Origin of the sequence: Brooklawnia cerclae (assembly GCF_011758645.1) — a bacterium.
Taxonomy (GTDB): Bacteria; Actinomycetota; Actinomycetes; order Propionibacteriales; family Propionibacteriaceae; genus Brooklawnia; species Brooklawnia cerclae.
Genome location: NZ_JAAMOZ010000005.1, coordinates 57,672 through 115,342 on the forward strand (window position 1 = coordinate 57,672; position 57,671 = coordinate 115,342).

At 70.2% G+C, this 57,671-nt stretch carries 54 protein-coding genes (2 of these 54 cut by a window edge); 28 read left to right on the forward strand and 26 right to left on the reverse strand.

Features of this window, described 5'->3' with window-relative positions; genetic code table 11:
- On the forward strand, positions 1-527 hold the end of the coding sequence (locus tag FB473_RS17020; RefSeq protein ID WP_167171856.1) for a peptidoglycan D,D-transpeptidase FtsI family protein. The gene continues 880 nt to the left of window position 1, outside the view; 527 of the gene's 1,407 nt are visible here — the last part of the coding sequence; its start codon lies beyond the left edge, outside the window; its stop codon occupies positions 525-527.
- 154 nt (positions 528-681) lie between these two features.
- On the forward strand, positions 682-2,736 hold the full coding sequence (gene pknB / locus FB473_RS17025; RefSeq protein ID WP_167171859.1) for a Stk1 family PASTA domain-containing Ser/Thr kinase: 2,055 nt from the start codon (positions 682-684) through the stop codon (positions 2,734-2,736).
- 22 nt (positions 2,737-2,758) lie between these two features.
- Here the strand turns inward: pknB and FB473_RS17030 are convergent, their stop codons facing one another.
- Both FB473_RS17030 and FB473_RS17035 read right to left on the reverse strand, forming a co-directional pair.
- Positions 2,759-3,391: an aminodeoxychorismate/anthranilate synthase component II gene (locus tag FB473_RS17030; protein ID WP_167171862.1), complete on the reverse strand. Its 633-nt coding sequence runs from the start codon at positions 3,389-3,391 to the stop codon at positions 2,759-2,761.
- 65 nt (positions 3,392-3,456) lie between these two features.
- Positions 3,457-4,236 carry a DUF881 domain-containing protein gene (locus FB473_RS17035; protein ID WP_167171866.1) on the reverse strand — a complete coding sequence of 260 codons (780 nt, stop codon included), beginning with the start codon at positions 4,234-4,236 and terminating at the stop codon, positions 3,457-3,459.
- A gap of 135 nt (positions 4,237-4,371) precedes the next feature.
- On the opposite strand from FB473_RS17035, the gene FB473_RS17040 reads away from it, so the two are divergent.
- Positions 4,372-4,659: a cell division protein CrgA gene (locus tag FB473_RS17040; protein ID WP_167171871.1), complete on the forward strand. Its 288-nt coding sequence runs from the start codon at positions 4,372-4,374 to the stop codon at positions 4,657-4,659.
- A gap of 7 nt (positions 4,660-4,666) precedes the next feature.
- Here FB473_RS17040 and mnhG read toward each other — a convergent pair whose 3' ends face one another.
- The 8 genes from mnhG to FB473_RS17080 all read right to left on the reverse strand — a co-directional run bounded on the left by mnhG (position 4,667) and on the right by FB473_RS17080 (position 13,819).
- The gene (mnhG, locus tag FB473_RS17045; RefSeq protein WP_167171875.1) at positions 4,667-5,053 is read right to left on the reverse strand and encodes a monovalent cation/H(+) antiporter subunit G; all 387 of its coding nucleotides are present in this window, start codon (positions 5,051-5,053) and stop codon (positions 4,667-4,669) included.
- Entirely contained in the window at positions 5,050-5,421 is a 372-nt protein-coding gene (locus tag FB473_RS17050; protein WP_167171879.1) for an MrpF/PhaF family protein, read from the reverse strand. Before FB473_RS17050 ends, mnhG begins: the two co-directional genes overlap by 4 nt.
- Entirely contained in the window at positions 5,418-5,984 is a 567-nt protein-coding gene (locus FB473_RS17055) for a Na+/H+ antiporter subunit E (RefSeq protein WP_167171882.1), read from the reverse strand. Before FB473_RS17055 ends, FB473_RS17050 begins: the two co-directional genes overlap by 4 nt.
- On the reverse strand, positions 5,981-7,594 hold the full coding sequence (locus tag FB473_RS17060) for a Na+/H+ antiporter subunit D (RefSeq protein WP_167171885.1): 1,614 nt from the start codon (positions 7,592-7,594) through the stop codon (positions 5,981-5,983). Before FB473_RS17060 ends, FB473_RS17055 begins: the two co-directional genes overlap by 4 nt.
- The gene (locus tag FB473_RS17065; RefSeq protein ID WP_167171889.1) at positions 7,591-8,073 is read right to left on the reverse strand and encodes a Na(+)/H(+) antiporter subunit C; all 483 of its coding nucleotides are present in this window, start codon (positions 8,071-8,073) and stop codon (positions 7,591-7,593) included. The genes FB473_RS17060 and FB473_RS17065 overlap by 4 nt, the downstream gene beginning before the upstream one ends.
- Entirely contained in the window at positions 8,070-11,108 is a 3,039-nt protein-coding gene (locus FB473_RS17070) for a Na+/H+ antiporter subunit A (protein ID WP_167171893.1), read from the reverse strand. Before FB473_RS17070 ends, FB473_RS17065 begins: the two co-directional genes overlap by 4 nt.
- An 85-nt stretch (positions 11,109-11,193) precedes the next feature.
- The gene (lysS, locus tag FB473_RS17075; protein ID WP_279588691.1) at positions 11,194-12,672 is read right to left on the reverse strand and encodes a lysine--tRNA ligase; all 1,479 of its coding nucleotides are present in this window, start codon (positions 12,670-12,672) and stop codon (positions 11,194-11,196) included.
- A gap of 241 nt (positions 12,673-12,913) precedes the next feature.
- Positions 12,914-13,819, reverse strand: coding sequence for a DUF4862 family protein (locus FB473_RS17080; RefSeq protein WP_167171900.1), 906 nt, complete (start codon positions 13,817-13,819; stop codon positions 12,914-12,916).
- A 125-nt stretch (positions 13,820-13,944) separates the two neighbouring features.
- On the opposite strand from FB473_RS17080, the gene FB473_RS17085 reads away from it, so the two are divergent.
- The 3 genes from FB473_RS17085 to FB473_RS17095 are packed head-to-tail and all read left to right on the forward strand — an operon-like array spanning position 13,945 to position 18,268.
- Positions 13,945-14,547, forward strand: a complete 603-nt coding sequence (locus FB473_RS17085; protein WP_167171903.1) for a TetR family transcriptional regulator — start codon at positions 13,945-13,947, stop codon at positions 14,545-14,547.
- The gene (locus FB473_RS17090; RefSeq protein WP_167171906.1) at positions 14,541-16,277 is read left to right on the forward strand and encodes an ABC transporter ATP-binding protein; all 1,737 of its coding nucleotides are present in this window, start codon (positions 14,541-14,543) and stop codon (positions 16,275-16,277) included. The genes FB473_RS17085 and FB473_RS17090 overlap by 7 nt, the downstream gene beginning before the upstream one ends.
- Positions 16,274-18,268 carry an ABC transporter ATP-binding protein gene (locus FB473_RS17095; RefSeq protein WP_167171909.1) on the forward strand — a complete coding sequence of 665 codons (1,995 nt, stop codon included), beginning with the start codon at positions 16,274-16,276 and terminating at the stop codon, positions 18,266-18,268. Before FB473_RS17090 ends, FB473_RS17095 begins: the two co-directional genes overlap by 4 nt.
- 296 nt (positions 18,269-18,564) lie before the next feature.
- On the opposite strand, the gene FB473_RS17100 is transcribed toward FB473_RS17095, so the two are convergent.
- Positions 18,565-20,505: a phosphoenolpyruvate carboxykinase (GTP) gene (locus FB473_RS17100; protein ID WP_167171912.1), complete on the reverse strand. Its 1,941-nt coding sequence runs from the start codon at positions 20,503-20,505 to the stop codon at positions 18,565-18,567.
- Between the two features lie 188 nt (positions 20,506-20,693).
- Between FB473_RS17100 and FB473_RS17105 the strand changes: the two genes are divergently transcribed.
- Positions 20,694-21,161 (forward strand): hypothetical protein, encoded by a 468-nt coding sequence (locus FB473_RS17105; RefSeq protein ID WP_167171915.1) that lies wholly within the window; start codon positions 20,694-20,696, stop codon positions 21,159-21,161.
- Positions 21,162-21,297: 136 nt separating this feature from the next.
- Here the strand turns inward: FB473_RS17105 and FB473_RS18130 are convergent, their stop codons facing one another.
- Complete coding sequence (locus FB473_RS18130; protein ID WP_167171918.1) at positions 21,298-23,742, reverse strand: FtsX-like permease family protein; 2,445 nt, start codon at positions 23,740-23,742, stop codon at positions 21,298-21,300.
- Positions 23,743-23,747: 5 nt separating this feature from the next.
- Positions 23,748-24,509 carry an ABC transporter ATP-binding protein gene (locus FB473_RS17115; protein ID WP_167171921.1) on the reverse strand — a complete coding sequence of 254 codons (762 nt, stop codon included), beginning with the start codon at positions 24,507-24,509 and terminating at the stop codon, positions 23,748-23,750.
- A 325-nt stretch (positions 24,510-24,834) separates the two neighbouring features.
- Here FB473_RS17115 and FB473_RS18550 point away from each other — a divergent pair, with 325 nt between their 5' ends.
- The 4 genes from FB473_RS18550 (at position 24,835) to nadC (ending at position 29,477) form a co-directional block, all read left to right on the forward strand.
- On the forward strand, positions 24,835-25,740 hold the full coding sequence (locus tag FB473_RS18550) for an NrtR DNA-binding winged helix domain-containing protein (RefSeq protein ID WP_167171924.1): 906 nt from the start codon (positions 24,835-24,837) through the stop codon (positions 25,738-25,740).
- Between the two features lie 352 nt (positions 25,741-26,092).
- Entirely contained in the window at positions 26,093-27,076 is a 984-nt protein-coding gene (gene nadA / locus FB473_RS17125) for a quinolinate synthase NadA (protein ID WP_167171927.1), read from the forward strand.
- Entirely contained in the window at positions 27,076-28,635 is a 1,560-nt protein-coding gene (locus tag FB473_RS17130) for an L-aspartate oxidase (RefSeq protein WP_167171930.1), read from the forward strand. Before nadA ends, FB473_RS17130 begins: the two co-directional genes overlap by 1 nt.
- Entirely contained in the window at positions 28,632-29,477 is an 846-nt protein-coding gene (gene nadC, locus FB473_RS17135; RefSeq protein WP_167171934.1) for a carboxylating nicotinate-nucleotide diphosphorylase, read from the forward strand. Before FB473_RS17130 ends, nadC begins: the two co-directional genes overlap by 4 nt.
- 64 nt (positions 29,478-29,541) lie before the next feature.
- Here the strand turns inward: nadC and FB473_RS17140 are convergent, their stop codons facing one another.
- Complete coding sequence (locus FB473_RS17140) at positions 29,542-30,648, reverse strand: substrate-binding domain-containing protein (RefSeq protein ID WP_167171937.1); 1,107 nt, start codon at positions 30,646-30,648, stop codon at positions 29,542-29,544.
- Positions 30,649-30,845: 197 nt separating this feature from the next.
- Here FB473_RS17140 and FB473_RS17145 point away from each other — a divergent pair, with 197 nt between their 5' ends.
- The 5 genes from FB473_RS17145 to FB473_RS17165 are packed head-to-tail and all read left to right on the forward strand — an operon-like array spanning position 30,846 to position 36,268.
- Positions 30,846-31,220 carry an L-rhamnose mutarotase gene (locus FB473_RS17145; protein WP_341770159.1) on the forward strand — a complete coding sequence of 125 codons (375 nt, stop codon included), beginning with the start codon at positions 30,846-30,848 and terminating at the stop codon, positions 31,218-31,220.
- A gap of 16 nt (positions 31,221-31,236) precedes the next feature.
- On the forward strand, positions 31,237-32,556 hold the full coding sequence (locus tag FB473_RS17150; protein ID WP_341770160.1) for an MFS transporter: 1,320 nt from the start codon (positions 31,237-31,239) through the stop codon (positions 32,554-32,556).
- A gap of 55 nt (positions 32,557-32,611) precedes the next feature.
- Positions 32,612-33,793, forward strand: a complete 1,182-nt coding sequence (gene rhaI / locus FB473_RS17155) for an L-rhamnose isomerase (protein WP_167171941.1) — start codon at positions 32,612-32,614, stop codon at positions 33,791-33,793.
- 52 nt (positions 33,794-33,845) lie between these two features.
- A complete protein-coding gene (locus FB473_RS17160; protein WP_167171945.1) occupies positions 33,846-35,411 on the forward strand; it encodes a rhamnulokinase in 1,566 nt (521 codons plus the stop codon).
- 38 nt (positions 35,412-35,449) lie between these two features.
- Positions 35,450-36,268, forward strand: coding sequence for a class II aldolase/adducin family protein (locus FB473_RS17165; RefSeq protein ID WP_167171948.1), 819 nt, complete (start codon positions 35,450-35,452; stop codon positions 36,266-36,268).
- 179 nt (positions 36,269-36,447) lie between these two features.
- Here FB473_RS17165 and FB473_RS17170 read toward each other — a convergent pair whose 3' ends face one another.
- Positions 36,448-37,119 carry a response regulator gene (locus FB473_RS17170; RefSeq protein WP_341770161.1) on the reverse strand — a complete coding sequence of 224 codons (672 nt, stop codon included), beginning with the start codon at positions 37,117-37,119 and terminating at the stop codon, positions 36,448-36,450.
- On the reverse strand, positions 37,116-38,372 hold the full coding sequence (locus FB473_RS17175; RefSeq protein WP_167171952.1) for a sensor histidine kinase: 1,257 nt from the start codon (positions 38,370-38,372) through the stop codon (positions 37,116-37,118). The genes FB473_RS17170 and FB473_RS17175 overlap by 4 nt, the downstream gene beginning before the upstream one ends.
- Positions 38,373-38,518: 146 nt before the next feature.
- Here FB473_RS17175 and FB473_RS17180 point away from each other — a divergent pair, with 146 nt between their 5' ends.
- Entirely contained in the window at positions 38,519-39,019 is a 501-nt protein-coding gene (locus FB473_RS17180) for a flavin reductase (protein ID WP_167171954.1), read from the forward strand.
- Here FB473_RS17180 and FB473_RS17185 read toward each other — a convergent pair.
- The gene (locus tag FB473_RS17185) at positions 39,004-40,266 is read right to left on the reverse strand and encodes an MFS transporter (RefSeq protein WP_167171957.1); all 1,263 of its coding nucleotides are present in this window, start codon (positions 40,264-40,266) and stop codon (positions 39,004-39,006) included. The two genes, FB473_RS17180 and FB473_RS17185, sit on opposite strands and share 16 nt — an antisense overlap.
- A 122-nt stretch (positions 40,267-40,388) precedes the next feature.
- Here FB473_RS17185 and FB473_RS17190 point away from each other — a divergent pair, with 122 nt between their 5' ends.
- The 7 genes from FB473_RS17190 to hemL all read left to right on the forward strand — a co-directional run bounded on the left by FB473_RS17190 (position 40,389) and on the right by hemL (position 47,124).
- Positions 40,389-41,012, forward strand: coding sequence for a hypothetical protein (locus FB473_RS17190; protein WP_167171960.1), 624 nt, complete (start codon positions 40,389-40,391; stop codon positions 41,010-41,012).
- Between the two features lie 40 nt (positions 41,013-41,052).
- Positions 41,053-41,640: a hypothetical protein gene (locus FB473_RS17195; RefSeq protein ID WP_167171963.1), complete on the forward strand. Its 588-nt coding sequence runs from the start codon at positions 41,053-41,055 to the stop codon at positions 41,638-41,640.
- A 60-nt stretch (positions 41,641-41,700) separates the two neighbouring features.
- Entirely contained in the window at positions 41,701-43,095 is a 1,395-nt protein-coding gene (locus FB473_RS17200; protein ID WP_167171966.1) for a serine/threonine-protein kinase, read from the forward strand.
- Between the two features lie 117 nt (positions 43,096-43,212).
- Positions 43,213-44,136, forward strand: a complete 924-nt coding sequence (hemC, locus tag FB473_RS17205) for a hydroxymethylbilane synthase (RefSeq protein WP_167172056.1) — start codon at positions 43,213-43,215, stop codon at positions 44,134-44,136.
- Positions 44,133-44,828, forward strand: coding sequence for a uroporphyrinogen-III synthase (locus FB473_RS17210; protein WP_167171969.1), 696 nt, complete (start codon positions 44,133-44,135; stop codon positions 44,826-44,828). The genes hemC and FB473_RS17210 overlap by 4 nt, the downstream gene beginning before the upstream one ends.
- Positions 44,825-45,805 (forward strand): porphobilinogen synthase, encoded by a 981-nt coding sequence (hemB, locus tag FB473_RS17215; RefSeq protein WP_167171973.1) that lies wholly within the window; start codon positions 44,825-44,827, stop codon positions 45,803-45,805. The genes FB473_RS17210 and hemB overlap by 4 nt, the downstream gene beginning before the upstream one ends.
- Positions 45,802-47,124 (forward strand): glutamate-1-semialdehyde 2,1-aminomutase, encoded by a 1,323-nt coding sequence (gene hemL, locus FB473_RS17220; protein WP_167171976.1) that lies wholly within the window; start codon positions 45,802-45,804, stop codon positions 47,122-47,124. The genes hemB and hemL overlap by 4 nt, the downstream gene beginning before the upstream one ends.
- Before the next feature lie 157 nt (positions 47,125-47,281).
- Here hemL and FB473_RS17225 read toward each other — a convergent pair whose 3' ends face one another.
- The 6 genes from FB473_RS17225 to FB473_RS17250 form a co-directional block, all read right to left on the reverse strand.
- Positions 47,282-48,097 (reverse strand): energy-coupling factor ABC transporter ATP-binding protein, encoded by an 816-nt coding sequence (locus FB473_RS17225; RefSeq protein WP_167171979.1) that lies wholly within the window; start codon positions 48,095-48,097, stop codon positions 47,282-47,284.
- On the reverse strand, positions 48,091-48,894 hold the full coding sequence (cbiQ, locus tag FB473_RS17230; RefSeq protein WP_167171982.1) for a cobalt ECF transporter T component CbiQ: 804 nt from the start codon (positions 48,892-48,894) through the stop codon (positions 48,091-48,093). Before cbiQ ends, FB473_RS17225 begins: the two co-directional genes overlap by 7 nt.
- A gap of 3 nt (positions 48,895-48,897) precedes the next feature.
- A complete protein-coding gene (locus tag FB473_RS17235) occupies positions 48,898-49,296 on the reverse strand; it encodes an energy-coupling factor ABC transporter substrate-binding protein (protein WP_167171985.1) in 399 nt (132 codons plus the stop codon).
- Positions 49,289-49,987 carry an energy-coupling factor ABC transporter permease gene (locus FB473_RS17240; RefSeq protein ID WP_167171989.1) on the reverse strand — a complete coding sequence of 233 codons (699 nt, stop codon included), beginning with the start codon at positions 49,985-49,987 and terminating at the stop codon, positions 49,289-49,291. The genes FB473_RS17235 and FB473_RS17240 overlap by 8 nt, the downstream gene beginning before the upstream one ends.
- A gap of 23 nt (positions 49,988-50,010) precedes the next feature.
- Positions 50,011-50,178, reverse strand: coding sequence for a hypothetical protein (locus FB473_RS17245; RefSeq protein ID WP_167171992.1), 168 nt, complete (start codon positions 50,176-50,178; stop codon positions 50,011-50,013).
- Positions 50,179-50,647: 469 nt separating this feature from the next.
- Positions 50,648-51,211 carry a precorrin-2 dehydrogenase/sirohydrochlorin ferrochelatase family protein gene (locus FB473_RS17250; protein ID WP_167171996.1) on the reverse strand — a complete coding sequence of 188 codons (564 nt, stop codon included), beginning with the start codon at positions 51,209-51,211 and terminating at the stop codon, positions 50,648-50,650.
- Between FB473_RS17250 and FB473_RS17255 the strand changes: the two genes are divergently transcribed.
- A complete protein-coding gene (locus FB473_RS17255) occupies positions 51,201-52,418 on the forward strand; it encodes a glutamyl-tRNA reductase (protein ID WP_167172001.1) in 1,218 nt (405 codons plus the stop codon). The genes FB473_RS17250 and FB473_RS17255 overlap by 11 nt on opposite strands.
- Positions 52,415-53,158 (forward strand): uroporphyrinogen-III C-methyltransferase, encoded by a 744-nt coding sequence (cobA, locus tag FB473_RS17260; protein WP_167172004.1) that lies wholly within the window; start codon positions 52,415-52,417, stop codon positions 53,156-53,158. The genes FB473_RS17255 and cobA overlap by 4 nt, the downstream gene beginning before the upstream one ends.
- Before the next feature lie 359 nt (positions 53,159-53,517).
- Here the strand turns inward: cobA and FB473_RS17265 are convergent, their stop codons facing one another.
- Both FB473_RS17265 and FB473_RS17270 read right to left on the reverse strand, forming a co-directional pair.
- Positions 53,518-53,964 (reverse strand): hypothetical protein, encoded by a 447-nt coding sequence (locus FB473_RS17265; RefSeq protein WP_167172007.1) that lies wholly within the window; start codon positions 53,962-53,964, stop codon positions 53,518-53,520.
- 31 nt (positions 53,965-53,995) lie between these two features.
- Positions 53,996-55,645 carry a helicase HerA-like domain-containing protein gene (locus FB473_RS17270; RefSeq protein ID WP_167172010.1) on the reverse strand — a complete coding sequence of 550 codons (1,650 nt, stop codon included), beginning with the start codon at positions 55,643-55,645 and terminating at the stop codon, positions 53,996-53,998.
- 89 nt (positions 55,646-55,734) lie between these two features.
- Between FB473_RS17270 and FB473_RS17275 the strand changes: the two genes are divergently transcribed.
- Together FB473_RS17275 and FB473_RS17280 are read left to right on the forward strand one after the other, a co-directional pair.
- On the forward strand, positions 55,735-56,028 hold the full coding sequence (locus tag FB473_RS17275) for a type II toxin-antitoxin system VapB family antitoxin (protein ID WP_167172014.1): 294 nt from the start codon (positions 55,735-55,737) through the stop codon (positions 56,026-56,028).
- 54 nt (positions 56,029-56,082) lie between these two features.
- Positions 56,083-56,598: a LytR C-terminal domain-containing protein gene (locus tag FB473_RS17280; RefSeq protein WP_167172017.1), complete on the forward strand. Its 516-nt coding sequence runs from the start codon at positions 56,083-56,085 to the stop codon at positions 56,596-56,598.
- Between the two features lie 16 nt (positions 56,599-56,614).
- On the opposite strand, the gene FB473_RS17285 is transcribed toward FB473_RS17280, so the two are convergent.
- Positions 56,615-57,671, reverse strand: partial view of a potassium/proton antiporter gene (locus tag FB473_RS17285; protein WP_167172020.1) — the 3' portion only. 482 nt of this gene lie beyond the right edge of the window; only the last 1,057 of its 1,539 coding nucleotides appear in the window; its start codon lies beyond the right edge, outside the window; the stop codon is at positions 56,615-56,617.

Sequence of the window (57,671 nt, forward strand, 5' to 3'; positions counted from 1 at the left end):
AGGCTGAGAAATTCGGCTTCGGTTCCTCGTTCGGCGGCGACATCAACTCGGCCGCCAGCACCTTCCCGGACGATCCCAGCCAGGCCGAACTCGCCATGAGCTCGATCGGCCAGTTCGAGGTGGCCGCGACGCCGCTGCAGATGGCCGTGGTGGCCGGTGCCATCGCGAACAACGGAGTGGTGATGGAGCCCTACGTCGTCTCGGAGGTGCTGGACACCAACCAGCGCGTCCTGACGAGCCACGATCCCACCGTGCAGTCCACGGCGATGTCGGAGTCGAATGCCCAGCTGTTGCAGCAGATGATGGTGCACGTCGTCGAGAAGGGCACCGGCACCCAGGCCCAGATCGAGGGCCAGACGATCGGCGGCAAGACCGGCACCGCCGAGACCCTGCCGGACGCGGCCTCGTACTCGTGGTTCGCCGGGTTCTCCACAGAGTCGCACGTCGCCGTCGCGGTGTTCCTCGCCGACCCCGGCTCGTCCACGGCAGCCCCCGCGGCCCGGCAGGTGCTGGAGGCCGTATCGTGAGTGGACATCCTCGTTCCTCCCCGACGGCGGGGACATTCTCAGCTTTCGCTCAAGTTGACCCAGCACAATGGTCCGGTCGGCCATCCGTTGTGGCGGCACTCCGGCGTCACGGCCCGAGCCACGGCCCGTGCTGGGGCACGAAAGGATATGGACTATGACGGACGAGCCCGTTGTGCTTGGGGGGCGGTACCAGCTCGAAGAGGTCATCGGACGCGGCGGCATGGCCGAGGTGTGGCGCGCACGGGACCTGCGCCTCGATCGCGAGGTCGCGATCAAGCGCCTGCGCGTCGACCTCGCCACCGATCAGATCTTCCAGGCCCGCTTCCAGCGGGAGGCCCAGGCCGCGGCCGGGCTGAACCACCCCAACATCGTCAGCGTCTACGACACCGGCGAGAAGGTCGATCCCGCCTCCGGGACGCTCGTGCCCTACATCGTGATGGAGCTCATCCAGGGGCACACCCTGCGCGACATCCTGCGCCAGGGCGGATCGATCCAGCCGGAGAAGGCGTTCGAGTACACCATGGGCGTGCTGGACGCGCTCAGCTACTCGCACAAGCACGACATCGTCCACCGTGACATCAAACCGGCCAACGTCATGATCACGCCGTCAGGCCAGGTCAAGGTGATGGACTTCGGCATCGCCCGGGCGGTGTCCGACACGTCGGCGACCATGACGCAGACCGCGGCCGTCATCGGGACCGCGCAGTACCTCTCCCCCGAGCAGGCCCGTGGCGAGCAGGTGGACGCCCGGTCCGACATCTACTCCGCCGGGTGCCTGCTCTACGAGCTGCTGACCGGGCGCCCTCCGTTCCTCGGCGACTCGCCGGTGAGCGTCGCCTACCAGCACGTCCGCGAGATGCCGGTGCCACCGAGCCAGCTCGACCCCGAGATCACGCCCCAGATGGACGCGATCGTGCTGAAGGCCCTCGCGAAGAACCCCGACGACCGTTACCAGTCGGCCAGGCTCATGCGCGACGACTGCTGGCGCCTGCTGAACGGGCAGCCGGTGGCCGCACGAGTGCCCGCGATCATGGCGATCGACCCCGCGATGACCGCGCCGACGCGTGCGCTTCCTCCCGAGGAGGACGACCAGGACGCCACGCACCTGTTCAGCGCGACGAGCGAGCAGGGATACGCCCAGGACTACGACCAGGGCTACGAGGACGAGGACTACGACCAGGGCGCGTCCGCCGAGGCGGCCACGGGACGCAAGAAGCGCCGGCTGTCGCCGGCGACCATCGTCCTCATCGTCCTGCTCGCCGTGCTGCTGGCGGCACTCGGTCTGTTCGTGTGGCGGATCCTGGCGCCGAGCGCCGACGACAACCAGGTGCAGGTGCCCAGCGTGATGGGCTTCCAGGAGGACGCCGCGACCGAACAGCTGACGAACGCCAGCCTGCAGCCCAAGGTCGAGCGGGTCTCGGGCCCGGCCGAGGGCGAGGGCACCGTGGTGGCCCAAGATCCCTCGGGAGGTACCGAGGTGCAGGTGGGCAGCACCGTCACGATCACGATCAACGACGGCCCACCGGTGACGAAGATCCCGACCGGCCTGGTCGGGAAGACCTCCGACGAGGCGAAATCCGTTCTGACCGCGGCCGGGTTCACCAACGTCACCGTGGTCGACGCACCCGCCGACAAGGATCGGGTGGACGCCGCGAAGGGTGAGGTCGTCCAGGTGTCGCCCGCCGAAGGCACCGAGGTGACCACCGACAAGCAGATCATCCTGTACGCGGCGACCGGCCAGGGATCGGTGCCGGACGTCGCCGGGCAGGCCGAGGCGGACGCACGGGCAACCCTGACCAGCGCGGGCTACACCTCGATCTCGGTCGAGGACGCGCCGCTGGGCCAGGAACCGGTCGACTTCTCCGCGGGCGTGATCGTCAGCACCAGGCCGACGGCCGGCTCGACTGTGAGCAAGAGCGAGACGATAACCCTCGTCCGGGCGACGGGCCGCTCGCTCGTGCCCAACGTGCGCGGCAAGACGCAGGAGCAGGCCATCGAGGACCTCAACGCCGTCGGCTTCACGAACGTCGAGGTCGTCGAGCAGCCCAACGAGGTGGCCAGCAATCTGGGCAAGGTCATCGACCAGCTGCCCACCGACGGGGAGTCCGCCGGCTATCTGCGCAGCCAGAAGATCACGATCTACGTCGCCGTCTCGGCGACGCCGTCCAGCCACACCTCGTCACCGAGTTCCCCGTCCACGCGCGGTTGACCCGCGCGGCCCCGGCGACCGCTCAGCCGACCGCCATCAGCGGCGACAGCCCGGCCGCCCGGGCGGGGGCACCGGCGTCGCCGCACACGGCCAGCCAGTTGGCGAGGATCTGGTAGCCGCCCTGGGTGAGCACCGACTCCGGATGGAACTGCACGGCCTCGATCGGCAACTCGCGATGCCGGACGGCCATGATGATCCCGTCGCCGGTGTGCGCGCTGGCCTCCAACTCGTCCGGCATCGTCTCGGGGACGATCGCCAGCGAGTGGTACCGGGTGGCCGTGAACGGCTGCGGCAGGCCGGTGAACACCCCACGCCCGTCGTGGAAGATCTGCGAGGTCTTGCCGTGCCGCAGTTCGGGAGCCGGGGCGACGACACCACCGAATGCCACGCCTATCGCCTGGAGCCCCAGGCAGATGCCGAAGATCGGGAGCCGACCGGCCTGGGACCGCACGAGGTCGACGCACACGCCCGCGTCCTCGGGTGTGCCCGGCCCTGGGGACAGCAGAACGCCGTCGAAGCCGTCGGGCCAACCGGGATCGCCGAACCGCGTGTCGTCGTTGCGCCAGACCTCGACGTCGGCACCGATCTGTGCGAGGTAGTGCACGACGTTGTAGACGAACGAGTCGTAGTTGTCGACGACGAGGATGGCGGTCATGTTCCCATTGTCCCCCGCCTCGGCGCGAGGAGGACAACCCGACAGCCCGTGGGCCTCGCAGAGGCTCAGCGAGCAGCGGTGGCCTGCTGGGGCAACGCCCCGGCGTAGGCGGGCATCGTCACCTCGCTCAGGCGGGTCTGGGCGTAACCGAGACTGTACGCCTGTGCGTACTGCTTGTAGACCTGCACGCCGTCGTCGGAGTCGAGGCCGGCCTCGATGCGTTCCTGGTCACCGATCGCCGTGATCACGTACGGCGGGGCGTACGGCACGCCTTCGAGGACGACCGTGTTGCCCACGCACTTGACGGCCGTGGTCGAGATCGCGCGAACACCCTGGATCGTCAGGGCCTCGGCACCTGCGGCCCACATCGCGTTCACGACCTGCTGGATGTCCTGCTCGTGCACGACCAGCAGGTCGGCGTCGACACCCGGCGGCTCGAAGCTGGTCGGAGCATCGGTGAGCGTCACCTGCACGGCCGGCCCCTTCACCGCCGCGAGCCCGGCCACCTGTGCGGTCTGGGGATCGAGCGAGTCGGCCGCCGACGGGGATGCGCCCTCCCGCTCGGCCAACTCGGAGTTCTGCTCCCGCAGGTCGGCCGCGCGAGTGATCAGTTCCTGGTTGCGTTGCTCCTGCTCGGCGGCGATCTGGGACAGGTCGCTGGTGCGGTCGGGACGCAGGTCGCTGCCTTGGGCCGTGATGGCAGTCGAGCCGATCAGCACTCCGGCGAGCAGACCGACGACGAGCGTGCTCACGCTGCTCGCGCGGGGGTGCGCGGGGACCTGCGCGGCCCCGGGCCGCGATGCCTCGCCCGGCTCCTCCTGGTCGGAGCTGTGGGGTGCCGCCATGGCGACCAGAGTACCCGCCGCCCCCTCCGCATTGGGATACCGGGCATGCCGCGGGTCATACTGGGAGGGTGGCCATGTCCGGTCACCCACGAACCACACCGCGTGCCGCGGCACGCCAGGCGAGGAGCAGACGCAGTGCCGGAATCGAAGGTCCGCAAGGAGGCCGCGGAGAAGAAGGTCGACAAGCGTAAGCGGGAGCGCGGCGAGAAACGTACGAAGTCGCGCGCACGCATGGCGATGAGCACCCGCGACTGGGTTCCGTGGGTGTTCGTCCCCCTCGGCCTGATCGGCGTGCTGTGGCTGATCGTCTTCTACATCGCGGGCAACCGCGTGCCCGTCATGCAGGACCTCAGCAACTGGAACTACCTGATCGGCCTGGGCCTCATCGCCGCGTCGTTCGCGTTCGCCACGCTCTGGAAGTAGCGCCCGGTCAGCCCGCGCCCGGCCGCTCGTCCTCGTCGGCGGTGATCTCGCGGGCCGCCCGCTCGATGTCGTCGGTGTACTCGTCGACGACGAGCGCGCTGGTGTTCACGCGTCCCAGCCGATAGGCCGCACGTCCGAGCATGTGCGCCGAGATCGGCGCCACGATCATCTGCAGGGCCACCACCAGCGCGAGCGTGGCGGCGACCCGGGGCCGCTGCATGACCGCGGCGAGGCCCAGGCACATGAGGGTGAGCCCCAGCACCTGGGGCTTCGTAGCCGCGTGCATCCTCGCGAACATCGAGGCGAGCCGCACCATCCCGACGGCGGTGATGAGCGTCAGGCTCGTGCCGACGGCGATCAACGCCACCCCCACCACCTGCAGCCAGCCGATCATGAGGCATCCTCCTCGTCCTCGGCATCGGGATGCACCGGCGGAGCCGCCTCGTCCAGCATCGACTCCGGGATGGCGGCGACCTCCTCGCGGCTGAGCATGCGTCCCTCGCCGATCGCCTCGGCCTGCGAGAAACGGGCGATCACCGTGGAACCCAGGAACCCGACCGCCGCGAACACGACGAGCAGGGGCAGCAGGTCGACCCGCCCGGTCAGGGCCATGACGACGACCACGATCCCGACCGCGGCCGAGGTCATGACGTCCAGCCCGACAGCCCGGTCGAGATTGGACGGCCCCCGTTCCAGCCGGACCAGGACGAGGGCCATCGCGACGACCAGGGCCCCCAGGCAGATGTACAGCACCGTGATCATGAGCCGTCCTCCCCACCGAGCAGGCCGGCGTCCACGAGTTCGGACCGGGTGGCGAAGGCACGCAGCAGGCGCTCCTCCTGGTCGAGGACACGCTGGTGCGCCTCCTCCAGCGCCTCGTCACCCTCGGCGACGTCGAACACGTGGATGTAGAGGATCCCGGTGAGCCGGTGCGCGTCGATGACGATGGAACCGGGGACCAGAGCGGTGAACCCGGCCGTCGCGGCCAGGAACGCGTCCGAGTGGGCACGCGTCTGGACGCGGATGATCGCCTCGCGCGGCGTCCGGCCCGAGAAGATCACCGCGACGATGTGCGCGGAGGCCTCCACGACGTCCCACGCGAACCGGGCCATCAGGCGCGCCGTGGCCACCGGACGCACGGTCAGCCGCCGCCGGGGGCCCCGGGGCATCGGCACCAGCCACGTGATCAGCAGGGCCAGGACGATGCCGGCGACGAGGTTCCCCCAGCTGAGGTCCCCCCACAGCAGAACCCACATGATCGTCAGGAGGACGACGGCCAGCGGCGAGACGGATCGCCTCGTCGGGCGGACGCTGGTGGCGTTCATCGTGGGCCCGCCTCCTGGGTGGGGGTGGGCAGCGGGGCGACGGCCTCGGGAGTGGGCATCGCCGAAGCACCGTCCTCGGTCTCGGTGTGCGATTCACCGGTGCCCCGCTCGGCATCCGGCAGGACGGCCAGCACGTAGGCGCTCAGCCCGCTCAACTCGCGCGACGCCTCGTCGGCGTAACGGTAGATGGGGCCCGCGAACACGGTGAGCGCCAGCGACGCGGCCACCAGCGCGGCGGTCGAACCGGTCATCGTCGCCGGCACCCTCGGCCTGTCGACGTGCTCGGACGACGGCTGCCAGAAGGCCATGTTCCAGGCCCGCAGCAGCGCGTACAGGGTCAGCAGCGAGGTCACCAGGCCCCCGGCGACCAGGGTCCAGTCGAGGGCCCCGCCGGCCAGCGCCGATGCCCGGATCAGGCCGGTCTTGGCCACGAAGCCCGACAGCGGCGGCACACCCCCCAGGTTCAGGGCGGGGATGAGATACAGCGCCGCCAGGAGCGGCCAGGTTCTCAGCAGGCCGCCGAGCTTCACGAGCGAGGTACTGCCCCCTACCCTCTCCATCAGCCCGCTGACGAGGAACAACGCCGTCTGGACGATGATGTGGTGGGCGGTGTAGAAGATGGCCGCCGCCAGGCCGGCGTCCGACCCGATGCCGACGCCCCAGAGCATGAACCCGATGTGGGAGACCAGCGTGAACGACAGCAGCCGCTTGATGTCGTTCTGCGCGACGGCCCCCAGGATGCCGACGACCATCGTCGCCAGACCGACCAGCAGCAGCGCACCGTTCAGCTCCGAGTCGGGGAACAGCAGGGTCTGCGTCCGGATGATGGCGTAGATGCCCACCTTCGTGAGCAGCCCCGCGAACACCGCGGTGACAGGGGCGGGGGCCGTGGGGTAGGAGTCGGGCAGCCACGCGGACAACGGGAAGACGGCCGCCTTCACCCCGAACGCCACCAGCAGCAGCACCTGGATCACGTGGGCCGCCCCGGGGTCGATCTGCGGCAGCCGGATGGCCAGCTGGGCCATGTTCACCGTGCCCGTCGCCGCGTAGACGGCCGCCAGCGCGACCAGGAACACCACCGAGGAGACCAGGCTCACCACCACGTAGACCGCGCCCGAGCGCATGCGGTCGCGCGTCCCACCGAGGGTGATGAGCACGAAGCTGGCCACGAGCAGGATCTCGAAGCCCACGTAGAGGTTGAACAGGTCCCCGGTGAGGAACGCGTTGGACACGCCTGCCGACAGCACCAGGAAGGTCGGCTGATACACCGCCAGCGGCAGCTTCATGGTCTCGCCGAGATCCTGCGTGGCCGAGTAGACCAGGACGCACAACGTCACGAACACCGACACCAGCAGCATGAGCGCGCTGAGCCGGTCGGCCACCAGGGTGATCCCGACCGGGGCCGACCATCCGCCGACGTCCAGGGTCACCGGGCCGTCGAGGCTGAGCCGGACGATGAGCGCCGCGTCGAGCAACACGATCCCGAGCGCCGCGAACGACACGATCCGCTGCGCGGTGTGGCGTCCCGCGAGCAACAATGTGAGCGCGGCGCCGACGAACGGTACGAGCACCGGGATGCCGAGCACCCACTCCCAGTCGGCGGCGTTCATCGGTCGTCCACCTCCGCCCCGGGCATGTCCTCGGTCTCGTCGTAGACCGTCGCCGCCTGTTCGTCGAGCGTGGCGCCCGAGTCGTCGGTGACGCGGTCGGAGACGACGTCACGGGCGGCGTCGATCGCGATCCGGCGGTCCTCACGGTCGTCCTGCACCTCGTCGTTGCCGTTGAGCTGCCACGAGCGGTACGACATCGCGAGGATGAACGCGGTGAGGGCCAGGCCGATGACGATCGCGGTGAGCACCATGGCCTGCGGCAACGGGTCGGCCATCTCGTCCACCTCGGACTGGCCGATGATCGGGGGCAGGCCCGCTCGTCCGCCGGCGAGCAGGAACAGCATGTTGACGCCGTAGGTGATGAGCCCGCTGCCGATCACGATGCGACTCAGCGAGCGCTCCAGGACCAGGACCACTCCCGCCCCGACGAGGACGGCCACCAGGACGAGCAGGGCCAGCGAGGGTGCCATCTCGATCATGGCGTCACCTCCTGGTCGTCGCGCCGTGGGCCTGCCTCACCGCGCCGCATGCCGGCGACCAGTTCGACCTCCTCGCGTGCGGGCCTGCGGTCGTCGTGGGCCACCTCGGGAACCGACGACCCCGAGGCCTCGGCCCGGCGGTCGAGTTCCGCACCGAGGCTGGTCAGGATGTCGAGCACGAGGCCCACGACGACGAGGTAGACGCCGATGTCGAAGAACAGCGCGGTCGCCAGGTGGACCTCGTGGAACACCGGGAGCACGAGGTCGAAGACGGTCGTCTGCAGGATCGTGCCGCCGAACGCGACCGGGACGAGCGCGGCCGTGGTCGCGACGGCCATGCCGAGGCCCAGGAGCAGGCCGGGACGCACGCGCGCGGCCAACCCGAGCTCGAACCGCCCGCCGGCGAGGTAGCGGATGATCAGCGCGATGCCCGCGAGGATGCCGCCCGCGAAGCCCCCACCAGGGTTGTTGTGCCCGCTCAGCAGCAGGAACAGCGAGAACAGGAGCAAGGGGTGGAAGATCATCCGGGTGCCGATCTCGAAGATCAGGGAGCGCCGGACGGGGGCCAGCGTCCCGCTCGCGCTGAGCCAGGTGCGTCCCCGCCCGCCCGGCTCGGAGGCCTCCCCCGGTCGGTGCACCCGTACCGGCTCCCCCAGGGCACCCGGATGGCTCCGGTCGCCGCCCCACACCGCGTGCTTGAACAGGGCGGCGGCGAAGGCCGACCGGGGATCGGCGATCCGGCCACGTTCACGCAGGAAGACCAGGGAGGCCACACCGGTCGCGGCGGCGAGCAGCACGGAGATCTCGCCGATCGTGTCCCAGGCACGGGTGTCGACGAGCGTCACGTTGACGATGTTGCGGCCGTAGCCGAAGGTGAGCACCTCGTCCGGGTAGTGGACGGTGACCGGCTCGTGCACCCTGGCCGAGGCCGCGATCCACCCGATCAGCGCGACCGAGGTGCCGACGAGCGCGCCGACCAGGACCCGCCCGACCCGGGACGACCGCCAGGGCCGGTTGGAGAAGTACGGCGGGAGCCTTCTCAGGACGAGGACGAAGACGACCAGGGTGACGGTCTCCACGAGCACCTGGGTCAGCGCGAGGTCGGGGGCACCCTGGAGGGCGAAGAGCAGGGCTGTGCTGTAGCCGATGAACGCGGTCAGCATCACGGCCTTCATGCGCCGCCGCGACCGGACGACCAGCACGGCGGCCACGCACGACACGACGACGATGCCCGCCTGCAACGGCGAGTCCCACAGTCGCAGCCCGACGAGGGTCGGCACCTCACCCGTGACGACGACCAGGGCGACGGCCCCGACCATCGTGAGGAGCATCACCGTGAGGTAGCCGGGCAGTGAGCCGGTCTGGACACGGGCCGTGACGTCGGCCGACCAGACGTTCAGGCCGCGGGTCATCGCGCGGAACGCGTCGTCCGCACTGGGGACACGGCTCGTGACCCGGTCACCGGAACGCCCCGGGTGAAGACGATCGCGGAACGCGAAGAGCAGACCACCGAGCACGAGGATGGCGGCCGTGGCCACGACCGGGACGCCCAACCCGCTCCACAGTGCCAGGTGGCCGGGCTCGCCCGGATAGGTGTCGGCGTGGGGAGCCGTGAACCGCTCGAGGAGCCCGGGGACGAGCCCCGCGGCGAGGCTGCCGGTGGCGAGCACGGCGACCGGTAGTTGCAGTCTCGGATCGGCATGGGTGTGCGGGCTGGGTGGGACGCCGGGCTTGTCGGCGAAGGCGCCCCACCAGAACCGGAGCGAGTAGGCCACCGTCATCACCGAGCCCAGGCACACGACCAGCAGCACCGGCGGATTGCTCTCGAAGGCGGCCAGCGCGGCTTCCTTGCCTACGTAACCGAGCATCGGCGGCAGCCCGGCCATCGACGCGACGGCCAGCGTCGCGAATCCCGCCAGCCAGGGCATTCGGCGTCCGACCCCCGACAGCTCGCGCAGGTCGCGAGTGCCGAGCTCGTGGTCGATGACGCCGACGACCAGGAAGAGCGTCGCCTTGAACATCGCGTGAGCCACCAGCATGGCCAACCCGGCGAGCGCGGCGGCCCGCTCCCCGATGCCGACGAGGACGACGATGAAGCCGAGCTGCGACACGGTCCCGAAGGCGAGCAGGAGCTTGAGGTCGTGCTGGCTCAATGCGCGGTAGCCGCCCAGCAGCATCGTCGTCAGGCCGACCACCACCACGACCGGACGCCACCCCGGCACGTCGGCGAAGCCCGGCGCCAATCGGGCGACCAGGTAGATGCCCGCCTTCACCATGGCCGCCGCGTGGAGGTAGGCGCTGACCGGCGTCGGCGCCGCCATCGCGGCCGGCAGCCAGAAGTGGAACGGCACCTGGGCCGACTTGGACAGCGCGCCCAGCAGGATGAGGACCGCGGCCACCGGCACGTAGCCGGCCGGGGCGGCGGCGCCGAGGGTGCCCGCCGCGGCCGAGGCCACGAGCTCCGACAGACGGAACGACCCGCCGTCGGTGACCCCCACCATGACGATCCCGGCCAGCATCGCGAGCCCGCCGAACGTGGTGACCGTGATCGCCTGCATGGCCGCGCGGCGGGACGACTGCCGATCGTGATAATGGCCGATGAGCAGGAAGCTGAACACCGTCGTCAGCTCCCAGAACACGTACATCAGCAACGTATTGTCGGCTGTGACAAGGCCGAACATAGCGCCGGCGAAGGCGACGAAGACGCCACCGAACCGACCGATCGCACTGGCACCACGCCCGAAGTACGCCCAGCAGTAGACGAGGATGACGGCACCGACCACGCCGACGATCAGCGCCATCAGCCAGCCCAGCATGTCCATCCGGAAGTCGAGGTCGAGCCCCAACTGCGGGATCCACGAGATGTGGCGGGTGGGCAGGTCGCCCGCCAGCACCGCAGGGGCCTGCAGAATCGTCCACACCGCCGTGGTGGCGGGCACGAGGGCCAGGACGCCGAACCCGGCCCGTCCGAGCTTGCGCATCAGTATCGGGGCGACCATCGCTGCCAGCCAATGGAGGCACAGCAACTCGGTCAACGGGGTCCCCCCAGGGTCTCGTGGTCGGTAGGCATAGTTTACCGGACCGGCCCCTAGCGGCGCGCAACGATCGGAAAGGGCGGGACTACTGCGGTCGGAGTAGGGGGAACAGGATCGTCTCCCGGATACCGGCATCGGTGAGCAGCATCAGCAGGCGATCCACGCCCATGCCCATGCCACCCATCGGCGGGGCACCCTGCTCGAGCGCCGCGAGGAAGTCCTCGTCCAGTTGCATGGCCTCGGGGTCGCCGGCGGCCGCAGCGAGCGACTGGGCGGTCAGTATCTCGCGCTGCACCACCGGGTCGATCAGCTCGCTGAAGCCGGTCGCGCGCTCCACCCCGCCGATGACGAGGTCCCACGCCTCGATGAGCCCCGGCTTCGACCGGTGCCTGCGGGCCAGCGGCTGGGCGACCTCCGGGAAGTCGCAGACGAAGGTCGGCTGCACGAGGTAGGGCTCGACGAGGTGCTCCAGCAGTTCCATGACGAGCTTGCCGTTGCCCCAGGCGGGATCCCACGCGACCTCGTGGGCGTCCGCGATCGCCCTCAGGTGCTCGACGGGGGTCTCCACCGTGATCTGCTCGCCGACCTTGTCGGACACCGCGTCGTAGACCGGGAGCCAGGCCCACTCCGCGTCCAGGTCGATCACCTGGCCGTCCGACCGCTCGATACGGTGCCGGTCGACGGCGTCGGCGGCGTCCAGGATTATCCGCTGGGTGAGGGCGGCGATCGTGAACTGATCACCCCAGCTCTGATAGGCCTCGAGCATGGTGAACTCGGCCGAGTGGGTGGAGTCGATTCCCTCGTTGCGGAAGATGCGCCCGATCTCGTACACCCGGTCGGCGCCGCCGACCATCGCACGCTTGAGGAACAGCTCGAGGGCGATGCGCAACGTCATGTCGATGTCGAACGCGTTCAGGTGGGTCGTGAAGGGACGCGCGGCCGCGCCGCCGTGCACGAGTTGCAGGGTCGGCGTCTCGACCTCGAGGTAACCGTCGCGCTCCAGGGTGGCGCGAATGCTCCGGGTCACCGTCGACCGCATGCGAACCATGTCACGGGCCTCGGGGCGGACGATGAGGTCGGCATACCGCTCGCGGACGCGCGCCTCCTCCGACAGGTCCTTGTGCAGGGTGGGCAGCGGGCGAAGCGCCTTGGACGCCAGCCGCCACTGTGCGGCCATCACGGACAGCTCGCCACGGCGGGAGCTGATGACCCGGCCGCCGACCCAGACGAAGTCACCGAGATCGACATCGGCCTTCCACGCGTCCAGCGCCTCCTGGCCGACCTCGGCCAGCGAGAGCATGACCTGCAGGCGGGTGCCCGAGTCGTCCGGGGTGAAGCCGTCCTGCAGGGTGGCGAAGCACAGCTTGCCGGTGTTGCGGACGAAGATGACCCGGCCGCCGACCGCGACGACGTCGCCGGTCTCCTCACCGGGCTGGAGGTGTGCCCAGCCGTCCCGGACCTGTGCCAGCGTGTGGTCGCGGCGCAGGTCGACGGGATAGGGCTCCACCCCGGCGTCCAGCAGCCGCTGCCGCTTCTCGCGTCGCACCAGCTGCTGTTCGGTCAGTTGGGGCTCGTCGGCAGGCGCCTGGGACGCCGTGGTCTGCGGTTCACTCACCCGAACAGACTAGCCGGGCGTGCCAGATCGATGGATCCGTGCGCCCGGCCCGGGCGGCATCGAAGGCGGCTCCCGCGGGCGGGGTGTCATTCACGCGGACGCCCGGTGCTCCCGCGGGCCGTGTGACGCCCGCGGGAGATCACGGCGCCCGCGCAGGCCGGGCGAGCCGCATACGCCCAGGGATCGCCGACTACCGGGCGGTGGCCGCCACGACGATCGCCGCGTTCTCGTCCAGGGCGGCCAGCTTCTGCTCGCCCGGCATGTCCTTGGGACGCATGGCGAGTTTGAGGCCGAAGGTGACCTCGCCCGCCGCGGCGACGGCGGACGCGACGCGAGCGGCGTCCAGCAGCGTGCCCGCGGGCGCGACGCTCGTGCCGGCCAGCGGCAGGTGCTGATCGGCCCAGGGGCCACCGAAGTCGGTCGCCTCACCCGAGCAGCTCGAGAACCCGACATGGCGCAGCCACCCCGAGGCCTTCGCGGTCTCGATGTGCTGCTGGGCGGTCTGCGCGCTGCGGCCCTCGATCGCGCTGCGGGCCCAGTTGATCACCAGGCCCCAGCCGGCGTCCGGCGCCTGCGCCGAGACCTTCTCGAGGACGGCGATCTCGTCGTCCAGCGTCAGATACCCCTTGTTGGGCTCCTGTCCCTCGACGAAGGCGTCGCAGTGCTCGACCCACAGCTTCGCACCGCCCCAGTCGAGGCCCGCGAGCTCCAGCAGGGAGGCCGCGAACGCGTCCGCGTCGGCCTTGCCGGTCGGGGCCGAATGCACCTGCACGGCCCTGATGTCGTGGCCGTCGGCGACGAGCCCGGCGACCGCCGCGGCCTCACCCCGCGCCCATTCGAGCGCACGCCGGCGTCCGGCCTCGTCGGGGGACGCGAGGCCGAAGTCGGCGTCCTCGGCGTTGCGGCCGGTGGTGCCGGGCACGCCCGAGACGATGGCGGGCAGGTCGGCGGGCGCGCCCGCGGGCCAGGCGAGCGAGTCGGCGTAGCCGAGCTCGAACCCACCCACCCAATCGCGCTGGGACAGCCCCTGCACGAATGCGAGCCGGTCAGCCCCATCGGCAGGCCAGACGTTGTAGGCGGACGAGAACAGTTTCATGATCAGGCTCCCTTGATGATCGGTGGGCTCCAGTCTGGCATGACGGAGCCGGGCTCGGAGCACACGCCCGTGCCTGTGACCAGCACGTTTGTGAGTGAGCACTCACTCAGGTATCTTTTCCCACCGTGCGCGCAACACCTTTACCACCGGACGAACGACGCCGGGCGATCATCGCAGCGGCTCGGCCGCTGCTGGTGAGCGACGGCCAGTTCACGACGAAACAGGTGGCCGAAGCGGCAGGCATCGCCGAGGGGACGATCTTCCGCGTCTTCGACTCGAAGAAGGACCTGCTGGCCGCCGTGATCGAGGACACCCTCGACCCCACCGACCTGTGCGAGGCCATCCGCTCGCTCCCCACACAGCCGACCCTGCACGAGCACGTCACCCGGCTGCTGGAGCTGCTCCGCGACAACGTGGGCTCGGTGATGGCCGTGATGGCGGCGCTCCATTCTCGCTCCCGCCCGGAGTTCGACAGACCTCCCCACAGACACGGCCCCCCGGGGCCCGACTCCCGCAACACCCAGGTCACAGACGCTCTCGCCGATTCACTCGCGCCGTGGGCCGGCGACCTGATCCTGACGCCGCAGGCAGCGGCGTCCCTCCTGAGGGCACTCGCCCTGACCGCATCCCACCCCTTCCTGCCGGATCCCGGGCTCAACGACCCGGCGGGACTGGCGAACATCATCATTCACGGCATCGAGAAACGCCCCGAGGAAGACGCATGCTGATCAAACTCATCAACCGCTACATCAGGCCGTATTCGGGCCTGCTCATCGGCGTGCTGGTCGCGCAGCTGGTGGCGACAGCGTCATCGCTGTACCTGCCCAGCCTCAACGCCAGCATCATCGACGACGGCGTCGCCAACGGCGACACCGGCTACATCTGGAGCCACGGCGGCATCATGCTCGCCGTGTCCCTCACCCAGGCGCTGTGTCAGATCGCCGCCGCCTACTTCGGCGCGAAGGCCGCCATGCTGTTCGGACGCGACGTGCGATCCGCCGTGTTCAACCGGACGCTGTCGTTCAGCACCCGCGAGATCAACCAGTTCGGCGCCCCGAGCCTGATCACCAGGACGACCAACGACGTCCAGCAGGTGCAGATGCTCGTCCTGATGACCTGCGTCATGATGATCTCCGCCCCGATCACGATGATCGGCGGTGTGTTCATGGCGCTGCGCGAGGACCGCGTCCTGAGCTGGCTGATCCTCGTCGCGGTCATCGTGCTGGGTGGGGTGATCGGCATCCTGGTCACACGGATGACCCCGCTGTTCCAGTCGCAGCAGACGAAGATCGACACCCTCAACCGTGTCGTGCGCGAGCAGATCACCGGCATCCGTGTGATCCGTGCGTTCGGACGTGAGCCACTCGAACGCGAGCGGTTCCGCGGCGCGAACTACGACCTCATGCGGCTCGGCTTCTCGATCGGCACCCTGTTCGCGGTGCTCTTCCCGTTCGTCATGCTCGTCATGAACCTCGGCAGCGTCGGGGTGATGTGGTTCGGCGGCATGCGCATCGACGCCGGCGACATGCAGGTGGGCCAGCTGACCGCCTTCATCACCTATCTCATGCAGATCCTCATGAGCGTGATGATGGCCACGATGATGGTGATGATGGCCCCGCGTGCGGCCGTCTGTGCCACCCGCATCATGGAGGTGCTCGACACCTCCTCCAGCGTCGTCCCGTCGTCCGAGCCCGTCACCGAGCTGTCCGAACACGGCACCGTGCGGTTCGAGGACGTCGGCTTCGCCTACCCCGGCGCGGAAGCGCCGGTGCTGACCGGCATCACCTTCGACATGCGTCCCGGCCAGACCACCGCGATCGTCGGCTCCACCGGGTCGGGGAAGACCACCCTGGTCAACCTCATCCCGCGCCTGTTCGACGTCACCACCGGCCGGGTGCTCGTCGACGGGGTGGACGTCCGCGACATCGCCCCTGAGGCACTGTGGGCACGCATCGGGCTCGTCCCGCAGAAGGCCTACCTGTTCAGCGGCACCATCGCCTCGAACCTGCGGCACGGCGACCCCGCGGCCACCGACGAATCCATGTGGCAGGCCCTGGACGTCGCCCAGGCATCCGACTTCGTCTCCGAACTGGACGGCGGCCTCGAGGCACCCGTCGCCCAGGGAGGCACCAACGTCTCCGGCGGTCAGCGCCAACGGCTGTCGATCGCCCGGGCCCTGGTCAAGTCGCCCGAGATCTACGTCTTCGACGACGCCTTCAGCGCGCTGGACGTCGCGACCGACGCCCGCCTCCGCGCGGCGCTGTCGTCCCTCACCAGCGAGGCCGCCGTGCTGATCGTGGCCCAGCGGGTCTCCACCATCCGGCAGGCCGACCAGATCATCGTCCTGGAGGACGGGCACATAGTGGGCATCGGCAATCACGACGATCTGATGGACTCCTGCCCCACCTATCGCGAGATCGTCGAATCCCAACTGAACGCGACGGAGGCCGCAGCATGAGCACAGAGACGTCGCGCGAGGAACATCGCGTCACCCGGGCCAACGCCCGGCCCAAGATCGGCCCCGCCCGGCGCACGGGCGGTCCCGGCCCCATGGGCGGCCAGGGCGTCGCCGAGAAGGCCGTCTCGTTCGGGCCGTCGCTCCGGCGGCTGCTCGGCATGATGCGGCCCGAGCGGCTGGTGTTCGCCGTGGTCATCGTCATGGGCATCGCCTCGGTGGTGGGCAACGTCGTGGGGCCGAAGATCCTCGGCAAGGCGACCGACGTCATCTTCACCGGCGTCGTCGGCAAGAACCTGCCCGCCGGGGTGACCAAGGAACAGGTCATCGAGATGCTCCGCCAGGCCGGCAACAGCCAGCTCGCCGACATGGTCAGCGGCATGAACGTCATCCCCGGGCAGGGCATCGACTTCACCGCGCTGGGCCACTGGCTGCTGCTCGCGCTGGCACTGTACGCCGCGGCGGCGGTGCTCGGGTTCATCCAGCAGTTCCTGCTGATCAGGGGCGTGCAGCGCACGGTCTACCGCATGCGCAACCTCGTCAACGAGAAGATGGACCGGCTGCCGCTGGCCTACTTCGACCGCCAGCCGCGTGGCGAGCTGCTCAGCCGCATCACCAACGACATGGACAACGTGCAACAGACCCTGCAGCAGACGCTGGGGCAACTGCTGAACTCCATCCTCACGGTGATCGGCGTCGCGGTCATGATGTTCACCGTCAGCCCCATGCTGGCGTGGCTGACACTGGCGATCATCCCGGTGGCCGGGGTGGCCTCCGTCCTGATCGGCAAGCAGGCTCAGAAGCAGTTCACCAGCATGTGGGCCAGGACCGGCGAGCTGAACGGCGAGGTCGAGGAGGCATACACCGGACACGCGCTGGTCAAGGTCTTCGGACGCCAGCACGAGGTGGCCGCGGTGTTCGACGACACCAACGAGAAGCTGTTCGCGTCCTCGTTCCGGGCACAGCTAATCTCCGCGATCATCATGCCGGTCAACTTCTTCATCGGGAACCTCAACTACGTGGCCATCGCCGTCGTCGGAGGCCTGCAGGTGGCGAACGGACGTATGCCGCTCGGCAACGTCCAGGCGTTCATCCAGTACTCGCGGATGTTCACCCAGCCCATGACCCAGATCGCGTCGATGGCCAACCTGCTCCAGTCGGGTGTTGCCTCGGCCGAGCGGGTCTTCGAGGTGCTCGACGCCGACGAGCAGGCCCCCGACACCGAGGGTGCTCTGCCCGAGACGGTGGAGGGCCACGTGGAGTTCCGCGACGTCGACTTCAGCTACAGCGCCGACCGGCCGCTCATCCAGCGCCTGTCGCTGGAGGCGCGCCCCGGCCAGACCATCGCCATCGTCGGGCCCACCGGGGCCGGCAAGACCACGCTGGTCAACCTGCTGGAGCGGTTCTACGAGATCCAGGGCGGGCAGATCCTGCTCGACGGGGTCGACATCACGTCGGTGCCCCGCGCCGATCTGCGCGGCAAGCTCGGAATGGTGTTGCAGGACACCTGGCTGTTCGGGGGGACGATCCGCGACAACATCGCCTACGGCCGCCCGGGAGCGACCACCGACGAGGTGATCGACGCGGCGAAAGCCGCGCACGTCGACCGTTTCGTCCACCAGCTCCCCCACGGCTACGACACCGTGATCAACGACGAGGGGACCAACATCTCCGCCGGCGAGAAACAGCTGATCACCATCGCGCGAGCGTTCATCGCCGACCCCGAGGTGCTCATCCTGGACGAGGCGACCTCCAGCGTCGACACCCGCACCGAGGTGCTCGTCCAGCAGGCGATGACGCGGCTTCGCTCGGGGCGCACGAGCTTCGTGATCGCCCACCGGCTGAGCACGATCCGTGACGCCGACCTCATCCTCGTGATGGAGCACGGCGCGATCGTCGAACAGGGAACCCACGACGAACTGCTGGAGACCAAGGGCGCCTACCACGACCTCTACCAGTCGCAGTTCGCCGCCGCGATCGAGGACGCCGCCTGACGTCGAGGCGTTCGTCGAGCCTCGGGAGTGCTCGTTGAGCCTGTCGAAACGAGCACTCCCGAGGGAGTCCCTTCGACAGGCTCAGGGACCGGTGTCGAAGAACGCCTCAGGCAGATCCGCGTCCCGCGTCCCTTCGACAGGCTCAGGGACCGGTGACTGACAACAGGCTCAGGGACCTGTGGGCTGACGACAGGCTCAGGGACCAGCGGCTCACGACAGGCTCAGGGACCAGCGGCTCACGACAGGCTCAAGGACCGGTCCCTGAGCCTGTCGAAGGGAGCATCCCTGACCTCACGTCACCGGGGCCTCGGCTCCCGTTCGCAGGCCTTCAGCACCCCTGACCGCAACCGGGCGTACTCCTCGTCCAGTTCGGTCGGGAGCTTGTCACCCAGGAAGTCGAACCACTGCCCAATGCGCGGGAGCTCGTCCACCCACTCGTGGGGGACGAACCGCGTCACCATCCGGACCGTCGCCGGATCGATGTCGAGGCCGTTCACGTCGATGTCCTCCGGCTTCGGCAACAGGCCGATCGGCGTCTGGATCGCGTCGACCCGGCCCTCCAGCCGGTCGATCATCCACTTGAGGACGCGGCTGTTGTCGCCGAATCCCGGCCACAGGAACCGGCCCTGGGCGTCCTTCAGGAACCAGTTCACGTAGAAGATGCGCGGCAGTCGGCTGCGGTCGTGCGTACGGCCGATCTTGAGCCAGTGCTCCAGGTAGTCGCCCACGTGATAGCCGATGAACGGGCGCATGGCCATCGGGTCGCGCCGGACCACGCCGACCATGCCCACCGCGGCGGCAGTCGTCTCCGAACTGCACGTCGCACCGAGGAACACCCCGTGCTGCCAGTCGTGGGCCTCGTTGACCAGGGGAATCGTGTTCTCGCGGCGTCCGCCGAAGATCATGATGTCGATCGGCACCCCACGCGGCGAGTCGAACTCCTCGGCCAGGGTCGGGCATTGCTTGGTCGGCGTGGTGAAGCGGCTGTTCGGGTGCGCGGCCTTGTCCGTGTGCCTGCCGCCCTCCGGGCCGTACTCGCGCGTCCACGAACGCCCTCGCCAGTCCATGAGGTGCTCGGGCACCTGCTCGGTCATCCCCTCCCACCAGACGCCGCCGTCGTCGGTCAGCGCGACATTGGTGAAGATCGAGTTGCCCTCGCGGATCGTGGCCATCGCGTTCGGGTTGGTGGCGTCGCCCGTTCCCGGGGCGACCCCGAAGAAGCCGGTCTCGGGGTTGACCGCGTACAGGCGCCCGTCGGGCCCGAAGCGCATCCACGCGATGTCGTCCCCGATCGTCTCGGCCTTCCAACCCGGGATGGTGGGCCGGATCATGGCGAGATTGGTCTTGCCGCAGGCGCTCGGGAAGGCCGCACAGATGTGATACGTCTTGCCCTGCGGGCTGGTGAGCTTGAGGATCAGCATGTGCTCGGCGAGCCAGCCCTCGTCCCGGGCCATGACCGAGGCGATGCGCAGGGCGTAGCACTTCTTCCCGAGCAGGGAGTTTCCCCCGTAGCCCGAGCCGTACGACCACACGGTCCGTTCCTCGGGGAAGTGCGAGATGTAGACGTGCTGGCTGTCGCACGGCCAGGTCACGTCCTTGGTTCCCGGGGGCAGGGGGAGCCCGACCGAATGCAGACAGGGGACGAAGGCCGCGTCCCGCTGGACCATCTCGTCCAGGGCGGGCCGGCCCATGCGGGTCATGATGCGCATGCTGCACACCACGTAGGGCGAGTCCGTGACCTCGACGCCGAACTTCGGATCGACCGCGTCCAGTGGACCCATGCAGAAGGGGATGACGTACATCGTCCGGCCCTCCATGCAGCCCTCGTAGAGGCCGCGCATGATGCGCTTCATGGCGCGAGGGTTCATCCAGTTGTTCAGCGGCCCCGCGTCCTCCTCACGCACCGAGCAGATGAAGGTCTGGTCCTCGACACGGGCCACATCGTCGGGATCGGTACGCACGTAGATGGAGTTCGGGAACCTGTCCTCGGCGAGCCTGGTCGCACAGCCCTTGTCGACGAGCAGGTCGACGAGCTCGTGCCACTCGGTCTCAGAGCCGTCGCAGTAGCGGATGGCCGCAGGGCGGGTGAGCTCGGCCACCCGGGCCACCCACTCGACGAGCCGGGCGAGACGGGGCACCTCACCGATGGTCGGAATGCCCTGGGTGAGGGAGGCTTCGCCTCCTTCGGGGGCGCCCTTCGTGGTTTCCTGTCTGGTTTCGGTGGTTTCAACGGTCATTTCCGTCGCTCCTGCACGTCCTTGTACGCGGATTGGTCGGCGAGACCCTCAGCAGCTCTCGCCGCTTCAAAGCCATTGTCACACCAAAGATCGTGCTTTCATAGCCCCTAACCACCATAAAAACTCCAGTGGAACGCGCCGAGTGAACAAGGCATCCCATCCCGGCGCCGATGCCCGACGATGGTGACATGATCTCTGCAGCGCCGCGCAGGCTCATGAGCGTTGCGGCAATCGCGCCCATAGCCACCCTCACGGTTCCGGTGTGCGCATATGAGAACGCCGATTTCGCCGCTCACAACCAGACCCTGCTGACCGGTCCCCCCGCGACCCTGCTGGCACCCACGCTCGTGATCTACATCGCGCTGGCCATCACCGGCTGGGCACGGACGCCCGGCCGGCTGTGGTCGGCCGCCGGGTTCGTCGCATCCCTCGCCGCCTGCCTGGTGCTCACGGAGCTTCTGCGCCAGCCCGGCATCTTCTGGGACGGCGTGGACGCCGAGGGAAACTCGACGGGCGGCTACGAGCTGCCCGAGCCGTCCTTCGGCTTCGCCATCTGGGTGGTCTCGGTCGTCCTGGCGACAGCGGCGGCGGGACTCCACATCCTCCGGGGCACGCCCACCGCTCACCGGGTCGTGGGTGCCACGCGACCACGGTGACCGTTGGCCCCGGCCCGTGCGTCCCGGCCCCGGCCCCGTACGGCCTCGCCGAGGCTCCCGCGACCGATTTCGCGTCCCGCGCGCGAAATCTCGATCGCGGGAGCCGATTTCGGTAGCGGGAGCCACGAACCGTCGGCTACTCCGCGACCATCGCCGCTGTCGGCGTGATGGACGCGGCCCTGCGGGCCGGCACGATCGAGGCGACCCAACCCGCGACGACGGCCACCGCGAACACGAGCAGCAGCCGCGGCCAGGGCAGGTCCACCGCCACGTCGGTGAGGTCGGAGAGCAGCGCCCCCACACCGGCGATGCCGTACCCGATCCCCAGGCCGATGCCCAGCAGGCCCGACACCAGGGCCAGCAGCACCGCCTCGAGGCTGAACATCGACCGCACCTGCGCGCGGGTTCCGCCGATCGCGCGCAGCAGACCGATCTCCTGAGTCCGCTCGATCACCGACAGGCCCAGGGTGTTGCCCACCCCGACCAGGGCGATCACGACCGAGATCGCCAACAGCCCGGTGAGGACGACCAGGACGGCGTCGATGACCTGCTGGATCTGTTCCCGCATGATGGCCGGCCCGTCGGCGACGCCACCGGGAATCTGACCCACGACCCCGTTCAGATCGTCGATGACCGTAGCCGGGTCGGAGCCGTCGTCGAAGCGGACGAACGCACCCACCGTCGCCTGCGGATCGAGCCGCGTGAGGTCGTCGAGCGTCACTACCGGGCTTGCGCCGTGGTCCGGGCTCACGTCGGCGACCAGCGTGATCGACCCGTTCGCCGAGGTCGCCGTGAGCCGCTCCCCGTCGGAGACACCGAGGCTCTCGTCCAGCAGGACGACGCCGTCGTCCAACCCGTCGATGTAGCCGGGGAAGCGCAGCACCTGCGCGATCTGCGGCCCGACGCCCATGACGGCGGCATCGGAGACCGGCTGCCCGTCTGGATGCTCCAGCGTGACGGCCCGGGAGGCCGCCACCCGCTCCACGGCGGCCACGCCCTCGGTCTGCCCGATGCGGGCGATCATGGCGTCGTCCAGCGACTCGTCGGCCGAGACCTGGACGTCGGTGGGGAACTCCTCGTCGATCGCGCGGTTGACGGTCGCCTGCCCCGTGGCGGCCCCGACGACCAGCGTGGTGATCAGCGTCACGCCGACCAGCAGCGCGCTGGCCGTGCTCGCCGCACGCCCGGGGTTGCGCCGCACGTTGCCCACCGCGAGTTCGGCGGGAGCCCCGGCGAGCCGGCGCAGCGGCGCCCCGACCAGCCTGACCAGGGCGGGGACGACCAAGCCCGCGACCATGAGAACGCCGACGAAGCTCACCAGTCCGCCGAGGATCCCGGATGCCAGCGACATCTCGCGGTAGCCCACGACCAGTGCCGCTGCCCCACCGACCACCAGCACGGTCCCGACGGCGATACGCGCTATCCCGGCGCGCGAACGCGCCGGTGCCGGCGACAGCGGGCGCAGCGCGGCCACCGGGAGCACCCTGGTGGCCCGTCGCGCCGGCGCGAGGGCCGCGACGACCGTCACGGCGGTTCCGACGAGGACGGGCACCACGAGCGTGGGCCAGGTGATCGCCACGCTGGTGACGGGGATGTTCGTGCTCCCGCCCAGCACGGTGAGCAGGACCGCGCCGAGGCCGACGCCCAACCCCACGCCCGCGGCTGATGCCACCACCGCGACGACGAGGGCCTCGCGCACGACCATGCCGAAGACCTGCCCGCGTGTGGCCCCCACGCACCGCAGTAGGGCGAGCTGCTGGGTGCGCTGCGTCACCATGATGGCGAAGCTGTTGGCGATGACCAGGGCCGACACGAACAGCGAGATGGACACGATGGCCAACAGGAACGCCGTCAGCTCGTCGCCGCCCTGGCTGTACCGGTCGACCAGGTGCTCGACCTGGTCGGCGCCTGTGCGCACGACGGCCGAGGTGCCGGCGATGCCCGTGACCGCCAGGGCCGCGTCCCGGACCGCCTGGGGGTCACCGGAGCCGTAGAGGTAGACGGTGCTGTAGCCGTCGAGCCCGCCCCACGCCATCACATCGGCACTGGACGCGTAGACGTACGCCTGAGAGGGTTGCGGGGTGGCGTCCAGCCCGGGCTCCACGATGCCGACGATGTGGGCGGTCACCGGCTCGCCGCCGAAGGGCTCCAGGAACAGGTCGTCACCGACCGACAGATCGGCCGCGTCGGCCAAGGCCGCGTTGATGGCGACCTCCCCCTGTCGTTCGGGCAGACCCCCGGCGGTCAGAGTGGTCTCGGAACTCAGCGGCGGAGTCGTCTCGGCGGTCACGACGCGCTGACGGCCGCCCGAGGTCTGGACCATGGACGCCTGGGCGACGGGGCGGACCTGGTCCACCCCGTCGATGCCGGCCAGCGCGTCGACGGCGGTCTGCGGAATGCCCGGAGCGTCGTAGTCCGAGCCCGGTTCGACGACGGCGACGGCATCGCCGACCACACCGGCCGCGGCACGCTCGATGGCCTTGGTGAGGGTTGCGGTGGTGAGGAGCGTCGCGGCGAGGAAGGCGACACCGAGGGCGATGGCGACCGCGGTCGACACCAGCCTGCGAGGTTGGGTGCGCACCGGGTTCACCGCCCCTGTTCCGTGTGCCCCGGACCTGCGGGATCGACGATCCGGTCACCGGAGATCTGGCCGTCGGTGAGGGTGATGACGCGGTCGGCGTACCCCGCCGCCCGGGGGTCGTGGGTGACCATGATGATCGTCTGCCCCAGTTCGCGGACGCTGCGGCGCAGGAAGTCGAGCAAGTCGGCCCCCGAGGCCGAGTCGAGCGCGCCCGTCGGCTCGTCCGCGAAGATCACGTCGGGACGCGTGATCAGTGCCCGCGCCACGGCGACGCGCTGCTGCTGGCCGCCCGACATCTCACCGGGGCGATGGGACAGCCGGTCCTGAATGCCGAGGACGCGGACGATGTGGTCGAACCACTCGCGGTCGGGTTTGCGCCCTGCGAGCCGCAGCGGCAGGACGATGTTCTCCTCGGCGGTGCCCGTCGGGAGCAGGTTGAACGCCTGGAAGACGAAGCCAACGCGCTCCCGGCGGACGAGGGTGAGCTCGCGGTCACCCAGGGAGGTGATCTCGGTGTTCCCGATCCAGGCCCGGCCGCTCGTGACGGAATCGAGCCCTGCCGCGCAGTGCATGAGGGTCGACTTGCCGGAGCCGGACGGGCCCATGATCGCGGTGAACATGCCCCGGTCGAACTCGACGCTGACGTGGTCGAGTGCCCGGATCACGGTCTCGCCGGTTCCGTAGACCTTGGTGAGGTCCTGGGTTCGCAGTGCCGGGCCGGACGTCGGGGCGGACGGAGGTGCTGGGGAGAAGGTCGGTGAACTCATGACCCCGACGCTACGGACGACACCCCTGGGCGCACATCGGGCGGCGGATTGGTCCCGGGCCTCCCCCCGGGGGCTGATCCGCCGACCCACGTCACCCCGGGGTAGGAGGGGCCCTCAGGGGTTCCCCGTGGGGGTCGTCCTGCGGGAACGACGGCGACCGGGCTCTCCCTCGACAGGCTCAAAGACCCGGAACCCGCTCATTTCGACGGGCTCAACGAGCCACATCGGTCCTTGAGCCCGTCGAAAGGACCGCCTCGACCCCGTTCGACGAACGCTCGCGTCCCTCACCCGGATATTCTGAGCGCGACCGTTGAGGAGGCAGCCGGTGGACGGACAGGCGGTGTCGGCCGAACTACTCGCCGTCGTGGTGGCGATGGTGGAGGGCGAGCCCTGCGTCCTCACCCTGGGAGCCCCCCCGAGGCTGCCCGCCGGGCCGCTCATGCCCGGCCATCGTTCCCTGCAGACCGCCACCCGGGCCTGGGTCGAGGAGCAGACCGGCCGGACGCTCGGCTACCTCGAGCAGCTGTACACCTTCGCCGGGGTCGACCGCGCCGAGGCCCCGGGACGCCGCATCTCGATCTCCTATCTCGGTCTGACCACGCCGGACGACAGCACCGGCATCGGCCGTTGGCATCCGTGGTACGACCTGCTGCCGTGGGAGGACCTGCGGTCGGGGGCCGGGCTGCCCGCAACCGTGGTGCCCAGCCTCACCGCCTGGACCCAGAGCGATCCGGCCTTCGCGGGGAATCGGCGGCAGCGGTGCGCCATCACGTTCGGGTTGGACGGGCAGCCCTGGCAGCCCGACCTCGTCCTGCAGCGTTACGAGCTCCTGTACGAGGTGGGGCTGCTGCCCGAGTCGCCCGCGGAGTGGCGGCTTCCGGACACGGACCTGGTTCCCGGAGAGCGCATGGTGGGTGACCATCGCAGGGTGCTCGCCACCGGGCTGGCCCGGCTACGCGCGAAGATCCAGTACCGGCCGGTGGTGTTCGAGCTGATGGCACCCGATTTCACCCTGCGCCAGCTGCAGGACTGCGTGGAGGCGCTCGCCGGGACCGTCATCCACACGCAGAACTTCCGGCGGCTGGTCGAGCAGCAGGAACTCGTCGAGGAGACCGGGGGTGTGGACGCGTCCACCGGCGGCCGACCGGCGAGGCTCTACCGGTTCCGCCGCCAGGTGCTCCAGCAACGCAGTGTCGCGGGCACCAAGCTACCCGCCGCACGCGTGCGCTGACCGGCCCGGCCGCAGCGTGAGGTCGTAGCCCTGCGGGCGATCATCCCGGCGCGCGCTGACCGTCTCCGGGTGGCCGCGACCGTTCGGAACCGAGGTCAGGCGGGGTTCTCCGGACGAGGTCGTGACACAGTTCCTTGAATTTGCACTGCGCTCCGCCCCTGACGAGCATCTTCCCTTGTCACGTGCAAGCATCATGCGGGCCCGGCACAAATTGAAGGAACTGTGTCACGGCCTTCGGCGCTGCCGGCCCCTCGGCGGGCCGCATCATCATGCGATCCCCCTGGTCATCTCTTTTGCTCAGGAGTAGCATAACTTTTACTCAAAGCTAGCAAAAGCGTCGAGGGAGGACGCCATGACAACAACCCTGATGACCGCCGCGGAGCTCTACCCGAGAGTGCGGCACGTCGTGCCCGCCGTCGAGTGGGCGACGATGGCCGACGACGTCGACGCGATCGGCCGACTCAAGCGCGAGCGCAACGCCGTGATCCTCGCCCACAACTACATGACCCCGGAGATCTTCCACGGGGTGTCCGACATCGTCGGAGACTCCCTCGCCCTGGCCCGGGAGGCGACGTCCGTCGAAGCCGACGTGATCGTGCTCGCCGGGGTCCACTTCATGGCCGAGACGGCCAAGCTGCTCAACCCCACCAGGACGGTGCTGCTGCCCGACCTCCGCTCGGGCTGCTCGCTGGCCGAGTCGATCACCCCGGCCGACGTCCGCGAACTGCGGCGCCTGCACCCGGGCGTGCCGGTGGTGACCTACGTGAACACCTCGGCGGCGGTGAAGGCGGAGTCCGACATCTGCTGCACGTCGGGCAACGCCGTGGCAGTCATCGAGAGCCTCGGCGTGCCCGAGGTGATCATGATCCCCGACCAGTTCCTCGCCGCCAACGTAGCTCGTCAGACGGGAGTCCGGGTGATCACCCACCCCGGCGCCTGCGAGGTGCACGAGCGCTTCACCCCCGCCGACATCCGGCAGATCCGCGACGATCACCCCGGGGTCACCGTGCTCGCCCACCCCGAATGCCCACCGGCGGTGCTGGACGAGGCCGACTACGCCGGATCCACTGCCCAGATGGTCGCCTTCGTCGCAGCCCGGCAGCCGGAACGCGTGGCCCTGATCACCGAGTGCTCGATGAGCGACAACGTCGCCCAGCAGTTCCCCGACATCGACTTCGTCCGCCCGTGCAACCTGTGCCCCCACATGAAGCGCAACACCCTGGGGACGATCCGGCACGCCCTGGAGACCATGACGCACCAGGTCACCGTCCAACCGGACGTCGCCGAGCGCGCACGCCTGGCCGTCGACCGCATGCTCGCGGTGGGGAACAAGTGATGGCGCGCCGCATCGAGGCCGGGTGCCCGGTGATCATCGGGGCCGGGCTGGCCGGGCTGAGCGCGGCCATCGAGCTGTCCCCCGTACCGTGTGTCGTCGTGAGCGGGGGCGAGATCGGCGTGGGCACCTCCACGGGCTGGGCCCAGGGTGGGATCGCGGCGGCCGTCGGGCCCGACGACGATCCCACCCTGCACGTCGCCGACACCCTGGCTGCCGGCGCGGGGCTGTGCGACCCCGAGGCGGTCACCCGGATCGTCTCCGAGGGCCCCGCCGCCATCGCCTGGCTGACCGAGCAGGGAGCCCGGTTCGACCGGTCGGACGACACCGCCGGCACCGGGGCGGGCCGCCTGCTGCTCGGCCTGGAGGGCGCCCACAGCCGTCGCCGCATCGTCCACGCCGGAGACTTCACGGGCGCCGAACTGCTGCGTGCGGTGGCGAGCCGGGCTCGCGAGCTGGATTCGGTGTCGCTGTGGGACCACACCCTCGCCACCGCCGTGCTGGTCGACGGCGGGCGCGTCGTCGGGGTGCGGGTGTCCACACCCACCGGCCCGCTCGACCTGATGACCGGCGTCGCGGTGCTGGCCACCGGCGGCGTCGGCGGGCTGTTCGCCCACACCACCAATCCGCTCGGATCGCGCGGCCAGGGTCTCGCCCTGGCCTTCCGGGCGGGTGCCGTGTTGCGCGACCTCGAGATGGTGCAGTTCCACCCCACCGCCCTGGCGCTCGACTCGGACCCGATGCCACTGGTCAGCGAGGCCGTGCGTGGGGAGGGCGCCGTCCTGGTGAACGAACTCGGCGAACGAGTGCTGGACAACCCGCTGGCGGCGCGCGACGTCGTCTCCCGTGCGGAATGGGCGCAGCTCCAGGCCGGGCACCAGGTGTTCCTGGACGCCCGCGCAGCCCTGGGCGAGCGGTTCGCCGAACGGTTCCCCTCGATCAACGCCACGGCGACCGCCGCCGGCATGGATCCCTCCCGTGACCCGCTTCCCGTGCGTCCCGCCGCCCATTACCACATGGGCGGAGTGCTGGTGGACGACGACGGGGCTACCACCGTACCCGGGCTGTACGCCGTCGGCGAGGTGGCCTCGACCGGCCTCCACGGGGCGAATCGGCTGGCCAGCAACTCCCTGCTGGAGGCGGTGGTCTGCGGACGCCGGGCGGCTCGGCACCTGGCGGCGTCCGGAGGGCTCGCGAGCGGCCTCCCACCCGCCCTGCCGGGGATCACGCGGTCCGGCACGTGCCCGGACGGGGAGGCTCCCGACGGTCTCGCGCGACCCGATCCGGCACAGCCCGATCCCGTGGTCCAGCGCGTCCGCCGCATCACCTCCCGGGCCGCCGGCGTCCTGCGCACCGGCGACGGACTGCGTGCCGCGCTCGGCGAACTCGCCGCATACCGGGACTCCGACGCCGGGCTCGTGGCCTGGCTGCTGGTGCACTCGGCGCTCACCCGCGAGGAGTCACGCGGAGCCCACACCCGGCTCGATCATCCGGGCACCACCGAGATCGGCGGCCACACCCTCGTGGACGCCACCGTTCTGGCGAACAGGAACGCAGCATGAGGCAACTACCGCGAATCGTCATCGAGCCCCTCGTGCGAGCCGCCCTCCTGGAGGATCTCGGCCGGGCCGGTGACATCACCACCGACGCCGTCGTGGACCCCGCCGATCACTCCGAGGCGGCGATCGTCGCCCGCGAGCCGGGTGTCGTCGCGGGTCTGGCCTGCGCCGAACTCGCGTGGACGCTGGTCGACCCACGAGTTGCCGTGCAGGTGCTCGTCCCGGACGGTTCGCACGTCGAGCCCGGCGCGGCGATCGCGCGGGTGAGCGGGCCGTCACGGGCGGTGCTCACCGCCGAGCGGGTCGCGCTGAACTTCCTGGGGCACCTGTCGGGCGTCGCCACCGGCACCGCGACGATCGCCGACGCGATCGCGCACACCCGCGCCCAGGTGTGTGACACCCGCAAGACCATCCCCGGCCTGCGGGCGCTGCAGAAGTACGCGGTGGTCGCCGGCGGCGGCTCGAACCACCGCTTCGGGCTGGACGACGCCGTCCTCATCAAGGACAACCACATCGCCGTCGCGGGCGGCATCACCGCCGCCGTCGGACGCGTGCGGGCATCGGTGGGTCACATGGTCAAGGTCGAGGTCGAGGTCGACACCCTCGACCAGCTCCGCGAGCTGATCGCCACGGGCGCCGACGCCGTGCTGCTCGACAACATGGGCCCGAGCCTGCTCGCGGAGGCCGTGACGCTGGTGGACGGCCGCATGGTCACCGAGGCATCGGGACGCATCACCCCGGCGACCGCCACCGGTCTGGCCGAAGCGGGCGTCGACCTGATCTCGGTCGGCTGGCTCACACATTCGGCGCGCGTCCTCGACGTCGGGCTCGATCACCTCAGCTGACGAGATTATTGGGGTGGATCGTGGGTCGAGTTCGACCGACGATCCACCCCGATAACTTTGCGGGCTATTCCGCCGGGGCCGGAACCGGGCCGGTCGAAGCCCTGACGACGAGCTCGGGGGGAAAGCGTTCGTGACGATGCCCGCCCGATCGGTCGAAGAGCAGCTCGACCGCGTGCCAACCCAGCTCGTCCATGGGCTGCCGTATGGTCGTGAGCGGCACCGACAGCTGACCCGCGAGCGCCACGTCGTCGAAGCCGATCACGGAGACGTCTCCGGGCACCGACAGCCCGACCTCGTTCAGGGCGCTGATCGCCCCAAAGGCGATCAGGTCGTTGGCGCAGAATATTCCGGTCGGACGTTCCTCCTCGCGTGCGAGCAGTCTCCGAAGGCCGTCATGCCCGGCCGGAGCCGTGTACGCGGGAAGGCTCACGAGCATCAGGGTCACCCGTCCGCGCGACAGGTCACTCACGGCCTCCTGCACGCCGGCCAACCGGTCGCGCGACTGGCGCATCGCGGACGGACCGTTCAGGAAGGCGATGCGACGATGCCCGAGGTCCAGCAGATGCTCCACCGCCAGCCGCGCACCCAGGCGGTCGTCGACGGAGATGCTCGAGATCCCCTGCGGACGCGCGGCTGAGTCGAACAGGACGACGGGCATTCCGCGAGCGGCCAGTTCCCGTGCGGCCGCCACATCGGAGCCCGCGGGCGTCAGCAGCACACCCCGGACTCCCTGCGCCTCGAAGAGGCGGAGGATGGCGTTCTCCTCGCGCACGTCAGCGTGGGTGGATGACAGGATCATGACCATCCCGTCCTCCCTGAGCCGCCGTTCCATGCCCACCGCGGCCTCGGTGAAGAACGGGTTTCCTATGTCGAGCACGGCGACGCCGACGAAGGGTGCCAACCCGCTTCGCAGTGCCTGGGCGGCGCCGTTGCGCACGTAGTCGAGTTGCTCGATGGCCCCCTCGACCCTGAGGCGCACCTCCGAGGAGACCCGCTCGGGCCTGTTGAGGACGTTGGACACGGTGCCCACCGACACTCCGGCCAGCCGCGCCACGTCCTTGACGGACGGCCGGGCGGCCTGGGCGTCGTTCCCGTCGTCGTGTGACGCCGAACCCGCGAGCGGTCCCGCGGTCGGCTGCCCGGGGGGTTCCGCGGATGGACGGGACTGCACCTGTCATCCCTTCGGCTAGGTGATCGTGTGGCACCAGTGTGCCTCACCGGGCAATCCGGCGGTCGGCGTGGCCCGGACGTGTCGCCGTCCCGGAAGCCGTCACCAGAACCCGGGCATTGCGCTTTGAATCGGTTCAAGCTAGTGTCGTCCTCACTGAATGAACCGATTCAACACGCCGAGCGCCAACGGAGACGATCGTGGACGACGCAGTCCCGGGAACACCACTGACTTCCCTTCTCACCGATACCGACCAGCAATCACCGACCCGCCGATGTTTCCTGCTGCGCGTCCGGCCGGACAGGCTCGCCGAATACGTCGAGGCTCACCAGCACGTGTGGCCCGAGATGCGGCAGGCGCTCACGGACGCGGGCTGGCGCAACTACTCGCTCTTCCTCGATCCCCCCACCGGCACGGTCGTCGGCTATTTCGAGGCCGACGACACCGACGCGGCCGAGGCCGCCATGGCACGCACCGGGACGAACACGCGATGGCAACAGGCCATGGCGCAGTTCTTCGTCCAACCCGACGGCGGCAGCAACCAGACCCTGCCGCAGTACTTCTACCTCGCCTGAGTCGAAGGAGACTCCCGTGACACAGACACGACACCACCTGACAGGCTGGAAAGCCACAGCCGCCGTATCGATGTCGAACTACATCGACTCCGGCTCGATCATCGCCATCGCCACGTCCCTCGGCTTCTGGGGGTCCGCGTACTTCCCGGGTGACGACGGCACCATCGCCGGCCTGCTCGCCGCCTTCAGCTCCAACGCGTTCGGCGCGGCGATCGGCGCCCTCATCGGCGGCCCCCTGTGCGACAAGTACGGCCGGAAGTTCATCTACACCTACGACCTTCTCGTCTACGCGCTCGGAGGGCTCATCGTCACCTTCGCGATGAACCTCGCGATGCTCTTCATCGGATTCGTCATCATCGGTCTCGCCGTGGGCGCCTCGGTGCCCGCCGGATGGACCTACATCGCGGAGTTCGCACCGCCCAACCGGCGCGGACGCCATGTGGCCGCCACCCAGCTGGCCTGGTCGTTCGGGCCGTTCATCGGATTCGGCCTGGCCGCCGCGCTCGCCCCGCTGGGGTTGATCGGGTCTCGCATCGTCTTCGCCCACCTCGTCGTCATCGCCCTGATCACGTGGTACGTCCGGCAGGGGCTCGACGAGTCCCAGGCATGGGCCGACGCCAAGGGCGGAGCGGACGCGAAGCCGCCCTCGATGTGGGCCTCGTTCCGTGCCCTGTTCAGCCGCAAGGCGAACATCACCGCACTGCTCTTCCTCGCCGCCATCTACACGTTCTGGAACCAGGCGGCCAGCCAGAACGGGATCTTCCTGCCGACGATCCTCACGTCCATGGGCTACGAGACGCTCGAGGCGGACCTGTTCTCGATGCTGTCGTGGGGCGTGGTCATCCTCAGCACGCTGGCCTTCATGTTCCTCGTCGACAGGGTCTCCTACCGGTGGCATTTCGCGCTCGGCGCGGCGCTGGCGATCGTCGCCTGGATCGTCCTGGTCTTCGGGTCCCCGACGGCGGGCGCCACCGCCTTCGGATACGCGATCCTGTGGGGCCTGTCGGCCGGCCCCTCGGCCCAGGCCTTCTACTCGGTCTGGTCCCCGGAGCTCTTCGCGACCCCCTATCGCGCCGGTGCCCAGGGAATCATCTTCTTCGCGGTGCGCCTGATGTCCGGCCTCATCTCGCTGATCTTCCCCGTCATCCTCGCCCGTCCCAACGGGCTGGTGATCAACGGGCTGATCCTCATCGGCTTCCTCACGGCGAACCTGATCATCGGCACCATCTGGACCCCGCACACCCAGGGCAAGGCTCTGGACGAGATCGAACGCGAACGGTACGGCGAGGTCGTCTCCGCCGGGCCGATCGACACGGAACAGGTGCCGGCCGGCTGACCGGCAACGCTCGCTTCCGCCCACACCCATCACAACCACGAAGGAGCACCATCACATGGTCTCGCTCAGCAACCTCACCCCCGAGGCCCACCGCCTCCTGTCCACCCAGACCATCGAGTTGGCCTCGTGGGCGTTCGGCAACGCCGGCACCCGGTTCAAGGTCTATTCGACCCCGGGGACACCCCGCGATCCGTACGAGAAGATCGCGGACGCCGCGCAGGTCAACGCCTTCACCGGCATCACCCCGCGGGTCTCGCTCCACATCCCCTGGGACGAGGTCGACGACTACGGCAAGCTCGCCCAGTTCGCCCGTGACAACGGCGTCGTCCTCGGGAACATCAACTCGAACGTCTTCCAGGACGACGACTACAAGTTCGGATCGCTGACCAACTCCGATCCGGCGATCCGCGCCAAGGCGATCGACGCCCACAAGCACTGCATCGACATCATGGGCGCCACGGGCTCCGACACCCTGAAGATCTGGCTCGGCGACGGGACGAACTACCCCGGCCAGGATTCCATCTCCGGTCGTCAGGATCGGCTCGCGGACTCGCTCGCACAGATCTACGCGTACCTCGCCGACGACCAGCAACTCCTGCTCGAGTACAAGTTCTTCGAGCCGGCCTTCTACCACACCGACGTTCCCGACTGGGGCACCGCACTGCTCCAGGTGCTCAGCCTCGGCGAGCGGGCCACCGTCTGCCTCGACACCGGACACCACGCGCCGGGCACGAACGTCGAGTTCATCGTGGTGCAACTCCTGAGGGCCGGCCGACTGGGGGCGTTCGACTTCAACTCGCGCTTCTACGCCGACGACGACCTGATGGTCGGCGCGGCCGACCCGTTCCAGCTGTTCAGGATCCTGAACGAGATCGTCAGCCTCGACGCGCTCGACACCGAGAAGTCGGGCGTCAACTTCATGCTCGACCAGTGCCACCAGCTCGAGGACAAGATCCCCGGCGAGATCCGCTCGGCCCTCAACGTCCAGGAGGCGACCGCGAAGGCACTCCTCGTCGACCGGGACGCGCTGGCCCGCGCGCAGGCCGACCACGACGTCCTCGGCGCCAACACCGTCCTCATGGACGCCTACAGCACCGACGTCCGCCCGCTGCTGCGCGAACTGCGCGAGGAGAAGGGCCTCGACCCCGACCCCTACGGCGCCTTCCTGCGCTCCGGCTATCTGGAGAAGGTCGCCGCCGAACGCGTCGGCGGCCAGCAGGCCGGCTGGGGAGCATGACCCGGCCGCGATCTGCCGAGCAACCGCACTCACACCGAGGAAGACGCCGAGCATGACATGGACAGTCGCCGCCATCGACCTGGGGGCCTCCAGCGGCCGCGTGCTCATCGGCACGCTGTCGGCCGACGGGGTTCTCACGGTCGACGAGTGCTCGCGCTTCCCCAACGCGCCGGTGCGCGTCCCCTTCGACAGCGGTGACGACCTGCAGTGGGACGTCCTGTCGCTGTGGGAGGGGATCCGCGCCGGGCTGCGTGAGGCCGCCCGGCGCGGCCCGGTGGACGCCGTCGGGATCGACACGTGGGGGGTGGACTACGGCCTGCTCGACGCCGACGGACGCCTGCTGGGCAACCCCATGTCCTATCGCTCGGAGCGCACGGCCACCGCCGTCGAGCGCGTCCACTCGGCCCTTCCCCCCGAGGAGCTGTACGCCCTCAACGGCATCCAGTTCCAGCCCTTCAACACCATGTTCCAGCTGGTCGCCGACACCTGCCTGGCCCGCGACGCCCTGACCCGCCAGATGCTCCTGATCCCCGACCTGCTCGGCTACTGGCTCACCGGCCAGAGGATCTGCGAGGTGTCGAACGCCTCGACGACCGGTCTGATCGACCCGGCGACGCGACGCTGGAGCCCCCGGATCCTCACGACGCTCCGTGAGGGCCTGCACGCGGATGTGCCCGCGATCCTGCCGCCCCTGGTCGAGCCCGGCACCGTGGTGGGGCCCGTGCATCTCGGCTCCGTGGACCTGCGGACCCACACGGGTGCCCCGTCACCGCTCATCGCGGTCGCGTCCCACGACACGGCCTCGGCGGTCGTGGCCGTTCCCGCCACGCACGACCACAGCGATCCCGGCGCCACGTTCGGGTTCATCTCGTCTGGGACCTGGTCGCTCGTCGGCGTCGAGCTCGACGCCCCGGTGCGGACGCCGGCGTCCAGGCGCGCCAACTTCACCAACGAGCTGGGGTTGGACGGCACCGTCCGGTATCTGAAGAACATCACCGGCATGTGGGTGCAGCAGGAGTGCCTGCGGCAGTGGCGCGACGAGGACGCGGGCCGCCAGATGCCGTGGCCGGAGGTGACCGCCGAGACGGAGGCGGCTACACCCATGCGCACCCTGTTCGACGTCAACGACCCGGTCTTCGCCGCCCCCGGTGTCATGACCACGCGCATCGACGAATGGGCGGAGCGAGCCGGCGAACCCATCCCCCGGCACCGCGGAGAGTATCTTCGCTCGATCACCGAGTCACTCGTCGTGGCCTACCGCCGCGCCCTCCGCGAAGCCACCCGGCTGTCGGGTTCGGCCATCGGGGCGGTCCATGTCGTCGGCGGCGGGTCGAAGAACCGCCTTCTGTGCCAACTCACCGCCGACGCCACCGGCCTGCCGGTCGTCGCCGGCCCCGTGGAGGGCACGGCGGTCGGGAACATGCTCGTGCAACTGCGAGCCATCGGCGCCCTGCGCGGCGGGCTCGACGCACTGCGCCTCGTCGTGGAGCGATCGGTCGAGACCGACCACTACGCTCCCACCCCGGGGGCGGAAGTCCTGTGGGACGAGGCTGAGCGCCGCGTCCTCAACCCCCGGCGAACCCCAGCCGCGGCCGTCGTCGACGGACTCGGCTCGTGACCGCACGAGCCGACGGAACACACCAACCAGGAGGAACAATGACCCATCCCACCACCGCAGCGGCGATCCTCGACTCCATGGGGAAGGCCGGAGCACGCCTCGACCACATCGGCGCCTGCGAGGCGGGCGCGGGCAACATCTCGGTGTCGATCAGGCAGACCCCGGCCGACCTCGACGACTTCTTCCCGGAGGTCTCCTCCATCGACCTCCCGGTGCAGGTCCCGGGCCTTGCCGGATGGACGTTCTTCGTCACCGGCTCGGGGAGCAGGCTCCGCGAGATCGGCGAGGACCCCACCGCCAACGTCTCCGTGATCATCGTGGACGACGGGGGCACGACAGCCACGTGGCGCACGTCCCCTCGGCGCACCTTCGTCAGGCCGACCTCGGAGTTCAACTCCCACCTGGGCGTCCACGAGGACCAGGTGACCCGGCGCGGGCTCGACTTCCAGGCGGTCATCCACGCCCAGCCGCCGTACCTGGTCCAGCTCTCGCACATCCCCGCCCTGCGCAACGACGAGGCCTTCAACCGGGCCGTGCTGCGCTGGGAGCCCGAGACCATCGTCCAGTTGCCCGGGGGGATCAAGGTGCTCGGCTTCATGGTGCCCGGTAGCGAGGAGCTGGGACTCAACAACGTGGAGGCGCTACGCGACCACCAGATCGTCCTGTGGAGCAAGCACGGCCTCATGGTGCGCTCGGACGACTCCCCGCTGGCCGCGGTCGACAAGGTCGAATACGTCGAGACGGGTGCGATGTACGAGTACCGCAACCTCGCGATCGGGGGCACGGGCGAAGGCCTCCTGGCCGAGGAGGGGCACCGCGTGGTCGAGGCGTTCGGCGTCGACACCGACCTGTTCTAGAGCCTCCCCGGCCGGGCCGACGGCTCGGTCGCCCGGCTCCGCGTGACAGACTTCCTTCAAATCTCGCTCACCCGCAACCAGCCCGGGCATTCTTCCTTGCCAGAGCCGGAAGCCATGAAGACGCCCAGCGAATTGAAGGAACTGAGTCACGGTGCGGCCACCGCACGTGGCGCCGCCGGTCACCCCGCCGGGCGCACGAGGGCCGCGTCGTAGGCGAAGACGACCATGTGGACGCGGTCGCGCAGGTCGAGCTTGGTGAGGATGTGGCTGACGTGGGTCTTCACGGTCGCCTCGGCGACGAACAGCCGCTCGGCGATCTCCTGGTTGGTCAGACCCCGTGCCACCAGGCCGAGCACCTCCTGCTCGCGATCGCTCAGCAGGCCGAGACGCTCCCGGGCATCCGTTGCCGGGACCGACTCGTCCGGCATGCTGGGCAGGAAACGTTCCAGCAGCCGACGGGTGACGCTGGGGGCCACGACCGCGTTGCCGGAATGCACGGCCCGGATCGCCGACAGCAGGTCGGCCGGGCCCGCGTCCTTCAGCAGGAACCCCGAGGCTCCCGCCTGCAGCGCGGCGAACACGTAGTCGTCCAGGTCGAAGGTCGTGAGGACGAGCACCCGTGCCCGCGCACCGGACGCGACGACACGCCGGGTGGCCTCGATGCCGTCCATGTCGGGCATGCGGATGTCCATGAGCACCACGTCCGGGTCGTGCTCCCGCACCGCCGCGAGCGCCTCGTGCCCCGTGCCCGCCTCGCTGACCACAGTCATGTCGGACTGGGCGTCCAGCACCATGCGGAACCCGACGCGCACCATCTGCTGGTCATCGGCCAGCACGAGCCTGATCGTCACCCGTTGTCCTCCTCGTCGACCGCGATGCCCACCTCGCTCGCAGGCAGGTCGGCGATCACCTCGAACCCGCCCGCCGCGCGCTCCCGGGCCACCAGCGTGCCACGGAACGCCGCCATGCGCTCGCGCATGCCGATCAACCCGTGTCCCAGGCCGTCGACGGGATCATGGCCCCGTCCGTCGTCGGTGACGTGGATGTGCAGACCCGCGGGGGTGTGCCGCAACTGCACGGTGGCGTGCGCCCCCGGGCCGGCGTGCTTGATGACGTTCGTCAGAGCCTCCTGGACCACGCGGTATGCGGCGGTCCCGGCACCCGCGCCGAGCGGAGCGTGGTCGTCCGGCCGGCCCACGACCTCGAACCCCACCGGCAGCCCCGCGTCCCGTACGTTGCGGACGAGGGCCGCGATGTCGTCCAGCCCGACCGTCGGGGCGAGTTCCGCGCTCTCGCCGTCGGTGCGCAGCACTCCCACGATGCGGCGTGTCTCGTCCAGCGCGTTGTGCGCGGTCGTCCGGATCACCCCGAGGGTTCGGCTCGCGGCCTCCAGCCGCTCCTCGGGGTCACCCGGGCGGTCGATGAGATAGCCGGCCCCGTCCGCCTGGACGACGATCAACGAGAGCGAGTGGGCGACGATGTCGTGCATGTCGCGCGCGATGCGGGAGCGTTCCTGCTGGATCGCCAGTTCGCGCTGCTGAAGCTGTGCCCGCTCGACGACCGCCGCCCGTTCCCCCTCGCTCCGCTCGGCGAGTTGCCGGTGGTGGTCGATGCGCCCGAACACCCAGGCCACGATCACCAGCAGCGCGCAGGCCGCCGCGTCCACTCCTGCCAGTGTCAGGGCGCTCCTCAGATCGCCCGGATCGCCGCGGAAACCCTGTGGGCCGAACACGACGTCCAGGCCGCCGAGCACGGACGAGACCAGACCGGCGGCCAGCCACAGGTTGGGATGCCGCGACGACTTGGCCACCGCGTGGATGATCGGCAGGACGACGAAGTTGCCGATCACGAACTCGTCGATGACGACGAGCTGGACGATGTGGGGAACGATCAGGAGCAGCCCGGCGAGGTCGGGGTTGGTCCGGCGCCACAGGAGCGGCACGACGTAGGCGACGCCCCACGCGACGTACCACCCCTCGGACTGGGTAGCGTTCGCCAGGGAGGTCTGGAAGCCCACGACGAACGGGAGAAGCAGCAGGACCAGGCCGAGGTCGGCCACCCAGGGGTGCGCGGCCATGAAGGCACCGATCCTGCTGAACGTCATGGACGCAGCCTAGGCAGGTCTCCGGCCGGGCGTCGTCCCTCGTCGGATGGGTTCCCGGTCATCCGGCGGGATGAGCGAGGAGCCGGCCGACGCCACGTTGCGCGGCTGGGCGCGCAACGGTTGTCCTGTCGGCTAGCGTCGGAATCGTGAGCATCCACAGCGAGCACCCCTTCCAGGAGGCGATGCGCGATCCGGGCCGCCGGTTCCGCGGCCGGCTGGGTGGGCGCGTCGCCCTGTGGGCCACGGGCACCGCCGCCAGCGGCGCGGGGCTGACGGTGTCGTCCCAGCTCCTGGTCGCGGGCGACCCCTGGCGCGCGGTCGCCGCCGTCAATCCCGACTCGGATTTCGCCGATGCCGTGGGGACGACGGGCCTGTGCACCACGACGTTGCTCGAATCGCATCACCTCGCGCTGGCGGAGGCGTTCGCCGGTGGCCCGGCACCCGGCGGGCCCTTCCGCCTGACCCGTTGGGCCGACACCGAGTGGGGCCCGGTACCCGACGACGCCGGCACCTGGGCGGGCATGGAGGTGGAGTCGATCGCCCCGCTCGGCTGGCTGCTGCTCGTCACCTGCCGCGTACGGACGATCGTGATCGGGGACGACGACCACCCGCTCGCGCACCGGCGCGGACGCTACGAACTGGGCTGACCGGCCGCTCGGCGACGCAGGGTTGCTGCCAGCAGTAGTCCTGCCGCAACCTGGAACACCCCTATGATCACGACGAGTATCGGCAGTGCGTTTTGGTACAGCGCCCCCGAAAGCACCCCGCCGAGCACGGCGGCACTCCCCTGAACGGCCGCGAACACCCCGAAAGCCGTCGCCCGGCGTTCGGGCGCGACAAGGTCGGCGATGAGCGCTTTGACAGTCGAGTCCTGCAGACCACCGGCCGCGCCCCACACGATCACGCCCGCGACCACCGCGCCGAGCGACTCGCCGAAGGCCAGCACCGGCACGACGGCGACCAGCACCGGCACCGCATAGAGCACCCGTGCCCCCACGCGGTCATACGCGGCACCCGCAGCGACCGCTGCCACGGCGGCGGTCGCCTGACCTGCCGCGAACACCAAGGGCACCGCCCACAGCGGAACCAACGCGGCGTCCGCCATGTGATAGGAGATCACGGTGAAACTCACCAGACCCGCCGTGGTCAGCGCCGACGAAGCCGCGAACCAGAGGAAACCGCCACCGAGACCGTCGCCTAGCCCTGCCACCCACCAGCCACGGCCCACCTCGTCTGGTTTGTCCTCCCGAACGGCGCTCGGATCGGGGCCGGACGACGCCACGGTCTCGACCGAGCCCACAGCGTGGACCCGTAGCCACGCGAGGACGGCAAGGCTGATGAGCCCCGGGACGATCAGCACCGCCAGCGCAGCCCACATGTGCCCGGTGAGGGCGATCACACCGGCCACGATCAGGGGGCCCAGCAGCGCACCCATCTCGTCCAGCGCCTTGTGAACACCGAACCCCTTACCGTGCCCGACGATCCCGGTGACTCTTGCGAGCAGCACGGACTTCGACGGACTGCGGATGGCTTTGCCGAGGCGCTCAGCGACCACGAGGGACGATGCCACCACCAGGCCGACCGAGCCGAGGAACGGGGTGAGCGCCAGCAGCGGGACGAAGACCGCGGTCATCGCATACCCGACCATGGTGAGGCGCCAGTAGCTGCCCTTGCGATCGGCCACCGGCCCGAACACCAGGCGCAACACCAGGCTGGTCGCCTCGGCAAGGCCGCCCACGAGACCCGTGACGAAGGCCGTGGCGCCCAGCGATTGCAGAAAGGGGCCGACGATCGACTTCGACCCGTCGGCCACGACGTCCGACAACAGGCTCACCAGCCCGAATCCGACGACGGCACGCCAGGCGCCTCTGCGGACAACTGCGTCGACTCCCACCTGCCCAGTCTGACCCTGAGCGCCAGGAAACGCGAACGACTTCCACTGGCTGATGCGACGCAGGGTCGATCACCGGCATGCGCCTCGCCCCAGCCCACGCCGCACCCAGTACGCTTCACCTCATGGCTACCCCAGCGCCGGACGCCGAGATCCTCGCAGCCGCCCGCGACAACGTGGTGAGACGCTGGCTGCGCGAGTACCTGATCACGTTCGGCATCGTGGCCGTGGTCATGGTGGCCCTGTCGGTCGCCGGCCTGGGCCCGTTGGGGAACGGCCATCTCGTCCCACGGGTGGGCTGGACGATCACCCTGGTCGCCGGGGTGGCTCTGGCCGCGGTCGGGGTGCAGCTGGGCACCGAGGTGGTGGCCCGGCGCCTCCATGCGTCGCGGCCCGGGCAGGACGCGGGCCCCCTGATGTCCGGTCTGCCGCCCCGTGGCCAGACGCGCACCACGCTCCGCCCGGCGCAGGTGTGGCCGGTCATCGCGCCGCTGCTCGATGTTCCGGAATCGATCCGACCCCCGGCCGGGGCCACGACCCTCGGCGTACGGACCGGCCCACGCTGGCAGCTCGCCCCCCACCTGTGCCTCGTGGACGTCCGGCCGTCGTCCGACCAACCGGGCACGACAGTGGTCACCGTGTGCTCGCAGCCGCAACGTCCCTTTGACCTGGCCGACTACGGCCTGTCGTTCCGCCGCGGCAACGAGGTACTCGGCACGGTCGCGCGTCTGGACGCCCAGGGCGGCTGATTCCGAGGTCCTGGCGCGCGGATTGTAGGGTGGGTGCACCATGGACAGCGAGATCCTGGCCTCGGAACAGAGGCATCATCGGCGTTTCCGGCGAATCTACCGCTCGGCGCTCTTCGTCATCCTCGCGGCGGCGGTCTTCGGGCTGGTCGTCGCGGGGTTCAAGATCGGTGCACGCACCGGGTGGATCGTCACCGTCGGGTTGGTCGTCATCGCGCTGGTGCTCGTCGGCATGCACTTCTGGCTCGGCAGGCGCGACGAGGACGCCCTTGCCTCGTCGGGGCCGTGGTCGTTCGGGCAGGTCTACTCCGGCCACCAGCAGCGTGCCATCTGGAACGCCATGGGTCAGGTGCTCACCGGCCAGCGCATGAGCGTCACCCGCGTCACCTCCACCACGGCCCTGTGCGAACGGCCGGGCAGCTTCCTGTACCGCAAGGGCGTGCACCTGGTGGACGTGCGCGAGTCCGCCGATCATCCCGGCTGGTTCGTCGTCACGGTCTTCGCGTCCCCCGATCTGCCCACCACGATCACCGATTTCGGACGCGGTGCCGGCATCAACCACGCCCTGCTCGCGGCCGTTCCCGGTCACCGGAAGCCCGGGGACCCCGAGCTCGCCGACGTCGCGAGCTGACCACCAGACACAGATCGGCCCACGGTGCGAGAGGCGCCCGGGTTGCGGCAGGATGGAGACATGGATCCCGAGGCAATCGCCGGCCGCTACACGCTGGTCCGCACCATCGGGAAGGGAGCCACCGGCAACGTATGGGAAGCCGTCGACACCCTGCTCCATCGCGCCGTCGCGATCAAGATCGTCGACCTCGCGGGCGCGCGTGATCCCGCCACCGCCGAGCGCTTCCGCCGCGAGGGCGTGGCGATCGCCGGGGTCAACCACCCGGCCATCGTCCAGGTCTACGACACCGGCGCCGACGACGCCCGCGGCTGGCTGGTCATGGAGCTTCTCACCGGCCCGAACCTGAACACGCTGGTGAAGCAGCGCGGTCCCGTGTCGTTCGCCGTCGGCATGCCGTTGCTCGCCGAGGTCGCCTCCGGCCTGCAGGCCGCACACGACGCCGGCATCACCCACCGCGACGTCAAGCCCGCGAACATCGTCCTCCACGCCCAGCCCGACGCCGACGGGACGCTGCCCGACCTGCTGGAGCGCCCCGAACTCGGGCACCCGGTGCTCGTCGACTTCGGCATCGCGCGGCTCGTGGACGAGTCGGGCACGCAGCTGACGCGTCCGGCCACGGCCATCGGCACCGCCGCCTACATGTCACCCGAGCAGGCGCGCGGCCAGATCGTGGGCCCGGCCTCCGACGTGTACTCGCTGGGCTGCGTCCTGTACTACCTGTTCCTCGGGCACCCGCCCTTCATGGCCGACAACTCGGTCGCGATCGCCCATTCGCAGGCCTTCGACCCGCCCGTCCCCTTGGGAGAGCTGAGCCCCGACGTCCCGCCCGCGCTCGACACGCTGGTGGCCCGCATGCTCGCCAAGGACCCGAGCATCCGGCCGACCGCCAGCGAGGTGTCCCGGGAGCTGCTCGCCATCACCGCCGACCCGCGCATGGCCCCGACGGTGACCCTGCCCTCCGGGGTCGGTGCAGCCGCCGATCTGCCCGTCGTGGACCAGGACCCCCTCGTCTCGTCCGACGCCAAGCAGGCCACGGCCGAGACCGAGGCCGTGACCAGGGTGGGTGGCTCCGCGTGGCGTCGTCCCGGACGATGGCTGATGGGGCTGCTCGTCGTCGGGCTCCTGGCGGCCCTCGTCTACTCGTGGGTGGCCCCCGGCAGGCCTCAGCCCAGCCCCACCGTGACGTTGACGAACACCGTCACCCGAACCAGTTCGCCCATGCAGACGGCCAGCCGGACGCCGTCGTCCTCGGTCACCCCCACCGACGACACCACCTACGTACCCGAGACGACCTTCTGGCCGACGACCGAGGCCCCGACCCAGGCGCCGACGACGACGGTGACCTACCAGCCGCCGCCCGTCACCATCACCACCACTCACACACCGACCGAAGAGCCCACCCCGCCCGAATCGATAGACACCTCGCAGCCGGCTACGACCGAGCCCGCCGGTTGAAGAGACCTGCCCGTCGGCGGCGCGGCCTCTCCCGTGATCGCCGTCGGCCACACCTGACGACGCCGCCCACCGCGCGTCCCCAGACCTGGCGTCGCGCGCGCGGCGTGCGACAATGATCTGGTGTCGTTTCTCGTAGGTACCCGGTCGAGCGACCTGGCCATGACCCAGGCGCGACAGGTGAGAGACGCCCTCGCGCGCCACGGATTGGACGCCGAGCTCAAGCCCATCACCACCCGGGGAGACGTCGACCAGACCCCGTTGAGCAGGCTCGGGGGAATCGGCGTGTTCGCCGATGCGGTACGCACCGCACTGCTGTCGGGCGAGATCGACCTGGCGGTCCACTCGCTCAAGGACCTGCCCACCGGGTCTGCTGCCGGGCTGCGGATCGCGTGCGTCCCGACGCGGGAGGACCCGCACGACGCGCTCGTCTCCAGGGACGGCATCGGGCTCGACGATCTTCCGGACGGTGCGCGGGTCGGCACCGGGTCGCCGCGCCGTGCGGCCCAGGTGCGCGCACGCCGTCCCGGCCTCGTGGTCGTCGATCTGCGTGGCAACGTGCCCACACGAGTGGCCAGGGTCCTCGGCCAGGACGCCGACCTCGACGCCGTCGTCCTGGCCAATGCCGGGTTGCGCCGTCTGGGCCTGGCCGACGTCGTCAGTGAGGTGCTCGACTTCGCCTGGGCGCCGGGCCAGGGATGCCTCGCGGTGGAGTCGAAGGTCGACACGGACCCCGGGCTCGCCACCGTCCTCGCCCTCCTCGAGGATCCGGAGGCCCGCCGGGCCGCGGCCGCGGAACGCTCGGTGCTCGAGGGCCTCGGCAGCGGTTGCGCCGCCCCGGTCGGGGTGACCACCGACCTGTCTCGCGGCGTGCTCACAGCCGTCGTGATGAGCCTCGACGGCACCGAACGCGTCGTCCTCGAAACCCAGTTGCCGGCCTCCCCGGAAGGATGCCGCAAGGCCGGGTTGGGGCTCGCCGCCGATCTGCTCGCCGCCGGGGCGGGGGCCATCTGCGACCTGTCGTCCCCGGGGTCGCGCCAGTGACCCGACGCGTGCTGTACACCGGGCGTCCGGGACGGGTGAGCGAGGCCATCGCCGCCGCCGGGTTCGGGGTCGACTGCATGCGGGTCGTCGCGAACCGGCCCGTCCCCGGAGCCGTGGACGCGGTCGCGTCCTGGCTCTCGCGGGCACCCGCCGGAGCCTGGCTGGCCATCACCTCGGCCACGGCCGTCGAGTTGCTCACCGGCGTGGACGTCCGCGTCCCGGTGGCTGCGGGTGGCCCCGCGACCGCCGCTGCGGCCTCACGGGCCGGCTGGCGTGTCGGCCTGGTCGCCGCGCAACCCGGAGGCGCGGCTGCGCTCGCCCGAGCGCTGGCCGACCTGCCGCCGGCGCGGGTGCTGGTGGCGGTCTCCGCGCTCGCCGACGACACCCTGGGCTCCGCACTCACCGCGTCCGGGTACGGCGTCGACCGCATCGACCTCTACACGACCGTCCCCGATCCGGGAGCGGTGAGGGACGTGGCACGGGCATGGCCGCAGTGGGACGCCCGTGTGCTCTCGTCCGCCTCGACCGTCGAGGCCCTCGCCCCGGCAGTCGACCTCCCCCGCACACCGGGGATCGTCGCCCTCGGCGAGGCCACCTCGGCCGCCCTGACCCGCCTGGGCGTCCCCCACACCGTTTCGACCGGCACGACCGGGCAAGCGGTCTCGTCCACCATCCAAGGAGTGTTGGCATGAACATCCGCCCACGCCGCCTGCGCACGTCAGCGGCCATGAGGAACCTCGTCCGCGAGACCCGCGTCGACGCATCCAGCCTGGTGCTGCCGGTGTTCGTCGTCGACGGGCTCGACGAGCCCCGGCCGATCGCCTCGATGCCCGGCGTCGTCCAGCACAGCCTGGACTCGCTGCGAGCCGAGGCCACCCGTTGCGCCGAGCTCGGCGTCGGCGGCATCGACATCTTCGGGGTGCCCGCCCTGCGCGACGCGGTCGGCTCGGCGGCGTGGGCACCCGACGGCATCCTCAACCGCGCCACGGCGGCCGTGCACGCCGAGGTCGGGGACGCGGTCGTGGTCATCGCCGACACCTGTCTGGACGAGTTCACCGACCACGGCCACTGCGGTGTGGTGACCGCCGACGGCCGGGTCGACAACGACGCGACACTCCCGCTGTACGAGCAGATGGCGGTCGCCCAGGCCGAGGCGGGTGCCCACATGGTCTCCCCGTCCGGCATGATGGACGGCCAGGTGGCCGCGATCCGCCGGGCGCTGGACGAGGCCGGCCACATCGACGTCGGCATTCTCGCCTATTCGGCCAAGTACGCTTCCGCACTCTTCGGCCCCTTCCGTGAAGCGGTCGACAGCCAGCTGAAGGGCGACCGACGTACCTACCAGATGGATCCGGGCAACGCCCGGGAGGGGCTCAAGGAGGCCCTGCTCGACATCGCCGAGGGCGCGGACGTCGTCATGGTCAAGCCCGCGACCTTCTACCTCGACGTGCTGTCGGACGTGCGGGCCGCCGTGCAGGTGCCGGTGGCCGCCTATCAGGTGTCGGGTGAGTACGCGATGCTGGAGGCCGCGGCCGCCAACGGCTGGATCGACCGCGAGCGTGCGATCGGCGAGTCCCTGGTGTCGATCCGGCGGGCGGGTGCCGACACCGTGCTGACGTACTGGGCCGCCGAGGTGGCCGGCTGGCTGAGGGAGGGGCGGACGCTGTGACCGCGGAACACGACACCGAGTTGTTCGAGCGGGCATGCCGGGTGATCCCCGGTGGGGTCAGCTCCCCCGTGCGGGCCTGGGGTCCGGTCGGCGGCACTCCGCGCTTCCTGCGCAGCGCCTCGGGCGCCTGGGTGACCGACGAGTCGGGGCGCCGTCTGGTCGACCTGATCGGCTCGTGGGGTCCGGCGATCCTCGGCCACACCCACCCCGAGGTGGTGGCGGCGGTCCGCGAAGCAGCCGGACGCGCCCTGAGCTTCGGCGCACCAACGGCCGCCGAGGTCGACCTCGCCGAACTGATCTGCGCACGGGTGGCCCCGGTCGAGCAGGTGCGGTTCGTCTCGACCGGCACCGAGGCGACGATGACCGCCATACGCCTGGCGCGGGCCGCCACGGGACGCGACCTGCTCGTCAAGTTCGCCGGTTGCTACCACGGGCACAGTGATTCGCTGCTCGTCGCGGCCGGATCCGGCCTGGCGACGGCGGGACGGCCCAGCTCGGCCGGTGTGCCCGACGCGATCGCCGCGCTGACGCTGGTCGTCCCCTACAACGATGTCGACGCACTGGAGGCGCTGTTCGCCGAGCGCGGTGACCAGATCGCCGCGGTGATCACCGAGCCCGCGCCGGCCAACATGGGCGTGATCGTGCCGGACGCCGGATTCAACGCCGCCATCCGCCGGATCACCGCCGCACACGGCGCCCTGATGATCGCCGACGAGGTGCTCACCGGGTTCCGGTGTTCCTTCACCGGCGAGTGGGGACGCGAGCAACAAGCCGGCGAGAGCTGGGTGCCCGACCTGTTCACCTTCGGGAAGGTCGTGGGCGGTGGGATGCCGCTGGCGGCCCTCGGCGGGCCCCGTGACCTGATGGAGCTCCTGGCCCCCGTCGGCCCCGTCTACCAGGCGGGCACACTGTCGGGCAACCCGTTGGCGACCGCGGCGGGCATCGCGACCCTGTCACGCGTGGACGAGGCGCTGATGACCACCATCGACCGCGTCGCCGACTCGGTCACCGACTCGGCTCACCGGGCCCTGGACGCGGCCGGCGTCCCCCACCGGGTGCAGCGGGTCGGCAGCCTGTTCTCGATCTTCTTCGGCGAGTCGGCCGGCGAGCGGCCTGTGCGCGACTTCACGGATGCCCAGGCCCAAGACCTGGCCGCCCACAAGGCGTTCTTCCATGCCGTGGACGATGCCGGGGTGCTGCTGCCGCCCTCCGCGTTCGAGGCCTGGTTCGTCTCGGCAGCGCACGACGACCAGGCCCTGGAGGTCATCGATCGGGCCATGCGGGCCGGGGCCGAGGCCGCTGCGCGCGTCGTCGGCTGACCTCCTCCGACGGGCGTCAGCCGCCCCGTGGGCCCCGGGTGACCGGGGGGCGGCGTGACCACGTTCCTTCATATTCCGTCCCCTCGGCCAAGCGCTGTTCCTGACCAGGGGAAACACTGTCGCGCATGAGAGTCGCGTCAATTTTGAAGGAACTTGGTCACGGCGCCTGCAGGAGACCGACCACCTCGTCCAGGCCTCGCGGGTGTCCCGGCAGCCCGAGGCGCTGGGCGAGCGCCAGCGGCCACGGCTGATCGAGGCGCGCCCGGGCCACGAGGCCGGCGTCCGACAGCACCTCACCGACCCCACCGCTGACCACCTGGTGATCGACGACGACAGCCGCCCGATCGCCACGGGCCAGAGCCAGGTCGACATCGTGCGTGGCGAGCACCACCGTCGTGCCCTGGTCACGAAGCCGCGCGAGGATCGCGACCGTCTCGCGCACCCCCGCCGGGTCGAGTCCCGCGGTCGGCTCGTCCAGAAGCAGCACGTCGGGACGCATCGCAACCGCGCCGGCGATCGCGACTCGCTTGCGTTCGCCGTAGCTGAGCTGATGACAGGGCCGATCGGCCAGATGGGTGACGGAGAGCAGGTCGAGGGCCTCGTCCACCCGGGCGAGCACCTCGTCGCGGGGCAGGCCCATGTTCGTCGGGCCGAACGACACGTCCTGACGGACGTCGGCCGAGAAGAGCTGATCGTCGGGATCCTGCATGACGAGCTGGACGCGCCGCCGATGCGCACGAAGTGAGCGGCGGTCGTGCCCCAGGGGCTCGCCCTCGACGAGAATCGATCCGCTCGCCGGCACATGGCTGCCGCACAAGCAGCGCAGAAGTGTGGTCTTGCCCGAGCCGTTGGCTCCGAGCAGCACCAGCCGGCTGCCACGCTCGACGGTGAGCGACACCCGGTCGAGCACCGGCGGCCCCCCGGGATAGCCCGCCGAGACGTCGCGCACCTCGATGACCGGAGTGCTCACCATGCCGCCTCCCGGACGAGCACCCAGGCCAGGCACACAGTCCAGATCGCGGCGACGAGACCGGCGAAACCGGCCGCCAGACGCCGGTCACGCGGGCGGTCCGGGCTGGTCGTGGCCAAGGAATCCTCCGCACCCCGGGCGGCCAGCCCGGACTCGAGCCTGCGGGCACGGTCCCACGAGCGCACCAGGATCGTCCCGACGGCACCCGCCGTGGCTTGCCAGCGCAGTCTCGCGGTCTCGCGCGACCGGATCGGCGGATCGCCCAGCCGCCGCAGCTGGGTGTCGTGCAGCGCGACCGCGGTCGACCAGACGATGAACAGCAGCCGGTAGGTGAGCGAAGCCACCTCGACCAGCGGCCCGGGCACACGGTGGGCGGCCATCCAGTCGAGCAGGTCCGACATGGGGGTCGTGAGGGCCAGGACCATGACCGCCAGCGTCCCGGCCAGCGCGTGCAGGACGAGGCGGCCCGCCATGGCGACCGACGTCGGCGTGACCGACAGAAAACCCCACTGCCAGTAGGGATCGATCGGGGACGCGCCCACGGACAACAGGACGGAGATCGCCCCCAGGGCGATGAACACGATGGGTGCGCTCATCGCACCCATCAGCATCGACCAGCGGATGTGTGCCGGCCCGAGGATCAGGGCGGCGCTGGCCACCCCGACGAGCACGGTGCCCGGCACGACCGGCGCCACCAGGGCCGTCATGATCAGGGCGAGGCTGAGGAGGAGTTTGTCCCCCACGCGCTGGCGCCGCCAGGGGCTCGCCCAGGCGGCGTCATCGACGGCGAGCGCGGCCATGGATCAGCTGGCCGCGGGCTCGGGTTCCACGGCCGGATCACCGTCCGGGCCGCCTTCGGCCCGCTCACGCTCGACCCGGTTTCGCTCCGCCTGGCGTCCCCTCAGGTTGCCGAAGGCGAAGCCGACGACGCCCGCGCCGAGTGCCGCCTGCAGCGCGAACAGGCCCGACTCGATCTCGCCCGATCCCGGCTCGAACAGCGGGTGGAACCACGGCTGGGCACCCTGCTCGTCCATGATCTCGACCACGGCGGAGTCGGTGCCCCCGAATCCCTCCTCGCCGTCCGATGCCTTGCCCGACCCGAGGACGAACGACACGACGAACAGCGCGACCAGCAGGACGACCAGGATCACGCTTCCCCAGCCGAAGCCGGAGCCCTTCTTGACCGCAGCCCGCTCAGACATGTGCCGCCTCCTTGGCCTCGTCGTCGCTCGCTCCCCTGGTCACGCCGAGGCGCAGCAGATCGGCGGGCGCCACCCTGGCGAGGAACTTGAGGATGAGGATGCCGAGGATGCCCTCCATCAGCGCCAGGGGAATCTGGGTGATCGCGAAGATCGACAGGAACTTGGCTGCCGCTCCGGCGATTCCGCTGGTCGGGTCGGGGTAGGCCAAGGCCAGCTGGAACGACGTCACGCAGTAGGTGGACAGGTCGGCCAGGCTCATCGCGAGGAAGATGCCCAGCTCCTGACGCCCGCCCAGCTTCCGGACGAGCCACCATGCGCCGTAGCCGACCCACGGGCCGGCGATGGCCATCGAGAAGGCGTTCGCACCGAGCGTCGTGATGCCACCGTGGGCGAGCAGGAGCGCCTGGAAGAGCAGGACGACCGTCCCGAGGAATGCCATGACGGGTGGCTTGAAGAGCACCGCCCCCAGACCGGTGCCGGTGGGGTGTGACGAACTGCCGGTCACGGACGGGAGCTTGATGGCGGACAGGACGAAGGTGAAGGCCCCGGCAGCCGCCAGCAGCAGCTTGTTCTCGGGATTCTTGCGGGTCTCCTTCACCACCTGCACCGCACCATGAACGATGAACGGGGTGGCAACCACGTACCAGCCGACCGCGTGAGCGACGGGGAGATAACCCTCTGCAATGTGCATGATGCACAGAACCTCTCTCGGGATTACGCGTCCCGGATACCGGTGGACCTGCAGGCGAGTTCCTGGCTCCCGATTCCCGGCGGGCCGAACGCGATGCGATCGGCGGCGATGGGCTCGGACACAGTGGCGCGACCGTGCCGGCTCGTCCGGCTTCCTCGCGCATGCAGGTCGGGATGTGATGTTGTGGGCATCATGCTAGCGGGCTCGCCACCTCGTCGGTGCGCCGGGGTCCCCGTCCGGGTCTGTCGAGGCCGTTGTCCTTTCGACAAGCTCAAGGACCAACCGCCCGCAGCCCTTCAGCAGGCCCGTTGAGCCTGTCGAAACGCCCGTCACCCTCCGACTCGTCGCCAGGCTCGTTGAGCTTGTCGAAACGAGTTACCCTTCGACAAGCTCAGGGACCAAACGCTTGCACTCATCAACAGGCTCGTTGAGCTTGTCGAAACGAGTTACCCTTCGACAAGCTCAGGGACCGCACGCTTGAACTCATCAACAGGCTCGTTGAGCTTGTCGAAACGAGTTACCCTTCGACAGGCTCAGGGACCGCACGCCCACCGCCCTCCGACGGGCTCGGGGACCGCACGCTTCGACTCGCCAGCAGGCCCGTTGAGCCTGTCGAAACGTCCGTCGCCCTCCGACAGGCGCAAGGACCGCTCCCAGACCTCACTCCTCGCCCAGCACCCGGAGCAGCGCGTCGCGCACGCGTACCGATCGGTGGGGGTCACGGTTTCCGACGACCGCCACGGTGAGCCCTCCCGCCGACGCCGTCGCGGGCGTCGACGCGGACCCACCGGGGGCCCAGTCGGCCCGCACGCAGAAGGTGTGATTCCGCTCGGCCGTCGCAGCCACCATCGCGTTGACCTGTGGATCGTCGCTGGCCGCCAGCACGTACCAGGCGCCGTCGACGTCGCCGGGACGCACAGGGCGCGACTCGTGCGCCACCTGTCCGCCGTCGACCAGACGCCGCACCTCGTCACTCACCTGTGGGGCCACGACACGTACCCTCGCCCCGGCCGCGAGCAACGCCGGGATCCTGCGGCCCGCCACCACGCCGCCACCCACGACGAGCACGTCGCGGCCGGCGAGGTACAGGCTCACCAGGTACCCCGGGGCGCCCTCGGAACGGTCCGCGACCGGGCCGGTGCTCATGGTGCTGATGTCGTCCTCCTCCCACCCTGTGACGGGCAGCCTAATGCCCGTGTGCCACCATGAACGGGTGTCCGTCATAGCCCGAACCGCCGATCATGCGACGCACGGCCTGGCCGTCGTCGAGCGACTCACCCCCGCGGCGGCGGGACTGGCGACCGATCTCGCGGCGTTGGACGGTGTCGTCGGCAGCGTGGTCGTGGCCACCTGCAACCGGGTGGAGGTGCTGGCCGAACTCGGCGTCCCGGACGCCGGGAAGGCCGTGGACGACTTCTTGTCGCAACGGCTCGGCCCGGACGCCGCCGACCTGACACGCCGCTCGGATGCCGCACTCACCGTGCACCTCTTCCGCCTCGCCTGCGGACTCGAATCGCAGGTCGTCGGCGAACGCGAGATCAACGGCCAGCTGCGACGCGCACTGTCGCGCGCCCGGAGAGCGGGCACCGCGAGCTTCGGGCTCGCCCACACCATCGAGGCCGCCTCCCGCGCGTCCCGGCGAGTCGAGAACGAGACCGGCCTGGCCGGGCGCGGACGGTCGATCGTGGCGGTCGGGCTCGACCTGGTAGGGCGGTTCGTCGAGTTGCCGGGCTGCACGGTCGTCCTCGTCGGCACAGGGAACTACGCCGGCGCGGTCACCGCGGCGCTGCACGATCGCGGGGTCGCGCGGGCGTTCGTCTCGTCGGCCTCGGGCCGTGCCGAGCAGTTCGCCGACCGGCACGGGCTCACGGCCATCGCGGACGACGACCTGGCCCACCACCTCACCGAAGCGGACCTGCTGGTGACCTGCCGGGGCTTCGGAGGCCCTGCCGTGCCGTTGGACGCTGTCGAGGCCGCACTGGCCCAGCGCGCGGCGGAGCGCCCGCTGGCTGTGCTCGATCTCGCCGTGACCCACGACGTGGATGCGAGAGTGGCGGATCTCCCCGGGGTCCACGTGATCGATCTGGCCGCGATCCATGCGTCGGTTCCCCCGGCGGACACCGAACAGGTGCGCCTGGCCGAACAGATCCTGGACGAGGAACTCGCGGCGTTCGAGGCCGACATGGCCATCCGCGGGATCGGCCCCGACATCGCCGCGTTGCAGGCGTGGTCGCGCGGCATCGTGGACGCCGAGATCGCCCGGCTGGGCGACAACCCCGACGCGGAGGCCTCGGCGATCGCGTTGAGACGGGTGGGGGCCTCGCTCGTCCATCTGCCGACCGTCCTGTTGCGGCAGGCTGCGGCCGAGGATCGCGCGTCCGGCCTGCTGCACGACCTTCGCGATCTGCTCGCGAACGGACAGGAGGCATGATGCGGTTCCTTCCCGGTTCGGTCACCCTCGTCGGCGGCGGCCCCGGCGATCCCGACCTGGTGACGGTCGGGGCGCTTCGTGCTCTGCGCGCCGCCGATGTCGTCCTCTACGACCGGCTCGCTCCGCTGGAGTGCCTCGCCGAATGCCGGGACGACTGCGAACGCGTCGATGTCGGCAAGGTTCCCCGTGGCGCGTTCACCCCGCAGGAGCGCATCAACCAGATGCTCATCGAGCACGCGAGGGCGGGCAGGGTGGTCGTCCGGTTCAAGGGCGGCGACCCGTTCGTCTTCGGACGGGGAGGCGAGGAATGGCAGGCATGCGCCGAGGCAGGGGTGCCGGTGCAGGTGCTCCCCGGGGTGTCGTCGTCCATCTCGGTGCCGGCGCTCGCGGCGATCCCGGTGACCCACCGCGGCCTGACCCAGGGTTTCTCGGTCGTCTCCGGCCACGTCCCGCCGGGCGATCCACGCTCGTCGCTCGACTGGGCGGCCCTCGCACGCACCCACGCCACCCTAGTCGTCCTCATGGGCGTCAAGAACCTGCCCGCGATCTCGGCGGCGCTCCTGGAAGGTGGGCTGGACGCCGGTACTCCGGCGACCGTGATCGCCGACGCGGGCACCCCACGCATGCGCATCGTCCATGCCACGCTGGCTACGGTGGCGGAGGCCGCCACCCGCGAGGGCATCCGGCCCCCGGCCATCACGGTCATCGGGTCGGTGGCCGCTCCCGGCCTGTTGGGCTGACGGGACGATCGCGAGGGCGTCGTCCCTGGGTTTGTCGAGGGGTCCCTGAGCCTGTCGAAGGGACCCTGAGCCTGTCGAAGGGACCCTGAGCCTGTCGAAGGGACCCTGAGCCTGTCGAAGGGCTGCTCGTTTCGACAAGCTCAACGAGCGTTCCGACAAACGATCCCTGAGCCCGTCGAAGGGACCCTGAGCCCGTCGAAGGGACCCTGAGCCCGTCGAAGGGCAACTCGCTTCGACAAGCTCAACGAGCGTCCCGGCAAACGGCCCCTGAGCCCGTCGAAGGGCTGCTCGTTTCGACAAGCTCAACGGGCGTTTCGGCAAACGGACCCTGAGCCCGTCGAAGGGACGCCGAAGACGCCCTATCGCGTCGAGTACTGCTGATCGAACTCGCGACGCATGCGCGCGATGAGCGCGGCCGCACCGGTGCAGCACACCGCGGCACCCACGTAGGCGACCACGTTCCAGACGTGCTGCGGCAGACCCGGCCGCTGGACGACGAGCACGACGCCGAAGATCGCCATCAGCCACATCATGATGCTAAGGAACCACAGGCCGATGCCGATCATCCCCCAGGGCTGGCGGCTGGGCACCCGGGCGATGCCGGTGCGAGCCAGCCGGTTCTCGGTGCCCCTCACCACGCCGAGGATGACGGCGACGAACGCCAGCGCGAGCACCCCGGTGAAGACGACCTGACCGGGTGTGGCTCCCCCGGCGGCCTGGCCGGCGACCATCCCCACCGCCCCCACCACACACCCGGCACGCATGGCGAGCAGCGGAGCCCGCTCACGCCAGTCCCGTCGCGGCATCAGCGGACCCGTGAGCGTCCCGAGTCCCCCGTCACCGCTTGCGCCCCGTCCCGAACAGCGAGCGGACGATCTCGCGTCCCGCCGACCGGGCGAGCTGCTTGAAGACACTCGAGTTGGCGACCTTCTCGACGACCGACTTCTCACGTCTACCGGACGAGCGGGACGACGTGGACCTCTGCGGCTGGGCGGCCTGTTGCTTCGCCTCCGCCTCGGCACGGGCGGCCGCGGCTCCCTCTTCCAGCTTGCGGGCGAGCATCTCGTGCGCGGAGTCCCGGTCGATCTCGGTGCCGTACGTGCCCAGCAGCGGGCTCGCCCGCACGATCTCGTCCATGCGCTCGGGTGCGGTCGGCCCCATCTGCGAGCACGGGGCGAACACGCGCGTCCAGGCGACCGGGGTCGGTGCCCCGTCCGGGTCCATGACGGTGACGATCGCCTGGCCGATGCCGAGTTGGGTGAGCAGTTCCGCCAGGTCGTAGTCCGACTTCGGGAAGGTGTTGACCGTCGCCCGCAGCGCCTTCTCGTCCTCGGGGGTATGGGCACGCAGCTGGTGCTGGATGCGGCTGCCGAGTTGGGCGAGCACCGCCGACGGCACGTCCTTGGGAGTCTGGGTCACGAAGAAGACGCCCACACCCTTCGACCGGATGAGCCGCACGGTCTGGGTGATCTGGTCGACGAACGCCTTGGACGCGTCCGCGAACAGCAGGTGGGCCTCGTCGAAGAAGAACACCAGCTTGGGACGATCGGCGTCGCCCACCTCGGGCAGGTCGTGGTAGAGATCGGCGAGCAACCACATGAGGAAGGTCGAGAACAGCGCGGGCCGATCCTGCACGTTGGGCAGTTCGAGGACGCTGACGACGCCCTGGCCGTCCGGTGCGGTGCGCAGCAGGTCGCGGGTGTCGAACTCCGGCTCGCCGAAGAAGACGTCGGCGCCCTGCTCCGACAGGTTGACGATGTTGCGCAGGATGACGCCCGCGGTCTGGGACGACAGTCCGCCGATCTGCTTGAGTTCCGGCTTGCCCTCGTCCGAGGTCAGGTACCTGAGCACGGCCACGAGGTCGTCCAGGTCGAGCAGCGGCAGCCCCTGGCCGTCGGCGAAATGGAAGACGAGCCCGAGGGACGACTCCTGCGTCTCGTTGAGGCCCAGCACCTTCGCCAGCAGGATCGGGCCGAAGCTCGCCACCGTGGCCCGCAACGGAATACCCCGGCCCTGGCCGCCCAGTGCGTAGAACTCGACCGGCGGGGCGCTCGGCTGCCAGTCCTGCCCGTTCTTCGCCGTCCGCGCCGCCAGTTTGTCGCTCGGCTGGCCGGGGGTGGCCACGCCCGACAGGTCACCCTTGATGTCGGCGGCGAACACGGGGACGCCGGCTCGCGCTATCTGCTCGGCCAGCACCTGCAGCGTGATCGTCTTGCCGGTGCCGGTGGCCCCGGCGACCAGCCCGTGCCGGTTGAGCATGGCCAGCGGGATGCGGATGCGGGCGTCGACGACCGGCTCGCCGTCGTGCGACAGGACGCCCAGATCGATGGCCGGCTCGGTGAAGGTGTAACCGGATCGGATGGCATCGATCGCGGCGCGGTCGGCGTCGGTGAGCTGTGGTGATGCGGGGACCGCTGCGGGCTCGGGTTGAGCGGGTGGAGGTGTGGGGTCGGACGCCGGCTGAGGCGCGACACTGTCGGTCGACATGCCCCCAGCATGCCACGGCAACCCTGGTCCCACCCCTGTTGTCGCAGGTCCTCCGGCTCTCTTGCGACCCCGCCCGTTAGGATGCTCGGGTGATCTTCAAACGCGTCGGAGATGGAAGGCCCTACCCCGACCACGGGTACACCCAGCGGCAGTGGGCCGACATCGCCCCGCAGCAGGTGCGGCTCGACGAACTGGTCACCATCAAGCACACGCTCGACCTCGACACCCTGCTGGAGGAGGACTCCACGTACTACGGCGATCTGTTCGCCCACGTGGTGTCGTGGCAGGGCGACCTCTACCTGGAGGAGGGGCTCCACCGGGCCCTTCGGGCGGCGCTGCAGCAGCGGCTCACCGTCCACGCCCGAGTGCTGGAGTTGAAGTAGGCTGTCGTCAACCGCGAGCCGTGGTTGGCTAGCGCAGGAACCTAGGAGCAACGCGTGAGGAGTACGTGGCGCCGGATCGCGACCCCCATGACGCTGCTGTTGCTGCTCGGGTTGCTGGCGTTCGGCCTGTGGTGGGGGTGGCGGGAATTGACCGCACCACCGAAGTCGACGCCGGCCGAGCCGTGCGTCACCCAGTCGGCGTCGGTGCTCACCACGGCGCAGGTGACCGTGAAGGTCTACAACGGTGGCACCGCGGCCGGGCGAGCGAGCCAGGTCAGCGAGCAGCTCGCGGGCAAGGGCTTCGTCGTGGACGACCCGGCCAACACCAGCGAGCAGGTGGCGACGACCATCATCGTCGGCAGTACTGCCGAGGACCCGGCGGTGCTCCTGGTGTCGGGGTTCTTCACCGATTCCCAGATCCGGGCCGACTCACGCACCGACGGCACGGTCGATGTGCTGGTGGGCGACAACTTCCCCGGTTTCCGGGACGACGCCCCCGTCCAGGTGGAGGTGCCGGGCGGCACGGTGTGCGTCCCGGCGTCCAGCAGCACGCCCGAGGCAGCCGCCTGACCGAGCCGCATCGGCCTCACTCGTCGGACTGTTCGACTCCGAGATCGGGTGCCGCCTCGCCCACCCGGATCCCACGCCAGTGGGCCAGCCGCCCGCCCCGCCCGATCTGGGTGAGCCGGTCCTCGACCGCCGCGCGGTGCTGGGCCGGGGTGACGATCAGCAGCGCGTCCCGTGCCTGCAGGGCGGTGTGACCGTCCGGCGAGAACGACCCACCGTCCCGGATGATGAGGGCAACCACCGCGTTCGGCGGAAGCCGTAGCTCGCGGATGGTGACTCCCGCCAGCCGGGAGTGCGGCGGCACGGTGATGCGCAGGAGGTCCGCGTCCTCGTGCTCCAATGGCGCCACCTCGACGTCGGCGTCGGTCGCCGCCAGCGGATCGACGAGACCCAGGCGTCTGGCCACCCAGCCCAGCGTCGGCGCCTGAAGGGCCGTGAAGACCACGACGAACACGACGACCAGGTCGAACAGCAGCCCCGATTGGGGGATGCTGGCAACCAGGGGGACGGTGGCGAGGATGATCGGGACCGCCCCTCGCAGGCCCGCCCACGACAAGAAGGCCTGTTGCCGCCACGGCATCCGGAACCACACCGCGCACGCGACGACGGCGATCGGACGGACGACGAAGGTGAGGAACACGCCCACCAGGACGCCGTCGCGGACAGCCACGGAGTCGATCCGCTCGGGTGTGGCCAGCATCCCGAGCATGATGAACAACCCGATCTGGGCGACCCAGCCGAGCCCCTCGGCGAAGGATCGCGTCGGATGTCTGTGCGGCAATCGTGCGTTGCCCAGCACCATCGCGCAGACGTAGACGGCCGCGAACGCCGAGACATGGCCGACCACGCTCAGGCCGTACGCCGTCAGCGTCCAGGCCATCACCGCGAGCGGGTAGAGCCCGGCTGCCGGGAGTGCCACACGCCGAAGGAACTGGACGCCCACCCAGCCCACGAACAGCCCGACGAGGATGCCGCCCACGAGCTCGACGACGACGAGCCCGACGAGCCCGGGTATCCCGCCGCGTGGGCTGATGCCCAACGCGAACTCGGTGCCGGCGGCGACCAGCAGCACGGTG

Coding starts and splice junctions, on each gene's coding strand:
- FB473_RS17060 (WP_167171885.1), bottom strand. CDS start 7,594: ATGAACGCCGCCGACTGGGAGTGGGTGCTCGGCATCCCGGTGCTCGTA.
- FB473_RS17115 (WP_167171921.1), bottom strand. CDS start 24,509: ATGAGTTCACCGACCTTCTCCCCAGCACCTCCGTCCGCCCCGACGTCC.
- cbiQ (WP_167171982.1), bottom strand. CDS start 48,894: ATGGCCGCGCTCGCCGTCGATGACGCCGCCTGGGCGAGCCCCTGGCGG.
- FB473_RS17200 (WP_167171966.1), top strand. CDS start 41,701: ATGGATCCCGAGGCAATCGCCGGCCGCTACACGCTGGTCCGCACCATC.
- FB473_RS17100 (WP_167171912.1), bottom strand. CDS start 20,505: ATGACCGTTGAAACCACCGAAACCAGACAGGAAACCACGAAGGGCGCC.
- FB473_RS17030 (WP_167171862.1), bottom strand. CDS start 3,391: ATGACCGCCATCCTCGTCGTCGACAACTACGACTCGTTCGTCTACAAC.
- FB473_RS17095 (WP_167171909.1), top strand. CDS start 16,274: ATGAGCACAGAGACGTCGCGCGAGGAACATCGCGTCACCCGGGCCAAC.
- cobA (WP_167172004.1), top strand. CDS start 52,415: ATGATGCGGTTCCTTCCCGGTTCGGTCACCCTCGTCGGCGGCGGCCCC.
- FB473_RS17240 (WP_167171989.1), bottom strand. CDS start 49,987: ATGCACATTGCAGAGGGTTATCTCCCCGTCGCTCACGCGGTCGGCTGG.
- FB473_RS17035 (WP_167171866.1), bottom strand. CDS start 4,236: ATGGCGGCACCCCACAGCTCCGACCAGGAGGAGCCGGGCGAGGCATCG.
- nadA (WP_167171927.1), top strand. CDS start 26,093: ATGACAACAACCCTGATGACCGCCGCGGAGCTCTACCCGAGAGTGCGG.
- FB473_RS17090 (WP_167171906.1), top strand. CDS start 14,541: ATGCTGATCAAACTCATCAACCGCTACATCAGGCCGTATTCGGGCCTG.
- FB473_RS17175 (WP_167171952.1), bottom strand. CDS start 38,372: ATGACGTTCAGCAGGATCGGTGCCTTCATGGCCGCGCACCCCTGGGTG.
- rhaI (WP_167171941.1), top strand. CDS start 32,612: ATGGTCTCGCTCAGCAACCTCACCCCCGAGGCCCACCGCCTCCTGTCC.
- FB473_RS17195 (WP_167171963.1), top strand. CDS start 41,053: ATGGACAGCGAGATCCTGGCCTCGGAACAGAGGCATCATCGGCGTTTC.
- FB473_RS17160 (WP_167171945.1), top strand. CDS start 33,846: ATGACATGGACAGTCGCCGCCATCGACCTGGGGGCCTCCAGCGGCCGC.
- FB473_RS17050 (WP_167171879.1), bottom strand. CDS start 5,421: ATGATCACGGTGCTGTACATCTGCCTGGGGGCCCTGGTCGTCGCGATG.
- FB473_RS17245 (WP_167171992.1), bottom strand. CDS start 50,178: ATGCCCACAACATCACATCCCGACCTGCATGCGCGAGGAAGCCGGACG.
- FB473_RS17105 (WP_167171915.1), top strand. CDS start 20,694: ATGATCTCTGCAGCGCCGCGCAGGCTCATGAGCGTTGCGGCAATCGCG.
- pknB (WP_167171859.1), top strand. CDS start 682: ATGACGGACGAGCCCGTTGTGCTTGGGGGGCGGTACCAGCTCGAAGAG.
- nadC (WP_167171934.1), top strand. CDS start 28,632: ATGAGGCAACTACCGCGAATCGTCATCGAGCCCCTCGTGCGAGCCGCC.
- FB473_RS17065 (WP_167171889.1), bottom strand. CDS start 8,073: ATGATCGAGATGGCACCCTCGCTGGCCCTGCTCGTCCTGGTGGCCGTC.
- FB473_RS17190 (WP_167171960.1), top strand. CDS start 40,389: ATGGCTACCCCAGCGCCGGACGCCGAGATCCTCGCAGCCGCCCGCGAC.
- FB473_RS17235 (WP_167171985.1), bottom strand. CDS start 49,296: ATGTCTGAGCGGGCTGCGGTCAAGAAGGGCTCCGGCTTCGGCTGGGGA.
- FB473_RS17270 (WP_167172010.1), bottom strand. CDS start 55,645: ATGTCGACCGACAGTGTCGCGCCTCAGCCGGCGTCCGACCCCACACCT.
- FB473_RS17165 (WP_167171948.1), top strand. CDS start 35,450: ATGACCCATCCCACCACCGCAGCGGCGATCCTCGACTCCATGGGGAAG.
- FB473_RS17080 (WP_167171900.1), bottom strand. CDS start 13,819: ATGAAACTGTTCTCGTCCGCCTACAACGTCTGGCCTGCCGATGGGGCT.
- FB473_RS17055 (WP_167171882.1), bottom strand. CDS start 5,984: ATGAACGCCACCAGCGTCCGCCCGACGAGGCGATCCGTCTCGCCGCTG.
- FB473_RS17265 (WP_167172007.1), bottom strand. CDS start 53,964: ATGCCGCGACGGGACTGGCGTGAGCGGGCTCCGCTGCTCGCCATGCGT.
- FB473_RS17250 (WP_167171996.1), bottom strand. CDS start 51,211: ATGACGGACACCCGTTCATGGTGGCACACGGGCATTAGGCTGCCCGTC.
- FB473_RS17130 (WP_167171930.1), top strand. CDS start 27,076: ATGGCGCGCCGCATCGAGGCCGGGTGCCCGGTGATCATCGGGGCCGGG.
- hemB (WP_167171973.1), top strand. CDS start 44,825: ATGAACATCCGCCCACGCCGCCTGCGCACGTCAGCGGCCATGAGGAAC.
- mnhG (WP_167171875.1), bottom strand. CDS start 5,053: ATGATCGGCTGGCTGCAGGTGGTGGGGGTGGCGTTGATCGCCGTCGGC.
- FB473_RS17225 (WP_167171979.1), bottom strand. CDS start 48,097: ATGGTGAGCACTCCGGTCATCGAGGTGCGCGACGTCTCGGCGGGCTAT.